This window comes from Clostridium yunnanense (assembly GCF_016595795.1).
GTDB lineage: Bacteria > Bacillota > Clostridia > Clostridiales > Clostridiaceae > Clostridium_AR > Clostridium_AR yunnanense.
The window spans coordinates 115343-164127 of record NZ_JAENHN010000028.1; the positions used below are offsets into that span (position 1 = coordinate 115343).

A 48785-nucleotide genomic window follows, 5' to 3' on the forward strand; every position below is an offset into this window, starting at 1 on the left:
ACTTAATGAATTAACTAAGTCTAATGGTAAGGCAGCCTCAGATATATATCCATTCAACGGAACTTATAATTATAGAATAATAGCTGGAACAGGAAGATTAAGTCCTCATGCTTTTGGTATTGCAATAGATCTTAATAGAGACTCAAGAGACTACTGGCAATGGGCTTCTTTAGAACAAGGAGATAAGAGAATAAAAGGATATACAAAGGAGATACCTAAGATATTTGAAGCCAATAACTTTATATGGGGAGGAAAGTGGAGACATTTTGATATACTTCACTACGAGTATAGACCGGAGATTATAATTAAAGCAAAATATTTTGGTAGTAAAGATGAGAAGTTTGATAACTGGTGGGGAAAGGTACCAACTAATGATGAAAACATAAAGTCCTTTATAGATATGATAGAAAAAAGTTTATAAATATATTCTGCAATGTATAAAAAGTATCATCAAGTCTTATGATAAGAACTAAGGACGGAATGATAAATCTATATTTTTAAATCACTTAAATATTAGTGTAAAAGGTGGTTTTATAATGCTAAAGAAAATATGTTATGAGAAACAGATGATTATAAAGATATCCAGTTTATTTTTGGTTCTTACAATTCTTAGTTCTTGTTTTAGTATAAGGCAAGTTAGTGCTGAACCTATTGTTAAGGAAGTTGCTAAGCCAATTACAAAAGAAGAAGCAACCACAATAGTACAGGATATTTTTAATAATAGAAACAAAGCAATAATAGATGGTAACATGAATTTAGTTAAGGAGTTATATGATACAAAAACAAAGTTTGGAACCTGGGCTTACGAGTATGAACAGAAAAAAGATCAATATCTTCATAATTGGCAAGAAAAGCAAGGTGCTAAGTTTGTAGAAATAGTTCCAAAGGTGGTTGTAAAAAAAGTAAGAGGTGATCAGGATAAAGCCTCTATTAGCTTTATTTGTTCTACTGAATACAAGTATATTTATGACAATGAACCTGATATAGTGAACAGCTTTAGGATAGGCACCTATCATATAATGAGCTTAGCAAAGTTAGAAGATAGGTGGATTATAAATAAGGAGTGGTATAAAGATCCTTTTGGAGACTCTTTGGATTTAGAAAAGCTTAAGGTGGACTCTATAAAGACACATATACTTTCTCAACCAGCAAAAGATCTATCTTCCATAAATGAAAGAAGAAAAGGCGCTATGGAGTATGCATTTAGATATTGTGGAGCAGCAAGTGAAGAGATATTTGGATTCAAGTATAACAACAAATATAGAGACTATAATCCAGAAGGAGGAGATTGCGCGAACTTTGCATCGCAGATACTATATGAAGGTGGCAAATTTAAAAAGAATGGAGCTTGGGGATATGATAGTAGTGGTGCTACAAGAGCTTGGCTGAATGCTGATGGATTTAAAAACTATATGGTTGGAAGCGGAAGAGCTTCGGTTATAGCATATGGAAGCTACGAAAAGGTATATAAAGCATCTTATAAATTGCTCCCAGGAGATTTTGTTGCATATGAAAAAAAGGGAGACATAAATCATATTTCAGTTGTCACTGGAGCTGATTCTAAAGGATATGCATTAGTTACTTGCCACAATAGCGATAGAAACAATGTTCCTTGGGATTTAGGTTGGAGTGATAAAAAGATAAAATACTGGCTTGTAAGAGTGCATTATTAAAATAAGTAATCGTAACAAGATTATACAGTTGATTAATAATAGGTTCATTTATGCTGATATAAATGAACCTATTATTATGATGATTCATATAAATGGTATGTAAAATATTTTTTAAGTAGAGTTGATTTTATAATGAGGATAGATTTTGACTATAATAAAAAAACTATAAAATGTGTTGAAGGATATATATTAAAAGGAAGCAACTATAGAGCTAATTATACAAGATTTAAAACCTTATATAGCTCTCCAGCACCTGGAACTGAAACTGTAGAAGTATATAACTTTGAACCTAAGAAAGAAGTAAAAGCTTCTGCTATTCTTTTACATGGGCTCGGTAGCAGGAATATAAAGTTTTTACTTTGGATGGGTGCCCATTTAGCATCAGCAGGAGTTTACTGCTCAATACCAGTAATACCTGGAAACTATACAAGAGTTGAAAATGATTCAGTAAGTGGAAGAAGCTTTCTGTATCCAGAGATAAGAGTAATGTATAAGTTTTGGCAGCATGCTGTAGTAGATGTTATGAGTACAATTGATTATCTAGAACAAAAGAAGGTGTGGACCCAAAATAACTGTATAATGGGGTATTGTCTTGGCGGAATGCTTTCATCAATTGTGGCTTCCTTAGATAAAAGGATAGATCAAGTTATGTTTATGACTACAGGAGGTTACTTTCCCAAGATAATACATCAATCACCAGCAGCAGGTTTTGCAAGAAAATTATTTAAAGAGGATCATAGAGATATACACTATTTATACGATAAAGAAAGATTGTTTGAAACTTATGAGAGACAATTACCAAGTGTTAGAGCTATGTCATTAAATGAGCTGATTAACAATGATGAGATACATCCACTTTTTAAAATTGACCCACTATCCTACGCAAGTAATCTGAAAAAAGAAAGAGTAACTATTATAGATGCATTGTTGGATGAGGTTATCCCTATTGGTAGCAGAATGTCGCTTCTTAGAGAAATGAGAGGAGCATCTAGATATATACTGCCTATGACCCATGGAAGCTGGTTACCTTTTGAAATACTATTAGCTCAATATATTTTATATAAAGTAAATATTGCTGATAAAATTAGCTTAAAACAAGTGAAAAAGAAGTTAAAACTGGATAAAGATTTCTTTTTTAATGAAGATTAAAGTTAAATATGAAATTTTATGGTTAAAATTACTACTTTTTTTCATAAATTGGACACAAATATTTCTTTATAAGTTATAATTGAATAAGAAGTAATAAAATTCATCATAGTTTTGCAGCATATTTATCTTTATATATGCTCGAAAATTTCATAATTAGTGGTATTTTGGCACATATATAAAGGGTAATAAATGTTATTAATGGGGGGACAATCAGTTGAATAGAAAAAAGATATTACAGTTGTTACTAGCTACATCTGCAATAGCATCTACTATTGGATTTACAAATCAATACGTTCATGCTACAGAACAAACTCAAGTTCAAAAAGCTCAAGTTAATTCCGTAAGCTACCATAATATTATGGGAAGCTCAGAGGCAAGCAAAGAACAAATGATAAATTACTTTAAGTCTTCAAAAATAAGTAATTATCAATTATCTGTTTCTATAGATGACTTTGTTAACATTGCTTATGAGGAGGCTCAAGCAGAGGGTGTAAGAGGAGATATAGTGGTAGCCCAGGCTTTTTTAGAGACTGGATACTTTAGATATAATGATGGAAAAGGAATAGTTACTGCAGAAGACAATAATTTTGCTGGAATAGGTGCTATAGGCACAGATCAAAGTCGTAGTAAGTTTAAGGATGTAAGAGAAGGACTTAGAGCACAAGTTCAACATCTAAAGGCTTACGCATCAACAGAACCATTAAAAAATGAAAAAGTAGATCCAAGATTTCAGCTTGTTACGAGAGGTAGTGCGAAGAGCTTGGAAGAATTAGGTGGCAAGTGGGCGTGTCCAGGATACGATACAACAGCTTACAGTTCTTTTGAAGAAGCATTAAATTCTGGAGAGACATATGGTCAAAGAATATACTCTATTATTGGGAGAGCAATTGGTGTAAACAATACAACAAAGAGCAGTGGTAATATTACTGAGATAAAGCAAGCTAGTTCGGAAAAGGGACAAGTTGTAAATGTCAGTACTAATCTCAGAATGAGGCAAAGTGCTTCAACAGATTCTCCAGTTATATCATATCTAAATAATGGGCAAACATTTGATATAAAAGGAGTAGCAGGTGATTGGTATTACATAAATATAGATGGAAAGTTAGGATACATCCACAAAGATTATGTGAAGGAAACACCGACTACAACTGTTGTAGTATTAGCGCCAGCGTCTACTAATAGTAATGTTTCAGCAGTTACTCAGACTTCAACAGTACAGACAACTACTACTCAAGCTAAAGGTCAAGTTATAAATGTAAGTACTAGTTTGAGAATGAGACAACTAGCTAATATAGGATCAGCTGTAATAGGATATTTGAATAATGGACAAACCTTTGATATAAAAGAAAAAAGCGGAGACTGGTACTATATAAAACTTAATGATAAGCTTGGGTATGTTCATAAGGATTATGTTAAGGAAATTAGCGCTACTACTGAGACAAGTACTCCAGCTAATAATAATCAAAATACAAGCAATAATACCAATCAATCAAACACAAACCAACAAAATAATCAACCGACAAGTACGGTAGAGAAACCTTCCAAAGGACAAGTTATAAATATAAGCACTACTTTAAGAATAAGACAGAGTGCTAATACAAGTTCAGCAATTATTGGATACTTGTATAACGGACAAGCTATTGATATTAAAGAAGTTAGTGGAGATTGGTACTATATACAGGTTGCTAACAGAACTGGTTATGTGAATAAGCAGTATGTAAAAGTTACAGAAACATCTAATAGCACTACTGGACAAAAGCCAACGGATTCTCAAAATGCACCTATAGTGCAACCACCAACAACTCAGGTTCCTACAACACAGCAACCACAAACGCCACAAATCCCACAAGTAACAGTTCAAACTGGTATGGTTTATAACGTTACAACGAATCTTAGATTAAGAAGTAAAGCAAGTAGTGATTCAAGTGTAGTTGCATATATACTTCCTAATCAAACATTTAAGATATTGGGTAGTTCAGGTGATTGGTTCAACATAGACTTCAATGGAAAGACTGGATATGTGAGTAAGGCTTATGCAAAAGTAGTTTCTGAAACAAATGTACCAGGAAATGTTATTACAAACAATGAATTCCAAGAGGTATATAATGTGTTAAAGAATCAGATAGGAACTCCTTATATATATGGAGGTTATGGACAAGAAATTACCTCAAGTCTTATTGACCTACTTAAGAAAGCATTTCCTAGTCAAGCTACTAGAGGAATGTATGATAGTGTACCTGTGCAATTTATTAATAAAGGTTACAAAGCCTTTGATTGTTCTGGCCTTATGCAATGGGGATTTAAACAAGCAGGAATTAATATAGGAAGAACTACTTACGATCAAATTAATAATGGTAAAGAAGTAAGCAAAGATGAAGTTAAGCCAGGAGATTTATTATTCTATTCTGACATAAGCCATGTAGGTATGTATGTGGGGGATGGAAAATGGATAGAGGCTCCAAACTCTAAGAGTTTTGTAAGAGTTGTAGAGGTACCATGGAATAAGATTGGAAGAGTAAGAAGAATAATAAATTAGCTAAGTTTTTATTAGTTTTATGTTTGAAAATTGTTGTGAAATTAAATATTTTTTTAAAAATTAAGAAGTTATTCATATTAAGTTATGAGTAACTTTTTTTGTATAGGAATAAGTCATGAATACAAGAGATCCACAAAGTATAATTAAAAAAGATTGTTCTTTTCTGTAGAAAAATATAAAAACTTTATGTATGGTAAACCTAAAAATTTGATGGATTTATTGGGTGTCTAACATAATAATTTTAAATTTAGTTTTTGGAAATAGGTAATTACGTGTAAAGTAGCCAACACGTAAATGAATACTTAATTTTTTTTAAGCAACAATATAGTATATATAAAAATTTAAAAAACTTAAAACTTTCTTAGGTTAAGCTAAGCTTAGCTTAAAACAATGATTATAGACGTATTAATCAAGGTTAATGGGTCTAAAGCTTAAATTTTTAGAGGAGGATTGATTATTATGGCTGATAATAGATATAAAGAACATGATATGGCAAAGCCAATAGAAAGACATGATACAGCTGCATGGGCCAATATCGCAGATACTAAAGAAGTTTCTAATGTTGAGATTCCAAGTGAATTAGATGTTAGAAATGCTAAAGAGTGGGTAGATACAAATCAAAAATAGTAATTAAAAAAGAGAGAACTCGATGTTCTCTCTTTTTAATTCACTTATTTAACTACTTAATTTATTGAGGTGGTTTAATAAGTCTGCTCTGCTAGTCGTTTATAGTTATTATAACGTTCTCTAGCATCCTTCTCCGCAATCTCCCATGCATGCTCAGCAGCATCAGGGAATACATTCATTAAGGATGTATAACGAACTTCGCTATTTAGGAATTCTTTGTAAGGTTTTGTTGGTTCTTTAGAATCCAAGACAAATGGATTCTTTCCTTCTTCTTTAAGAAGAGGATTATATCTATAAAGATGCCAATAACCTGCTTCAACAGCTTTTTTCTCTTGAGCCATACTAGTTCCCATACCTGTCTTTATACCATGGCTTATACATGGTGCATAAGCTATTATTAGAGAAGGTCCCTTATAAGCTTCAGCTTCAGCAATAGCTTTTATAGTTTGGTTCATATTTGCTCCCATAGCTATTTGAGTTACATAAACATTACCATAAGTCATAGCCATAGCACCAAGATCTTTCTTCTTAGATCTCTTTCCACCAGCAGCAAACTTAGCAACTGCCGCAGTTGGAGTAGATTTAGAAGATTGACCTCCTGTGTTTGAGTAAATTTCTGTATCCATTACAAATATATTGACATCCTCACCACTAGAAATTACTTGGTCTAGACCTCCGTAACCTATATCATAAGCCCATCCATCTCCACCAATTAACCACTGAGACTTTTTAACTAGGTAATCTTTCTTTTCTAAGATTTCTTTAAGTGCTGGATCTTTATTAAAATCTTCTGCTTCTATAGCTGCTATAACATTTTCTGAAACTTCTCTAGATTTATCACCATCTTCCATTGCTTCTAACCAAGCAGTGAAGGTAGATTTAATATTCTCACTCTTTCCATTTTTTAAATATTCATCCATAAGTTGAGCTATTCTAGATCTCATTTGTTTTACAGCTAAATACATACCGAAACCATATTCAGCATTGTTTTCAAATAAAGAGTTACCCCAAGATGGACCTTTTCCTAAAGCATTTGTTGTATAAGGCATTGCTGGAGCGCTTCCACCCCAAATTGATGAACAGCCTGTAGCATTTGCTATCATCATTCTGTCGCCAAATAATTGAGTTAAGAGTCTGATATATGGAGTTTCTCCACAACCTGGGCATGCGCCATGGAATTCTAGTAAAGGTCGCGCAAATTGACTTCCCTTTACAGTCTTTCTATCCATTAAGCTATCTTTATTAGTAACTGTCATAGCAAATTCCCAGTTTTCAGATTGAAGCTGGATTTGTTCATCTGCAGGTTTCATAATTAAAGCTTTTCCTGGTGCAGGACATATGTCAGCACAGTTACCACAACCAGTACAATCAAGAGGACTTATCTGTATACGGAATTCTAAACCTTCAAGTCCTTTACCAACAGCCTTTTTGGTCTCAAAGGTATCTAAAGCTTTTTGCTTTTCGTTTTCGTCTAAAAGACTAGCTCTTATAACTGCATGTGGACATACATAAGCACATTGATTACATTGGATACATTTATCCATCTGCCATTCAGGAATAGTAATTGCTATACCGCGTTTTTCATATTTAGTAGTCCCAACAGGGAAGGTTCCATCTTCCATACCATTAAATGCACTTACTGGAAGTTCATCACCTTCATGTCTAGCCATAGGTCTTTGAATATTTTTAATAAAGTCAGGTTCATCTTTTATAGGTCCTAAGTCATCAGTAGCTGTTTTCCAAGATTCAGGGACATTAACTTTGATAAGAGCATCGATACCTTTATCTATTGCAGCTTGATTCATTTTTACTACTTTTTCGCCTTTTTTACCATAAGTTTTTTCAACTGACTTCTTTAGTAAATCAACTGCTTGTTCTACAGGAATTACATTAGCTAGTTTGAAGAAAGCAGATTGCATTATCATATTTATTCTTCCGCCTAGGCCAATAGATTGAGCGATACCGATAGCATCGATAACATAGAAGTTTATATTGTTTTCAGCTATAGATTTCTTTAAAGTAGCAGGTAATCTTTTCTCTAATTCTTCGCCAGTCCATGGACAATTAAGTACGAAAGAACCATTCTTTTTTATCCCTTTTAATACATCAAAGTTATATATAAATGATTTGTTGTGGCATGCAATATAGTCAGCATTGTATATAAGATATGGAGATTTGATTCTTTGTTTTCCAAATCTTAAATGAGATATAGTGCTTCCTCCAGATTTTTTACTGTCATAGGAGAAATATGCTTGAGCAAATAAATCAGTATTATCTCCAATAATCTTTACAGCGGTTTTATTGGCACCTACAGTACCATCAGAGCCTAAGCCCCAGAACTTACAACTAATAGTTCCTTCTGGTGTAGTGTCTATAATATCTTCTTCTGGAAGAGAAGTATGTGTGACATCGTCAACAATACCAATAGTAAACCCATTCTTAGGTTCATTCTGCTTTAGATTATTGAATACTGCTATTATTTGAGATGGGGTAGTGTCTTTTGAGGCTAATCCGTATCTACCACCAACTATAGTAGGTTTCATATCGTTGTTATAGAATACATTACATACATCAAGATATAAAGGTTCACCAGGAGCACCAGGCTCTTTAGTTCTATCTAAAACTGAAATTTTCTTCACAGTTTTAGGAACAGCATTCATAAAGTAATTTTGACAGAATGGTCTGTAAAGATGAACTTTTATAACCCCTACCTTTTCGCCTTTTCCTCTAAGGTAGTCAATAGTTTCTTCTATAGTATCGCAAACTGATCCCATTGCAACTATTATATTTTCTGCATCAGGGTCTCCATAATAATCAAATGGATGATAGGCTCTTCCAGTAATTTTTTCTATTTCTCTCATATAGTTTTCTACTATATCAGGAACTTGTTCGTAAAATTTATTTGCAGCTTCTCTTTCTTGAAAATATATATCTGGATTTTGAGCAGTTCCTCTAACTGTTGGATGCTCTGGATTAAGAGCTCTAGATCTAAATTGATTTATAGCATCGTAATCGACTAGTTTTGCAACATCCTCATAAGCTATTGGTTCTATCTTTTGATATTCGTGAGATGTTCTAAAACCATCAAAAAAGTGTAGGAATGGAATTCTGCTCTTAATTGATGCCAGATGTGATACATTTGTTAAATCCATTACTTCTTGAACGTTTGAAGATGCGAGTAGAGCAACTCCTGTCTGTCTAGTAGCCATTACGTCCTGGTGATCACCGAATATAGATAGAGCATGAGTAGCTATAGCTCTAGCTGTTACATGGAACACTCCAGGCAATAATTCACCAGCCACTTTATAAAGCACAGGTATCATCAAAAGTAATCCTTGAGAAGCTGTATATGTAGTAGTTAAAGCTCCAGAAACTAAGGAACCATGAACTGCACCAGCGGCACCAGCTTCTGATTGCATCTCTACTACTCTAACTGGCTGACCGAATAAATTCTTTTTTCCATGAGCAGCCCATTCATCAACTCCTTCTGCCATAGGTGTAGAAGGGGTTATTGGATATATAGCTGCAACGTCTGTAAAAGCATAAGATGCCTCAGCAGCAGCTTGATTTCCATCCATTGTTTTCATAACTTTAGTCACAGAAAGTACCTCCTTTTAATATCGATCTGAATATGCGTACTTTCATAGTATCTACTAGTTATTACTAATAAATGCATAAAAAATAAAGAAAATGGCTTGAGTGTTTCAAAATTTATATTCATATAGATAAACTACTTCATATTAGAATTTATCCAAATAAAGATTCGTAGAACCATCGAAATCTTTATTTGGAGTTTAATGACTGAAGTAGTTTATCAGTTCAAAGGAATAGATAATCCAGTTCTGGCTAATAAAACTAGGCGATATTTCTGTTAACTATTAATGGCAATAGGATTATAAGATATAGATTCTATTTGGAACTGGTTTATCTATAAATAATTCTATAAAATCACTGTGTTGAAATTGAGTGGTTAACCATCGACTTTTAAGTATAATTGGGAAGATAAAGCTGTTAAAAAGAGTATCATATGGAGTTAATGCTCCATATGATACTCTTTGACTAATATATGGGGTTATACTTTAAATTTCTGTACCATATTATTAAGGTTTTGAACTAGTATTGCTTGATTCTGAACTGCAGTTGATACATCGTCAATTGATTCAGTAACTTCAGTAATGCTGCTAAGTATCTCTTCAGAACTTGCAGCTGATTCTTCTGCTGTAGCAGAAAGATTTTGTATTGAATCGCTTACCTGATCCATAACAGTATTCATTTGCTTTGAAGAAGAAGCAATCTCTTCAGACATGTCATTTACAAAAGCGGCATCTTTTTCATATTGTATACCTGTGCTCATTAGAAACTCATAAGTTGGTTTAACTACATCATTCATGTAATCTAACATACCTGAACCTGTTTCTGAAAGTTTACTGAAGGCTGATTGTACTTGATTAACCATAGCTTGTATGCTAACTACTGCTTCTGAAGATTGCTCAGCTAATTTTCTTACTTCATCAGCAACCACTGCAAAGCCCCTACCTTGTTCACCTGCTCTTGCCGCTTCTATGGCAGCGTTAAGTGCTAATAGGTTAGTCTGTCCCGCGATTGCACCAATAGAGTCAGCTGCAATTTTAACCTTTTCAACTACTTTGCCTTCTTCAATTGCTGATAGTAGTCCTGCTCTTTTTTCTTCATAAATCTTTGCACTCTCTGAAATGTTTTTTGAAGCAGTTTCCTTAATTGAAATTGCTCTTTTATCGATTTCTCTAACTGATTTTAGAGAATCTTCAGCCCTACCTGCTAATTCATTTGTAGTAGCAGTTACTTCTTCAGAAGAAGAACTTACAGTTTCAAATACCATGCTTAGATTTTGAGCTCCTTTAGCTATTTCATCAGTAGATTGACTAATAGATTGCATTACTGCTGATATTTCTTGTGTTGAGGCTGCCAGTTCTTCACTAGATGCGCTTAGGGTTTCTGAATCATTTATTACTTTGGAAATTAGTTCTTTAACATTATTGTTGGCTTTATTTAATTCACTTGCAAGGTTACCGAATTCATCTTTACTGTCAATTTCCATTGTATGAGATAAGTCTCCTTGTCCTAAATACTCAGCAAAAGCTAATATTTTCTTTATTTGTCGAGAGATTGTAAGTGTTAAAGTTGTAGAAAGTATGATTGCAATTATTACAGCTGCAACTGAAATAGATACTACAGTTATTAAAGAATTTTTATATATATTGTTATTATTAGTTTCTTTAATTACAGCACTTTTATCCACATCGCTTACTAACTTTTCTATAGAAGTGGTAAGCTTATTTCTAATGTCAGCAGAGCTTGCACTTAGTGTTGCGGCCTCATCGTATTTTCCTTCTGATACAAGAGCTATTATATTATCACAAGCTGTTCTATAAGCTGATAATTGACTCTCTAATTGTGAAAACTCAGCTTTTTCCTCAACGGTTAAGGCTGCTTTTGAAAATTTATCAAAAATTTTATTGTTTTCTTGTCTGTATGAAGCTATTTTTTCCTGTGTTGAAGAAACCTTCGATTTGTCTCTTGCTTCAACTAAGTTGATTATGCTTAATCTTATGTGCATGGTATTGGCATTTGCAATTTCTAAATTTTTCAGTGTTTGGAATTCCTCATTATACATTGAGCTAGATGCTTTATTTATTTTATTCAGATTTATTTGACTAATTAACGTTATAGTTACCATAAATACAATAACTATAGAAAAGCCGGCTACAAGTTTACTTTTAACAGATAGATTATTGAATAATTTCATAAGTTAATCTCCGATCTTTTTTTATTTTTGTGTTTTATCAATTTTAATCTTAAGTTCAGTATTTTACATGTTATAAATAATTTTTTTAGTTTTTTTAGAAATCAATATAGGTAAAGAAAATCTTTATGTATATTTACTCATAAATATAAGGAAAGCATTAATAAATATGAATTGTGAAATTTGTATAATAATTTTAAAACTATGAATCTTTATAAAATTTCTATTTAATTTTAAATTAATTAATTTGAGCCATCTAAATTTGGAGTTATCTCCTTAGAATTATTGGTTTAACTATAATATTCTAATATATTAAATCACTATTATGGCTTATATTAAGTATATTAGCATATTAAATAAAATACAATACTAATTAATAATAATTATCAGTTGTATGCAATGTAAATATTGGGAGATTATATCTTTATTCATTTACATGGGAATATGTGGGGTTGTTATTGATAAATATGCGTATAATACGAGTTTTTATAAGGATAATAAAATTGAATGGATACTATTCAATGACCAATAATATTTGTTTAGATTTATTTATAAAAAAGATCTCCTTTAGCTCTAATTTATATGTACCGTTTTGTAATAAAATTTATATTTTTAAATTCTCTCATCAAAGCTTTGAAAGTTTTAAAAATACATTTCGAGTCAAACGGGTACATCTTTAGATAGATCTAAAAGAGATTAATTATAAAAATATGTTTTATTTTAAGTAGACATAAGGATCAGAAGGTTTTTGTATAGTTTCGAAACTATCAGCTATAACAACGGGTGTTACAGTTTTTTGACCGTCTTGAATTTGATCTTTTTCAGAAATCTTACCGATTACTGTAATCCACTGGCCTTCTTTAAGTTCTATACTCCTATCACGTATTCTTCCTATAGGTCCAACAACTTGCGAATCAGCTATGCAGCAACTCATATATAATCTTGAAATTACGAATTCATTGGTATCTAGACCTTGTTCTTTGTGTATAAATCCACTTATAGTAACTTGCCTTCCTTTGTATTCAGATACATGATGGAACATATCTGATAACGAAGCTACATAATTTTCGGTAGTTATATTAAGTGGAAGCTTTTTTGCTCTTTCTTCAGCAGTAAGTTCTCCAGAGACATTGGCTAGCTTATTTATTGCCTTTACACCTTTATTATCAACTATAGTGGTATCAATTCCTGCTTTACTTGCACCATAACCTACTATAATGGTAAATAGAAACAAAAGATGAACTTTGCTTGATCTTTTATAAGTAGCTATAGTAAAAGATTTTTTTAGCTGATAAAGAGTAAGAATTACTAATGCTATTTGAAATATATTTACATAAAATATTAGTTTAGGTGTTATAAATAGCTTTATATCACCAGTAACATTAAGGTTAAAAAGAAATAATGATAGTACAAGCAAGGTTATAAATTTTATAAATTCATTAAAATTAAATTTTTTCATGTTAAATCACCTTCATTATTTCCATAAAGTTAACTAAAGAACCTAAGATGGAGCAAATAATAACAATGCATATGATTAGTGTAATTACATATTTTCTTTTAAAGCCTCCAACTAGCATCAAGGTATTCTTTATATCAAGCATAGGTCCAAATATTAAAAAGGCTATTATAGAACCTGTAGTAAACTGTCCTACAAAGGTAGAGCCTATGAAAGCATCCGCTTCGGAACAAATTGAAAGAATAAAAGCTAATCCTATCATGGCAAGTACAGAAATGTATGGATTTCTAGCCAATACATCTATGCTGTCTCTTGATACTAGAACTTGGAATACTGCAGATAAAATTGCACCGAAAATTAGATATTTACTTATGTCGAAAAATTCTGAGATAACATTGTCAAGCAATGAAGTTAGTTTTGATTTGTTTTTGGCTGAAGTATGAGATTCACCACATCCGCAAAGATCATCGTTATCATTATAAATATCTTCCCTAAGCAAATTTGAGTTATTTCGTTCTAATATACTTATAATAGATCCTATAGTTATGGCAGCTATAATTCCGGCAATACTTCTTATAAATAATATAGAGATTCTATGATTAAAAGCATAATATGTAGACATAAGTACCACAGGGTTGATAATAGGGGTAGCTAGCATAAAGGTAGTAGCAACTCCAACTGGTACACCTTTTTTAATAAGTCGCCTTGCTATAGGAATTATGGCACACTCACATATTGGAAAGAATATGCCTATAACTGATGCAGATAATAAAGCTAAAAGTTTATTTTTAGGTAAAATTCTAGCTATAGTCTTTTCGGATACATAAAGTTGTATGAAAGACGATATAAGAGAACCTATAAATATAAAGGGCATTGCCTCCAAAATTATACTTATAAAAATTGCTGAAAAGTTTTTTATCGTCCTCTCATTTAAGGCTATCTTAAATTTTAACATTAACAATACTATCAATATTATTAATGGAATAAATGCCAGTTTTGATAATTGACTTATGTAGTTTTTCTTAGAAGTTTCTCTATATTCCATCGTAAACACCGCTTTCTAATAACTGAAGTAAATTATATTTTAGATAAAAGTATCCTTAAAGAGATTCTTAGAAGTTTAAGAAAACCTCCGTCTAAGATGGCCATATACTGCAATTCTTTTTCCAAGGAATCCATTTTATCTATGGTAGCTATAAATGTATCTCTATTTAATCTATTTATATTAGACTTTATTTCTTTCAGCTTGTCCTTAGAGATATTAGCACAATTGTTTAATATTATTAAATTGCTATGGTGTATGCAAGGAAGAATAAGTCCAGGCATGTTAGATAAAAACATACTGTAGGTATTAATATCAGATATATAAAATACTGAACTAATCTTGCAAGTATTAGTTAATTCCTGGGAAATTATATCGGTTAATTCAATAAGATTTTTTGTGCCATTATATTCTATTATTATTCGATGAGGTTTATATTTATCTATCATAGAGTTTATATATTCTGAATTCAGCTTTAATTGTGGATCGTATTGTTCTAAAGATATATTCTTACTATTGATAATGCTATCTTCAATTTGAGCTATACCTTGTTCATTTTGAATAATCAACACCTTTTCCATGAAAAGAAAAGTGTTTTTTATAAGTGTATTTATAAAGAATGTTTTCCCGGAACCTATAAATCCAGTAACTATTTCTATATCTACTTTAGTCTTCATAGTGTAATCACGCCTTTAATTTTAAATAATATCATAAATTAATAATACATTATTATAGTACACTCATATGCGAATAAGTTACATAATTATTAATTTCTAGTTGTGGGATATATTTTCTAATGAAAAGATAAAGTTCTTGATAATCCAATATTTATATTTAAGTAAAAATTTCGCATATTGAAAATTTGTAAAAGTTTATCACTAATTATAGGGTTCCAACCACTATAAAGTATTTGAACTTATTTTGGAAGATATTGAACATTTAATCTTCCAACAAGTACAAAGTATTATTTAGTAGCGAACCCTAAAATATATAAGTAAACATAAATTATAAAATAAAGTTATAATTAATCTTCAAATAGTTTCTTTATTTCATTTGAATTAAGCTCATTTCCGATAACACATACTCTTCCTGAATAATCTGGGAGAGAAGGTCTTATCTCAAATTCACCAGGTACATAGTCAAATTCTAACCATTTGTTACTGGAAGATTCTATTATTCCTTTTGCTCTTAGAATTGTTCCATATACTTTTTTATCGTTTAATCGAGTTAGTATAGATTCTAAAGTGTTTTTTGAAAATACTTTAGGTGTTTCTATGCCTATAGTTTTAAATGTTTCTCCAGTAGATTTTGTTGTTGAGCTCTTAAGTGAAACTTTAGCAGAACTATTTTTTAGAAGATTTACCTTCTCAATAAGTTGCTTCTGTGCATCACCTTCAGCTATATTTATTATGTCTTCAGCCTTTAAATCATCCCATGGAGTTGTTATTATATTTGCATTTTTATTTAATTCTCTAATCTTTGAGATAGTTTGTACTACCATATCCTTGTTTACATTTTGAGTTCTGCTCAATATTATAGTTTTAGCATTTATTATTTGATTTTTATAAAAATCATCAAAGTTTAATACGTACATATCATATTTTGTTATATCTATTACTGTCATTATAATATTTATTGAAACTTTGTCCTTTAGATTAGGTTCTTTAAATACAGATAATATCTCTGAAAGTTTTGCAACGCCAGAAGGTTCTATTATTATTCTTTCAGGATTATATTTGCTAATTACTTCATTAATTCCTTCAGTGAAGTCTCCGTAAACACTACAACATATGCAGCCTGCATTGATTTCCTTAACATCTATTTTAGTGGTTTTTAAGAAGCTGCTATCAATACCTATTTCCCCAAATTCATTTTCTATTATTGCTATCTTATTATCCTTCAGTTTTTCACTTATAAGCTTCTTTATAAGCATAGTTTTTCCTGCGCCTAAAAAACCAGAAAACAAATCTACTTTTACCTTCAAAGAAATCCCTTCTTTCTAAAGATTCTACTTTTATATTTTAAACCTATGGAAAAATTTAATCAATGCAAATGATTTGCATTGTATACTATATACAAAAAGTTAACAAATTATGAGTATCAATATTTCTAGAGTTTATTGTAGACTTTATTGATATTTATATGAAAAAAATATGCTTATAATGTTCCATGCAATCAAAAAGTAGATATTCATTTATTAAAAAAATCTGCTATCAAGAATGTGACTTGATAGCAGATTTTCTTTTATTATTCAATTAATCTTTGCAGATATATCAGGTCCAAATAAAGCTTTCTATGCTTTTACGAAGTGTTATCTTTGATAAGTTTCAATTTAAAGTGGTACATATATATAATTATATTTTCAAGTTTACGTATGAAGATATAGATTCTTATACTTCGTATAAGAATCTATATCTCATCAAAATAAGGTCTTTAACATATAAGAAAGCATATCTTCCTACAAAAGGAAAGTATTCATTCCCATAAAGAACTACCTTAGTTACGTATTCAATTAGAGGGGTTGCTGGATTTTGAGTGATTAATAATTTTCTTGCTTTACTTTGTTTTAATGCTTCGATAAGTCTTGAATTATAGCTACAGCCACCTGATATTGAAAATATAACTAATAATGAATTTTCATCTAAAGATTTTATATTATCTAGTTGTTTATCGATATCAACAAAAACTGTTGCAAATTTACCTAGTACCATTAATTCACCTTGAAAATCTAGAGTAATACTTTGACCTGTATTTAAACCTACAAGAGATACACTAGGATAGTCGTGTATATTCTTGACTAATTCGTCGATTTCTTCAGTCTTTAACGTCTGAGTAGCCAAATCTATATTTTTCTTAGCCATGAAAGATAAGTCAGAAGCATCCTCGTTTATGTTCATGTTTATGCTTTTATTTCTTGGGTCAAAATATTCATTGTCATCATATACTAACATATTTTTAAATTCGTAAAAGCTATTGCAACCTAGTTTTCTACAAAATCTACTTATGGTAGATATGGATACATAACATAAGTCAGCTAGTTGATTTATACTCATGCTTGATATTTTATTTATATTTTGAAGCATTATCCAAGAAATACTGTAGTCAATATCTTTTTCGTTACTGGTATTAATTATTAATAATAACTTATGAACAACATCACTCATTTTTTTCACCACCATGGTATTAATTTTTAGCCTTTGTGTTAAGCATAGTACATTCTATATAATTTAACTTTATTATAATATTGATGGATCATGTGTATTGGTAATTATAAAATCTATTTGTATGGCTGCACCATTTCGTAATAAAACTTATTATTTTTAAATTCTCTCGCAAGAAACCGTGAGAATTTTAAAAATAGAGTTAGGTTCGAACTGGGACATCTTTAACAGTACATTATTTGTTTTTTATAATAAACATTATAAGGAGCTAAATTTGTACAATTATAAGAATAAACTATAGTTTTATAAGTTCTTCTATAATATCTTCACATATTTTATGTGTAAGTAGTGCATCTTCTAAAGAGATGTTTGTTTCTTTACCATCTTTTATACAATCTATAAAATGATTTATTATTTGATAAAAACCTTTTCTATATAAGGTTGTATCCCAATCTCCTAATTTTCTTAAACTTTCTTCATTATTGCATGAGTTTGAGCTTATAGCCATATCTTTTACAACAATTTTTTTGCCAGGACACATATATTCAACAAGTTCTTCTGATATACCGCTATCTCTGTTCATTATGGCAATAGAAGTAGTATTTTTATTTGATAGTTTTGTAACTACATTATATAACTTATCATTTTTTATTAGTCCATTTACCTGAAGATCTGATATACTTCCACCCATCAAAAATCTTGCAGTATCAAGTACATGTATATAATCGTCAAGTATAAATGTTCTTATATCTTGTGGACTAGAAACTCTATTTTTTTGTACTAAAACCACATTGGCAGTTTCTTCGTTTTTAATTGAGGAGTACATAGGAGCAAATCTTCTATTAAAACCTATCATTAGAGTTCTGTTATACTTATTTGCTATGTTTACTAACTCTTTTGATTCTTCATAAGAGTAAGAAATCGGTTTGTCTACGTAAACATGTATACCTGACATAAGTAGTTTCTTGCAGATTTCAAAATGAGATTCTGTTGCTGTATGAACAAATGCAGCTTGAATATTTGAATTTATTAAATCATCTATTGAAGTAGTGTATTCATTAACTCTATATTTTTTAGCCTGTTTTTTTAATTTTTCTATATTCCTTGTACAAAATACAAGTTCGATATCCTCTCTTGCTGTTATAACAGGCAAATATGCCTTTTGCGCGATTCCGCCAAGACCTATAACTCCAATTCTCATAACAATACCTCCTAGTAAAAAAGTCTTTACTTAAGTAATTATAAATCACCTAAACTACAATGACAAACAGTTATATATAATGTAAAGTATTATGTAGGCATGTACCTTGGAGATATCTAAGAAAACTTAACCTAAATAAAGGCTTGAAAATATTTTGAGTGAGAGATTTTAGGTACATATAGGCTACATAAGAAGAAATTGTTTAAAATCGGGGGCTAAATACATGAATGATAAGATAAAAATATTATTAGCAATGATTATTTTTGGAAGTATAGGCATTTTTGTTAAGAATATAAATTTACCATCTCTGGAGATTGCTTTTTTAAGGGCTACAATAGGAAGTTTGTTTTTATTTTCTTTTAGCATAATAGGCAAGAAAAAGGTTTCTATATCAAGAATAAGAGAAAATTCAATTCCTTTAATACTTTCAGGTATTGCGATAGGATTCAATTGGATATTGTTATTTCAGGCATATAAATATACCACTGTTTCGATAGCTACTATAAGTTATTATTTTGCACCGATGTTTGTAATAATTGCAGCGCCTTTTATACTTAAGGAAAAACTCACAGGAAGTAAGTTGGCATGTCTAATAGCAGCACTGATTGGAATAGTCATGATATTGAATTCTGGCGAAAGTTCAGGTGAGTTTTCGCAGAATATTAAAGGAATACTATATGGACTTAGTGGGGCTGCCTTATATGCAACTGTAGTGTTGACAAATAAGTTTATAAAAGGTTTGTCGGGATTTGAAACTACATTAATTCAACTTGTGGTTTCAGTAATAACACTTTTACCTTTTATAATTTATAGAGGGGAAATAGTGAAGGGGGCATCGTTGGGCATTAAGGCAATTATGTTTGTATTAATTGTTGGAGTTATACATACCGGTATTGCATACCTATTATACTTTACCGCTATGAAAGGTTTAGAAAGCCATACTATAGCTATACTTAGTTATATTGATCCTATATCAGCAGTGTTTTTTTCAACCTTATTATTAAGCGAATCAATTACTGTTGTTCAGCTAATTGGCGGTATTATAGTGCTATCATCTACATTTTTAGTAGAAAGGATTGGTAAACTACCTTCACAAAGCTTTGAAAAATAAATTATGTTTTTGTATAGTAAATTTCTATGGTTAGTTTTTGGCATAGTGGCAATAATATGTATATGATTCATATTTAGACTTATATATTATTGAGGTGGATTTATGAGAATACCAAATCACGTAGGAATAATTCCAGATGGAAATAGAAGATGGGCTGTAGATAAGGGATTATCTAAAGAAAATGGGTATATTTCAGGAATAGATCCTGGATTAGAACTTTTTACTTTATGCAAAAATGCTGGTATAAAAGAAGTAACTTATTATGGTTTTACTGTGGATAATACAAAAAGGCCTGCTGAACAAAGAAAAGCATTTACAGAGGCTTGTATTAATGCTGTAAAAATTCTTTCAAATCAAGATGCAGAGCTACTTGTAGTAGGAAATACAAAGTCTGATATGTTTCCACAAGAACTAATGCCTTATACCGTAAGAAAAACCTTCGGAAATGGAGGTATGAAAGTTAATTTCTTAGTAAATTATAGTTGGAAGTGGGATCTAGACCATCTTAAAGAGGTTAAGTCTAGAAGCAATAATATTAATAATCAAATACAATCTTATGATGTATCAAGAGTGGATCTCATAATAAGATGGGGTGGCAGGAGAAGACTTAGTGGATTTCTTCCTGTACAGTCTATTTATTCAGATTTTTATGTTATTGATGAATATTGGCCTGATTTTAAGCCGGAGCATTTCTACAATGCGCTGAGCTGGTATAGCGATCAAGACGTCACTCTTGGAGGATAAAATCATTAGTATAGTGATTTTATTTAGAATTAGTAAATTTAGAGCTGTTAACATATTTAAGTTTATGCACATTATAATGATAAATAGAGATAAGTTTGTGGATAAAAATAAAAGATAGTGTGGATAATCTCAGCATAGTTGAGATTATCCACACTATTTTTATATAGAAATCCTTAAGTTCTACTAAGCAATTATGTTATGAGCCTGTACTATTGTTAGCGTTATTATTAGTAGTACTATTATTGTTTTTAGCTCCATTATTGCTATTGTTTTGTCTTTGAGGCATGCTTGCTCTTACTTTTTCCATAATCTTATCAGCTTGAGCTTGCGTTATGGTACCGTCAGAGACTAGTGTGTTAAGTGGGTTAAAGTTACCTCTATTGCCTTTGCTTTGCCCATTTTGGTTACTTGGCCCTTGTTGGCTTTTTTGATTGTTTTGATTTTGTTGATTATTGCTATTATCATTACCCTGGCTATTACTATTGTTATTATTCTGTTGTCCATTAGGTCTTTGAGTAGATGTGGTTAATGCAGCCAAAACCTTAGTTCCTTGATCTTTAGTAATAGTACCATCAGATACAAGTGAGTTTACGCTGTCTTCCATCTGTTTTTTTCTTTCTTCTGAATTAGCACCAAAGTTCTTTCCATTCTGTTGGTTTTGTTGTCCATTTTGATTTTGAGTAGCTGCATTAGCTTGTGTATTTTTATTAGAGCTACTACATCCTGTAAGTAACAATCCTGTGATACTTAAAGCTGAAACTACAATCACAAGTTTTTTAGATAATACGTTTTTTATCATGTTTTCACTCCTTAAGCTTCTAATATTTTTAAATTGAATATTTTTATATAAACTGCTTGTTTAAAAAGATTATATTTTATATTTATGTCAATTTGATGTGATGATTTTGAACAAATTGTTACTAAATATCAAATTAGAGATACACAAATCTTATCTGAATATTTTAGATGTTTAGTGTTCTCCAGAAGGAAACAAGAGAATTGTACTTGTAAGACTTATGTTTTTATTAATAAATAATTGAACTGCTATTATCAAAATATTTAACTAGAGAAAATAAATAAAAAATGTAAAAAAATATGTTGACTAACCTGTACGTACAACATATAATTAAAACATAGACAAACTTGTACGTATAGGTTGAAACTAATGAAAATGTTTTCTTGTTTCGAAAAGGACTTATTTGATGATTTTTTTTATTTAAAGTCTATGTAATCATTTACTGAATCAATTTTTAAACATAAACTTATTTATATTAAGATGTCGGGGGGATTATTTTATGGCTAAGTTTTCTAATGATGCAAAATCTTTATTAGAATATGTAGGTGGAAAAGAAAATATATCAGCTGTAACACATTGTGCTACTCGTATGAGATTCGTATTGGCTGAGCCTAAAAAGGCAGATGTGAAGAAGATTGAAGGGTTAAAGAGTGTAAAGGGAACTTTCACTCAAGCAGGTCAATTTCAAGTTATCATAGGTAATGAAGTGTCTACTTTCTACAATGATTTTGTTGATGTAGCAGGCATTGATGGAGTTAGTAAAGAGCAAGCAAAAGTGGCAGCTAAGGGAAACATGAGCTTTATACAAAGACTTCTAGCAAACCTTGCTGAAATATTTACACCACTTATACCAGCGTTAGTAGTAGGTGGTTTGATCTTAGGTTTCCGTAATATAATAGGAGATATCAAGCTTCTTGATGGAGGAACTAAGACAATAGTTGAAGTATCACAATTTTGGGCAGGTGTACACTCATTCTTATGGCTTATAGGTGAAGCGATATTCCACTTCCTACCTGTAGGAATAACATGGTCCATATCTAAAAAGATGGGTACAACTCAGATACTAGGTATTATACTAGGTATAACTTTAGTTTCTCCTCAGTTATTAAATGCTTATGGAGTAGCAGGAGCTAAAGAAATTCCAGTTTGGAACTTTGGATTTGCTCAGGTTCAAATGATAGGTTATCAAGCTCAAGTAATACCAGCAATACTTGCAGGATTCTTACTTGCAATACTAGAAAAAAATATCCGTAAGGTTATTCCAGAGTATATATCAATGATAGTTGTTCCATTTTTATCACTTGTACCAACTGTATTAATAGCACATACAATCTTAGGACCAATTGGCTGGAAGATTGGTTCAGGCATATCATATGTAGTATATAATGCATTAACTTCTTCTTTTGGATGGTTATTTGCAGCAGTATTTGGTTTTGCTTATGCTCCTTTAGTAATTACAGGATTACATCATATGACAAACGCTATAGACTTACAACTTATGGGTCAATTAGGTGGTACAAACTTGTGGCCAATGATAGCTTTATCAAATATAGCACAAGGTTCAGCTGTACTAGCTATGATTTTTATAAATAGACACGATGAAGAAGAAAAGCAAGTATCTATACCAGCATGTATATCATGTTACCTAGGTGTAACTGAGCCTGCAATGTTTGGTATAAATCTAAAGTATATATATCCATTCTTAGCAGCTATGACTGGATCTGCAATTGCAGCAGTTATCTCTGTTGGATCAGGAGTTATGGCTAACTCAATTGGAGTAGGCGGACTTCCAGGAATTTTATCAATAAAACCACAGTACATGCTTACTTTCGCTTTATGTATGGTTGTGGCAATAGCAGTTCCATTTGTATTAACAGTAGCACTTTCGAAGAGAAAAGCAATAAAAGATAAAGCAAGTTTAAACGGATAATAGAATTTGAAATTAAAGTGATAAGAGAGGTAGGGGGAGACTCCTTCCTCTTTAACACTTATTTTAAAGGAGCAGATTATATGAAAGACTTTAAAAAAAGCGTGATTTATCAGATATACCCTAAATCATTCAAGGATTCCAATGGAGATGGCTTAGGTGATCTAAGAGGAGTGATAGAGAAACTCGATTATTTGGTGGAGCTTGGGATAGATTATATATGGCTTACTCCATTTTATATTTCTCCACAGAAGGATAATGGGTATGATGTTGCTGATTACTGTAGCATAGATAAAAGATTTGGAACAATGAAGGATTTTGAAGAGTTAGTTGAAGAATGTTCTAAAAGAGATATAGGTTTGATGTTAGATATGGTATTTAATCATACATCTACGGAACATGAATGGTTTAAGAGAGCGTTAAAAGGTGAACAGAAATATAAAGATTATTATATTTTTAAGGAAACTGAAGATGGCTCCGAGCCTACTAATTGGAAGTCTAAGTTTGGGGGAAGTGCTTGGAAGAAGGTAAATAATGAATATTATTTACATCTATTTGATGAAACTCAAGCTGATCTGAATTGGGAAAACACTCATGTTAGAGATGAGATATATAAAGTAGTAAAGTTTTGGATGGACAAGGGTGTAACTGGATTTAGACTAGATGTAATAAATTTAATTTCTAAGCCGTATGTATACGAAGATGATTTCGAAGGAGATGGCAGAAGGTTTTATACTGATGGGCCAAGGATACATGAATATTTAAAAGAATTAAATAATAAAACCTTTGCTACTAAAGATAATATATTGACTGTAGGAGAGATGTCTTCAACTGATTTGAATAACTGTATAAGTTATTCAAATCCAAAAGAAAAAGAACTATCAATGGTCTTTAATTTTCATCACTTAAAGGTTGACTACAAGGATGGCAACAAATGGACCTTAATGGATTTTGACTTTTTTAAATTAAAAGATATATTTAATAATTGGCAATTAGGTATGGAAAGAAATAATGGATGGAGTGCTGTGTTTTGGTGTAACCACGATCAGCCAAGAATAGTCAGTCGTTTTGGCGATGAAGAAAAGTATCACAAGCAATCTGCTAAGATGCTTGCTACGGCTATTCATATGCTAAGAGGAACACCTTACATATATCAGGGTGAAGAAATAGGAATGACTAATCCTCATTTTAATGATATAAAGTACTATGAGGATATCGAATCAATAAATTATTACAATATACTTAAAGATAGTGGAAAACGTGAAGAAGAAATACTAAACATACTTAAATGTAAATCTAGAGATAATTCAAGAACTCCTATGCAGTGGGATTGTAGTAAAAATAGTGGATTTACAGCAGCAGAACCTTGGATATCTTTAAGTGATAACTATAATGAGATAAATGTTGAAAATTCATTGAAAGAAAATGATTCTATCTTTTATCACTATAAGAAATTAATATCTTTAAGAAAAGAATATGATGTGATATCTTATGGCTGTTATATACCAATATTAGAAAATCATCAATCAGTTTTTGCGTATATTAGAGAATATGAAGGCGAAAAACTTATTGTTATAAATAACTTTTATGGGCATGAAACTTTAGTTAATATACCTAGTGAAAATAGAATAGATAGTAAGAAGTCATGCATACTACTATCTAATTATGAAGATTCGCAAGAGTTAACGGAGTCCATTAAATTAAGACCTTATGAGTCCATAGTGTATTATTTAAGCAGATAAGCATATATAGGGCAACTATACAATTAAGATTATGTTCTAAAAACAGTGTAAGTATTACAGTTGCCCATATTTATATAGTATACTAGAATAATTTAGGGATACATAAGATTTGAAATACTACTGTATAATTTAAAAGTCACTATATAACTTATATAAAAGTATATTTGTTGAAACTTATATATATAAATGCTAAAATATTTACGGTGATAGAATATGAATAGTAAATACCTAGCTATATATAATGATATAGTTAATAAAATAGAAATTGGCAAGATGGAGCCAAACTCTAAACTTCCATCTGAAAGTGAGCTTATGGAAGCTTATAATGTATCCAGAGATACTATAAGAAAAGCTCTTGCTTTGTTAGAGACAAATGGATGCATACAAAAGATAAAAGGAAAAGGTTCATTCGTTCTTGATGTAAATAAATTTGATTTTCCTATGTCTGGACTAACGAGTTTTAAAGAACTTGCAGGAAAGATGGGAAGCGGTTCTAATACTATATTAAGAGAATTAGAACTTATAAGCGGAGATAAATTTATAATGAAGCAGCTGGAGTTATCAGAGGGTGATGAAGCTTGGAATGTAGTAAGAGTTAGAGAAATTGGTGGCAAAAAAATTATTTTAGATAAAGATTATTTTAATAAAAAGTTTGTTCCGAATTTAACGAAAGAGATCTGCGAGAATTCTATATATGAATATCTAGAAGATACTTTAGGTCTAAAGATTAGCTATGCTAAAAAAGAGTTCACAGTTCAGCAAGCTACTGAGGAAGATAAGGAAGTTTTAGATTTTGAAAATTTCAATATGGTAGTTGTGGTTAAGAATTATGTATATCTAGAAGATACCAGTTTGTTTCAGTATACAGAGTCTAGACACAGACCAGATAGGTTTAGGTTTGTGGACTTTGCTAGGAGAAGGTAGTGTTAAGATAATTCTAGAAATATAAAAGTATATTATGTGTGTTGCGAAGATGTTAATAAAACTATAAATTTTCAGTTTTATTAACATCCTTTTTTATTATGAGAAGTTTATATAGAGTTATATAAACATGAAATATAGTGCAATTGATAACAAAGTTTTTTAGTAATTATGATAATTATTTGATTGGATTATATAAAAGACCTTCTTCATTAAGAAGAAGGTCAGAAATGAAAATTAATCTACTTTAGTAATGGTTACTTGTGCACCAACAGCAGGAGCTAAAGCTAGAGTAAGTGCTACCAATGAGTTGTTTCTTAATGTGATTGTATCACCAGCAGCAAGTGTGAGAATTGTAGTTCCTGTTAGTTGACCAGCAGCAACAAGTACTGATATAGGAGTAGATGGATCAACAACACCATTTACTGCTATTGCTATTTGAGAGCCTATGCCAGCGGTTGTAGTAATATTATAATCAACTTGATATTCACCTGCAGCAGTTACAGTTATAGTTGTTGCTCCTGGAGCGTGAGTTATACCAACTAATGGTCCGTTATTAGACAATGGAATATCTGCTCCACCAGTAATTGTTGCGTCAGCAAGTGTCGCAAGATCAAATACGTTTGCTCTTGCAGCTAAGCCAGCCCCAGTTACACCAGTAGGACCAGTAACACCAGTAACACCAGTTACACCTGTAGCGCCGGTAACGCCAGTTATACCAGTAGGCCCGGTAACTCCAGTAGCACCGACATCACCAGCAGGGCCGGTAACGCCAGTAGGGCCAGGAGGGCCAGTAACACCAGGAGTTCCAGGAACACCAGTAGTTCCAGTAACGCCAGTAGGACCAGTTACGCCAGTAGGGCCAGTAACACCAGTAGGGCCGGTAACGCCAGTAGCACCAATATCACCAGTAACGCCAGTAGGGCCAGTAACACCAGTAGGACCAGTAACACCAGTAGGACCAGTAACACCAGTAGGACCAGTTACGCCAGTAGCACCAATATCACCAGTAACGCCAGTAGGACCAGTAACACCAGTAGGACCAGTAACACCAGTAGGGCCAGTAACACCAGTAGGACCGGTTACGCCAGTAGCACCAATATCACCAGTAACGCCAGTAGGGCCAGTAATACCAGTAGGACCAGTTACGCCAGTAGCACCAATATCACCAGTAACGCCAGTAGGACCAGTAACACCAGTAGGACCAGTTATGCCAGTAGCACCAATATCACCAGTAACACCAGTAGGACCAGTAACGCCAGTAGGGCCAGTAACACCAGTAGGACCAGTAACGCCAGTAGGGCCAGTAACACCAGTAGGACCGGTTACGCCAGTAGCACCAATATCACCAGTAACGCCAGTAGGACCAGTAACGCCAGTAGGGCCAGTAACACCAGTAGGACCGGTTACGCCAGTAGCACCAATATCACCAGTAACGCCAGTAGGACCAGTAACACCAGTAGGGCCAGTAACACCAGTAGGACCAGTTATACCAGTTCCGGTACCAGTTCCGGCAGGGCCAGTAGGACCGGTAGGACCAGTAGGACCAGTAAATCCAATTGGCCTAGGATTGGTTGGACGTATAGGGCTTAGTACAGGTTGAGGACAACAATGATGATGATTATAAGGATCGGGACAACTATTATATCTATTATTATCTATATATATACCCATATCAATAATCCTTTCTTTACATTTATATAAATGATGTTTATATATATAGTATATAAAAGGACAGTCAAATTGGTGCCTCGATTCATCAATTTATGAGTAATTTAGTTATTTTTATTCATTAAGAAATTATATTTTATATAAATGTGTATATAATTAAGTTTTATTGAAATTTTAAATATTTATCAAACCACTGAGTTATTTCTGTAAGCCTTCTAACTCTGTGTTTAGGTTTGCCACTTCTACTTAATTCATGATTCTCTCCTTTAAACATGCAAAGCCTTGTTTCTACTCCATGATATTTTAATGAGGTAAACATTTGAAGAGCTTCAGGAATCCAACATCTATAATCTTCGTTAGAATGTAGGAATAGTGTTGGTGTTTTTACTTTGTCTGCATATTTTAGTGGAGAGTGAAACCATACTTTTTCATAATCGCTCCATGGTGTAGCTGCGGTTTGATCTGGTCCAAAGAAATAACCTATATCTGTAGTGCCAAAAAAAGAAGTCCAATTTGATATACTTCTTTGAGAAGCAGCAGCTTTGAATCTATCGGTGTGACCTATTATCCAGTTAGTCATAAATCCGCCATAAGAACCTCCGGTTACACCAATTCTTGATGGATCTATGAAAGCATATCTTTTTAACACCTCATCAGTAAATTTCATTATATCTTCATAATCTATTGTTCCGTACTTTCCTCTAATATCAGCGAAAGCATCCCCCTTCCCATCACTTCCTCTAGGGTTACAGAAAAACACTGCATATCCTTCACTAGCCCAGTATTGCATTTCGTGGAAGAATACTGTACCGTATACTGTTTTAGGACCACCATGTATATCTAATATAGCAGGATACTTTTTGGTTTCATCAAAATCCACAGGCTTAATAACCCAGCCGTCTATTATTATACCTGGCTCAGTCTCGATACTTATTTTCTCTGGAGAAGAAATAAGTTTTTCTGATTTGACCCAATCATTAAAAGTTGTCAAGTTTTCACTAGTATCATTAGTTATAGTATAAATTTCTTGAAGAGAATCAGTAGCTATTCCTATGAATAATACATTATCTTTATTTACACTTATCCCATCTACAGTTCCATTTCCATTAGTTAAAGTTTCTATATTTCCGTTAACATCTATCTTGTTTAATAAAGAACTATAATTTTCTGTTGTTATAAAATATAAGTAGTCTCCTTCAATTTGCATTGCTACTGAACCAGCATATCTGCAGTCTGAGCCGACGGAGTTATCTAAGGCTTTATCAAAATCAGGTGTTATGCATTTTTGTTCAAGAGTATCTAAGTTAATAGTATAGAATTTTGAGTTTTCATTTACCCCATATTTGCACATATCTGTTGCTGCAATTATTATTTTTTTATCAGAGATGAAATTTGCAAATCTATTACTCATAGGCAATGGTTGAGGTAAAGTGGTAAGAGTTTTTTCTTTTATATTATATATTGAAATTTCATTTGTAAGAGGCATTTTGTCTTTAAAATAATAGCTTAGTATTACAATCTTGCTTTTGCTTGAATCTAAGTCGAAGAAGTCAACATTTGTAGTTTCATCTGTAATAGCTTCAACTTTTTGTGTTATAGCATCAAATAAATATAACCTAGTCCTTTGGCCTTTTATGAATCCACCACCATTTAACCAAAATGGTATTTCTTCAAGGACTTCATAGTCTTCTTCTTCTTTTCTTTTGGTTAATTCTTTTTGTTTTTCATCAGAATTTAAATAATTTAAATCACTTTCATTAGGATTATAATCCGAAGTAAATACGTATAGATTCTCTTTAATTTGTCTTATAGAATTTACAGACTTAGGAATGGAAAATAGTTTAACGGCTTCTCCACCATGAATATTAATCTTATAATATTGAGTGAAATCTTCGCCACTGTTAAGCTTTTCTTTATCTTTAGCATCTCTTTGGGCAGGGAAGATTATACTTTCGGAATCAAGCCATAAAAAGCTCTTTTCAGAATCAAAGGCTGTAAGTTTGTATTTAGAATTATTTTTTAAATTAAGAATCCATAAATTTGATAAGTATTTATTGTCTTCAAGATCTGCTTGATGTACCACAAAACAAGCATAGTTGCCATCAGGTGAGTGTTTTATTGAAGATAGAAAGGTGTATTTAGTAAAATCATCAATTTTAATTTTTTCCATATATTAATCCTCCATTCAATTTATACCAGTAGTGTGTGTGAAAAAAGGGAGAGTTACAATAACCCTTCCCTTAATAAAATATTTTATTTAACTTCTACAATCCATCCTTCAGGTGCTTCTTTGTCACCAAATTGAATTCCTGAAAGGGTCTCGTAAAGTTCTTTTGTAATAGGTCCTACTTCTGTTTCACTATGGAACACATGAAGTTTATCTTTATAGAAGATTCCCCCTATTGGTGTTATTACAGCTGCAGTTCCACAAGCCCCTGCTTCTTTAAATTCATCTATATTATCTATAAATACATCTCTTTCCTCAGCTTCTAAACCTAAGTATTCTTTAGCTAAATGAAGCAAGGAATACTTAGTTATGCTAGGAAGTATTGATGGCGAATCAGGTGTTACAAATTTATTATCCTTTGTGATACCGAAAAAATTAGCAGCTCCAACTTCTTCAATCTTAGTATGTGTTGCTGGATCTAGGTAAATGCAATCTGCATATCCGCCCTTTGCAGCTAGTTCATGAGGATGAAGACTGGCAGCATAGTTTCCTCCAACTTTAGCGGCTCCAGTACCATAAGGTGCTGCTCTATCATAATCAGAAATTATGAAGTTTACAGGAGTTATTCCACCTTTGAAATAAGCTCCTACAGGTATACAGAATACACAGAATATATATTCAGGTGCAGGTTTTACCCCAATGTTATTGCCAACACCTATCACAAATGGTCTTAGATATAATGTTGCACCAGTACCATAAGGTGGAACATAGTGTTCATTTGCCTTAACAACTTGAATGCAAGCGTCTATAAATTTTTCCTCAGATATTTCTGGCATTAACAATCTGTTGCAGCTTGCAGCCATTCTTTTTGCATTTTGGTCAGGTCTGAAAAGTTGGATTTTTCCCTCTTTAGTTCTGTATGCTTTTAAGCCCTCAAAACATTGTTGACCATAATGTAAAGCTGTTGAAGCTTCGCTTATAGAAAGCATATTATCTTCAACAAGTGTGCCATCATCCCATTTTCCATCTTTCCACTTAGAAACATAACGGAAATCTGTTTTGATATAATTAAACCCCAATGTACCCCAATCAATATTTACTTCTTTAGACATTAAAAAGCCCCCATTCTATAAACTATACTTTTAAATTTTTATTATATATGAACCACTTCATACCTAAATTTATATTCTTAAATTCTCTTATAAGAAAACATAAGAGTTTTCAAAATAGTTTTAGGATTGCAGGAATTCATCTTTAATTTTATCACTTTTAGTTATAATTTAAAATAAACTTTTTCCTTTTGAGGTAATTGACGTAGATTTTACCTAACAATGTAGTTTAGTTACTAAAAGGTGAAATGCTTAACTTTTTATGAGGATATTTCAACTAATGTGTATGTTTTTTAACTAATTTGCAGTAAAAGTGGTTAAATTGTTTATTGATTATCAAAAAAATATATTGATTTCAACTAAATCCTCTAATATACTTAATTTAACAAAAACAAAACTTATCGGAATAGTTGGTAATTGAAAATAATAAAGTGCAGACAGTTCTATGGTTGTAATTCTCAATACTTATTTGGGCAAATTATTTAACTAATCTGAGCTTAAATGTTAAATTCATAACAAAAATAATTTTGGGGAGGTTTAGCTATGAATATTAACAATGATGCTAATATAGTTTGGCACAATACTAGTATTAGCAGAGAAGATAGGGAACAGCTATTAAATCAGAAGGGGATACTAATATGGTTTACTGGGTTTTCAGGTTCTGGTAAATCTACAGTTGCAAATGCATTAAGTGTAAAGCTGCACAATTATTCTTATCTAACCTATTTACTAGATGGGGACAATCTAAGACATGGATTAAATTCAGGACTTGGGTTCTCTAAAGCGGATAGAATTGAAAACATAAGAAGAGTAAAGGAAGTATCTAAACTTTTTGCAGATGCAGGTATCATAACCTTGGCTACATTTGTTTCTCCTTTTCGAGAAGATAGAGATAGTATAAGAGAGTTGCTAGGAGATAGGTTTGTAGAAGTTTTTGTTGATTGTGATTTAGAGGTTTGTGAGGACAGAGATCCAAAGGGATTGTATAAAAAGGTAAGAACTGGACTTATAAAAGATTTTACAGGAATTGACTCGCCTTATGAGAAGCCTAATAATCCTGAAATCACAATATATACACATAAGGCTTCTATAGATGAATGTGTAGAACAAATAATTGATTATCTGAAAGAAAGTAGATATCTATAGATGTACCACTTCGAACTGTAATCTATTTATAAAACTCTCACTACTTCAGGTGAGGGAATTCAAAAATAATAAGTTTCATTACGAAGTGCTACATCCATAATAATGAGCTAAAGTGCCTGGGGGGCTAAAAATGAATAAAAAAAAAATCCTTGCTTCTGTAATGACATCTGTAATGGTATTGGGGCTTTTCGGATGCTCATCAAAAAGCGAAGACACTTCTAAAGTCAGAATTGGCTTTTTCTCTAATATAACTCATGCTCAAGCTTTAGTAGGAATGAACAATGGAGAATTTCAGAAGGCTATAGGTGATAAATATAACGTTAGCTGGAAACAATTTAATGCTGGTCCAGATGAACTGCAAGCTCTTCTTGCAGGAAGTATTGATATAGGATATATAGGACCAGGCCCTGCATTAAATGGATATATAAATTCTAAAGGATCCATTAAAATTATTGCTGGAGCTTCTAGTGCAGGAGCCGTCTTACTTGCGGCAAAAGATTCCTCAATAAAAAGTGTAAAAGACCTTTCGGGAAAAAAGGTAGCAATTCCTCAATTCGGTAATACTCAAGATTTATCCTTAAGAGCATTATTAAAAGAAAATAAATTAAAAGATAAAACAGCTGGTGGAACGGTTGATGTAGTACAGGCAGAGAACTCTCTAATTAAAACTCTTTTATCACAGCACAAGATAGATGCAGCTCTAGTTCCAGAACCTTGGGGTGCGAGGCTAGAAAAGGAAGCTGGTGCCAAAGTTGTTCTTGACTATAAAGATGTTTGGAGAGGCGGCAATTACTCAGTAGCAGTGGTAGTGGTAAGGAAAGATTTTATGGAAGAACATCCAGATTTGGTTGAGAGCTTTTTGAAAGCTCATATTAAGATGACAGCTTATATAAGTTCAAATCCAGAGGCGGCAAAAGATGATATAAATAAACAATTAGATAAGCTTACTAAAAAGCCCCTTAAAAAAGACGTGTTAGATAAGGCTTTTAAAAGGCTAGTGATAACTAATTATCCTATACAGGATTCTATTACCGAGATGGCAGCTTTATCAGAGGAAATTGGATTTATAAAAGAGGAATCTGATTTAACTGATTTATACAATTTAGATACATTAAGCAAGGTTATTAAGGAAAGTCAGAAAGCTAAAACGAAATGAGAAGGGGGAAAAGTTATTGAGTCTCGTAATTGAAGAAGTAAATAAGAAGTTTATAACAAAGCATAAAGAAACTTATACCTTAGATAATATTAACCTCACTTGTAAGAAGGGGGAGTTTGTATGTATATTGGGACCGTCGGGTTGTGGAAAATCTACTTTGCTAAATATAATTGCAGGTCTAGAAAGGCCTACTGAAGGGAAGATAAGCTTAAACGGTAATGAGATTAAAGGCGTTGGGGTAGATAGGGCTGTTATGTTCCAAGAGTCAGCGCTATTTCCATGGTTAAAAGTAATAGATAATGTTGAATTTGGAATGAAGATAGCAGGAGTTCCTAAAAAGGAGCGGCGAGAGCGAGCTCTTCATTATCTCAAAATGGTTCATCTAACTAAGTTCCAAAACTCATATGTTCATGAACTTTCAGGAGGTATGAAACAGAGGGTAGCCCTTGTGAGAGCATTAACCTTAGACTCAGAAGTTTTACTTATGGATGAACCTTTTGCGGCACTAGATAGTCAGACTAAGAATATCCTTCAGACAGAACTTCAAAAGGTTTGGCTTGAGACAAATAAAACAATAATATTCATAACCCATAGTGTTGAAGAAGCAGTACTTTTAGGTAATAGGGTACTAGTTATGTCTGCAAATCCAGGGAAAGTTAAAAGAGAATTTAAGATAGATCTAGCTAGACCAAGAAAAGTTGAAGATGTAAATCTAACTTATATAGCAGCACAGGTTATGGAGGAGCTTAGAGAGGAGGTTGAGAGGATTGCAAGAGCTGAATACGACAATGATTGGAGTATTGAAAAAGGTAATGTTTTATATTCTTCTACTAGCGATATGGGAACTGGTATATAAGCTTGGAGTTGATGTTTTGGATATATGGAAGCCATATACTTTTCCATCACCCTTTGAAGTTTTTAAGAGCCTATTTAACTTAGTTAAAGACAATACTCTACTCACAGCTATTGGGGCAAGTATGGGGAGACTTTTGTTAGGTTATCTAGTATCAGTAGTTATAGGGCTATCTTTAGGTCTTTTTATAGTCCGTTTTAGGTATATCGGGGACAACATCAAAGCTTTAATTCTTGGGTTGCAGACATTACCAAGTATTTGCTGGGTACCCTTTGCAATACTTTGGTATGGAATAAGCGAGCAATCTATCATATTTGTCATAGCCATGGGATCGATATTTTCAATATCTATAGCAACTGAAGGCGCTATAAATAATGTGTATCCACTTTATATAAAAGCTGCAAAGACTATGGGGGCTAAAGGTATTAAGTTATACATCAACGTTATTATACCTGCAGCTCTTCCGGGGATTGTTGCGGGTATGAAGCAAGGCTGGTCCTTTGCTTGGAGGGCTTTAATGGCTGGGGAAATGATTGCTTCTTCAAAAGGACTAGGTTATGTGCTGATGGTAGGAAGAGATGTGGGGGATATAAGTCAGGTAGTAGCTGTTATGGTAGTAATAATTGGGTTAGGGCTTCTGCTAGATAAAATAGTTTTTGGTAAGGTTGAGGCAAACATAAGACAAAAGTGGGGACTTAAAACTGAAATATAGGCAATAAGGGGGGCCATAAGTTGAATTTTAGAAAGGAAATATTAGAAACAGATGTACTAGTAATCGGGGGGGGAACTGCAGGGTGTTTCAATGCCTTAACTATTACTGAAAAGTCTAATTTAAAAGTTATAATTACGGACAAAGCTAATATAAAGAGAAGCGGATGCCTTTCCGCAGGGGTTAATGCACTAAACGCATATATAGGAAAGGGTGAGACTGCTGAATCCTTTGTTGAATATGTAAAAAGAGATTCAGAAAATGTCATAAGAGAAGATCTAGTTTATAGTATCGCAAAGAGATTGAACGGTGTAACGAAAAAGATTGAAGATATGGGACTTCCTATATTAAAAGATGAAGCTGGTAGTTATATTCAAAGGGGTAAAAGAAGCGTAAAAATAAATGGTGAAAATATCAAGCCTCTTTTAGCTGATGAGGTGGATAAGAGAGCTAATATAACTGTTTTAAATAGAGTGAATATAGTTGAATACCTTATTAAAGATAATGAGGTAGTTGGGGCTCTTGGATTCTCCTTAGATGAAAATATTATATATATTATCTATTCAAGGTTTGTAGCATGCGCCACAGGAGGTGCAGCTGGAATATATAAGCCTAATAACCCAGGCTTCTCAAGTCATAAGATGTGGTACAGTCCTTTTAATACCGGTTCAGGTTATGCAATGGGAATAAAGGCTGGTGCAGAAATGACATCTTTTGAAATGAGATTTATAGCTTTAAGATGTAAAGATACCATAGCTCCTACTGGAACAATAGCACAAGGGGTAAAGGCTGAACAGATTAACTCCTTAGGGGAAAGTTATGTATCTAAGTATGGAAAACCTAACACTCATATAAGACTATATGCGACAGTCATGGAAAACAAGCTTGGTAATGGGCCGTGCTATTTAAAGACTGAGGGCATCTCAGAAGAATTAGATAAAGATTTATTTAAGGCTTATTTAAATATGGCTCCAGCTCAAACCTTAAGATGGCTTGAGAGGTCTACTGGTCCGTCTAAAGAAAATGTAGAGATTGAAGGGACTGAACCTTATATAGTAGGTGGGCATACTGCAGGTGGTTATTGGATAGATAAAGATAGAAAGACAACTATAAAAGGTTTGTATGCAATAGGTGATGTAGCTGGAGGAAGTCCTAAGAAGTACGTTACAGGATGTTTTGCCGAAGCAGAGATAGCAGCTGAGTCAGTGATTAAAAATATAGAGGATAGAATAATCAACAGATTAGATAGTGAGGTTATAGAAGATAAGATAGGTATTATAAAGAGCTTCTTTGAAAATCAATGCTCTGGATATTCGATAAAACAAGTTGAAGAAATGATGCAAGCCGTGATGGACGAGTATGCGGGAGGTATATCAAAATCTTATATATATAATGAAAATGAACTAAACATTGCAGAAGAGAAGATAAAAGAATTAATGAGTTTAGCATACACACTTAAGGCTGAAGATTTACATCAGTTAATGTTTATCTTTGAAATAATAGATAGGTTATATGTTTCTAGAGTTCTCATTGAACATCTAAGGGCAAGAAAAGAAACTAGATGGAGATGTTATCAGGAAAATGAGGACTATCCAAACAGAGATGATGAGCATTGGATGAAGTATGTGAATTCTATCTATAAAAATGGCACAGTAAATATTATATTTAGAGATTTAATTGGAAGGTATGAATCCTATGAGCATAAGAATTGATAAAGATAAATGCATAAGATGTGGAAAATGTACAAAGGTTTGTCCTGGAAGCTTAATCTATAAAGATGAAGATAAAAAAGCCTATATAAAATATGAAGATGCATGTTGGGGATGCACGGCTTGCCTAAAGGAATGTGGCAGTTCTGCAATCACATATTTCTTAGGAAATGATATTGGCGGAGCTGGAGGGGCAATGAAGGTGAAAAAAGATTCACAGTACTGGCAATGGGAGATTACAGATACTGAAGACAATAAGCATGTTGTTAGGATAAACACAAAAGAATCTAATAAGTATTAATACAAAGACAATAAGTTTAACGAGTAGACTAGGGGGTTATTACATTGAATCATTTAGATAAGTTAGAAAATAAAAGTATTCATATATTAAGAGAGGCATACAGTGAGTTTAAGAACTTAGGAATGCTATGGTCCATAGGTAAAGACAGTACTGTACTTCTTTGGCTTGCAAGAAAGGCTTTCTTTGGGCATGTGCCAATTCCACTTGTACATGTAGATACACATTATAAGATACCTGAAATGATACAGTATAGAGATAGGCTAGCATTAAAGTGGAAGCTTGACATGATATACGGAGAAAATAAAGAAGCACTTGATAAAAATGAAACCTTCCCAGATGGAAAGGTCACTAGGTTAGAGTGCTGTAAGAGACTAAAGACTGAAGCTTTAACTAACACTCTTAATGGCAGCTGGCCAAGATACAGAATGAATCATGATATAGGTAAATATGAAATTGATAAGAATACAGAACCTTTCACTGGAATAATTGTTGGGGTAAGAGCAGATGAAGAAGGAAGTAGATCAAAAGAAAGATACTTCTCACCAAGAGATAAGAATAATGATTGGGATGTAGCAGAGCAACCACCAGAATTTTGGAATCAGTATAAGACTGATTTTGCTTCAGGTACTCATGTAAGAATACATCCACTATTAGACTGGACTGAGCTTGATATATGGGAATATATAAAAAGAGAAAATATTGAGATGGTATCACTTTATTTTGATCAAGGGGAAGGCAAAAGATATAGATCTTTAGGGTGCTATCCATGTACTACTCCTGTAGAATCTACAGCAAAAAATATTGATGAAATCATAGAAGAGCTTAAGACTGGAAAGTTTGCAAACATAGCAGAAAGATCAGGAAGAGCTCAGGATAAAGAAGATGGCGGCGGATTAGAAGAATTAAGAAAGAACGGCTATATGTAGGAATGGGGGCTATAAAATGAATTTTGTCAGAGAAGATATGAATATAGTAATTGTTGGACACGTTGATCATGGAAAGAGTACTATTATAGGAAGACTTTTAGCAGATACAAATTCACTGCCAGAAGGAAAACTTGAGCAGGTTAAAGAAAGATGCAGAAGGAATTCAAAGCCTTTTGAATATGCTTTTTTGCTTGATGCATTAAAAGATGAGCAAGAGCAAGGCATAACAATTGATGCAGCAAGATGTTTTTTTAAGACCGATAAGAGAGATTATATAATTATAGATGCACCAGGACATATAGAGTTTTTAAAGAACATGGTAACAGGTGCTTCGAGAGCAGAAGTTGCTTTACTAGTAATAGATGCTAATGAAGGGATTCAAGAGAACTCTAGAAGACATGGATACTTGTTATCAATGTTAGGTATAAAAAATGTAGTTGTATTAATTAATAAAATGGACCTTGTGGATTATAGTGAAGAAGTTTTCAATAATATAGTTAAGGAATACACAGAATTCCTAAACAAGATAGATGTTGAACCAAGATACTATATACCGGTAAGTGGCTTCTTTGGAGAAAATATAGTTTCTACGTCTGAAAAGACACCTTGGTACAGCGGACAATCAGTGCTGGATATATTAGATGGTTTTGAAAAAGAAAAACTTCCAGATGATAAACCTTTCAGAATGCCGGTACAGGCTGTATATAAGTTTACAGGTGATGGGGACAATAGAAGAATAGTAGCTGGAACCATTGAAACAGGACGTGTTAAGGTTGGAGATGAAGTTATATTCTATCCTTCTGGTAAAAAGAATAAAGTTAATTCTATTGAAATATTCAATGCAGAGGTGCTAGAAAGTGCAGGAGCTGGTTCTGCCATAGGATTCACATTTACTGAACAGATATATGTAAAAAGAGGGGAAATGGTTACTTTAGCAAGGGAGCCTAAACCTAAGGTTGGTAACAGGATTAAGGTTAACCTATTTTGGCTTGGCAGACAGTCAATGGTAAAAGGTAAAGATTATCTTTTAAAGGTAGGCTCAGCAAAAGTGCCTGTAAGAATTGAAGAAATAACTAAAGTTATCGATGCTTCGAATCTAGAAAATGAAGTTAAGGACTCAATAGATAGACATGATGTAGCAGAATGTATACTTAGAGCACAAAAACCAATAGCATATGATTTAGCGCACGAAATAGCTCAAACCAGCAGATTTGTAATTGTAGACAATTATGAGATAGCTGGAGGAGGAATAATACTAAAAGATCTTGAAGATGATAGTGCATGGCTGAGAGATAAGGTTATTGTTAGAAACAATAAGTGGGAAAATAGTAGTATTTCAAAGGAAGAAAGAGCAGAAAAGTATGGGCAAAAACAAGCTTTAATATGTATAACTGGGAAAAAGGATGTAGGTAAAAAGACAATCGCAAAGGAACTAGAAAGAAAACTATTTAATGATGGTAGGATTGTTTACTTCTTAGGTATAAGCAATGTGCTATATGGTGTGGATGCGGATATCAAGCACACAGAAAATGATAGTAAAGAAGAACACTTAAGAAGGTTATCAGAGGTAGCAAATATTTTAGTTGATTCGGGAGCTATCCCTATTGTAACAGCAGTAGAACTAGGCAGAGATGATATTGAGATAATTGAAACAGCTGTAGATTCTGATAAGATAATAAAGGTTTGGGTAGGAGAAGAGGTAACTACAGATCTTGAATACGATCTTCATATACAAAGTTATGATTCAGTGGAGGTAGCAGTAATGAAGATAAAAACACTTCTACAAGATAGAGGTATAATATTTAAACCTTTTTAAGTGAGAAGTTTTTGATGCAAAGGATTCTATATTCTTTGCTTTTTTACTGAATAGGGAAATATAAAAAAGTTTATCTAGCTAAACCTCACATTTCAATAGTTTTAGGAGTCTCTTATGTCTATATAGTAAAAAGATAAGACCTAATATGAAATGTTTTGAGAAAAACATTTCTTTCTTTTATAATGTAATTATAGGGTTCCATTACGAGAACTTAATAGTTGAAGTTGGAATCCTATATTATGATTACAGAATTGTAAATTCAACTTTTAAAGTATACATAATATTCATATACTTGGGGGCTATATAATGATAAAAAAGATAATTTCCACAATGGTTAGGCTTTTCTTTGGGCTATTTTTATATGCCTTGGGACTAGTTTTGGCTATAAATTCTAATATTGGACTATCTCCATGGGATGTCTTTGGTCAAGGAATATCGAAGACTTTAAATATTACTATGGGACATGCAACTATATCTGTAGGTTTTGTTATTATACTGATAAATTTTATCTTAGGTGAGAAAATAGGTTGGGGAACTATATTCAATATGATATTTATTGGAGAGTTTATGGATTTGTTAATGCTTAATAGAATAATACCAGTAAGTGCTAATCTAGTTGTTTCAGTCATAATGATGTTCTGTGGAGTTATGGTTATAGCGTTAGCTACTTTTCTTTATATAGGGGCAGAGTTAGGGACTGGTCCAAGAGATGGTCTTATGGTAGCGCTGACTAGAAAAACAAATAAGTCAGTTAGAGTAGTAAGAAGTGTTATAGAAATAAGTGCACTAATCGTTGGATATCTGCTTGGGGGATTTGTAGGAATAGGGACGATTATAATGGCATTTTCAGTTGGTCATGCAGTTCAATTTGTTTTTAGGCTATTTAAATTTGATGTTTCTAAAGTAAACCATAGATATATTTTAGATGATATTATTTTTGTGAAAAACAGTTTTTCTTCACAAGAAAGTAAATAAGTTAATACAAATATGCAAAAATATGAAATTTTATGCATAATACAGGTAGTTTAAGCTTTTTTAGGATGATGGAATATCATCCTTTTTTATTTTAACTTTAGCTGAGTGTGTCTCCCAATAAATCACGGTTATACAAGAAAAAGTACAGTTTATAAATAATTAGTATACTGAAAAGGAAATAAGAGATTTTGCGAGAATCAGTTAGTATAAGTTAATAAATATGATATAAATTATCTAAAATAAATAATATCAGTCTAAATTGATGAAAACATATGTGATTCCCATTTGTATAATTATAATATAGTATTTATAATTTATGAGGTGCTTTAATCTAATATACTGATAAAGTACTTAAATAACAAATCATATTTGTAAAATTTATTGAATTTAAAATATATAAATGGGGGTATGATCTTGAACATATTCAGACGTAAAACAATTAATGATTTTAATGAAGCAGCAGAGCATAGTGGTCTTAAACGAAAATTAACAGCTTTTGATTTGGCTGCTTTAGGTATTGGTTCTGTAGTAGGAACTGGTATATTTGTGGCTACAGGACAAGGTGCTCAGCTTGCTGGACCAGCTGTTACAATATCTTATATAGTTGCAGCTATAGTTAGTGCTTTATGCGCCCTTACTTATTCAGAGCTAGCTTCAATGTTTCCTGTTTCTGGTAGTACATACTCATACTCCTATGTTGCTTTTGGCGAGATAATAGCGTGGATAATAGGATGGGATTTGATATTAGAATATCTAGTTTCTGCAGCAGCAGTTGCTTCAGGTTGGTCGGGAACCCTAATTGGTATACTAAAAGATTCTGGTATAGTTATTCCAACGGCATTGACAAAAGCACCAATAAGTGGAGGTATAGTTGATTTGCCTGCAGTCATCGTAACTCTTATAATTACTTGGATTCTATATATAGGAGTTTCTGAAAGTGCAAAGATTAATAATATAATAGTAGGAATTAAAATATTCGTAATACTTGTGTTTGTGGTATTAGGTATAACTCATATAAATGTAGCAAACTATCATCCTTTTGCACCTTTTGGGACAAAAGGAATAATGACAGGAGCGTCAATAATATTTTTCGCATTTATAGGATTTGATGCTGTATCAACTGCAGCTGAAGAAACTAAAAATCCAAAGAAAGATGTACCTATGGGACTTGCTATATGTTTAATAGCAGTAATTGTTCTATACATAGCAGTATCTTTGATATTAACGGGAATAGTACCGTTTAAGAGCATAGATATTAATAATGCTTTACCAGGTGCCTTATCTAATATAGGTATAACTTGGGGATCGGCTTTAGTTGGTGTTGGAGCTGTAATAGGAATGATTTCAACTTTACTTGTAACCTTATATGGACAAGTAAGAATATTCATGGTTATGTCTAGAGATGGATTGCTTCCAAAGAGGTTTGCAAAAGTAAATAAGAAATTTGGAACACCAGGTCTTTGTACCGTAATAACAGGTATAATAACAGCTATAATGGCAGGGTTCCTACCACTAGATATTATAATGGAACTTTGCAACATAGGAACATTATTTGCCTTTGTCCTAGTTTCTATAGGAGTTGTAGTTTTAAGAAAAGCTATGCCTAATATAGAAAGAAAGTTTAAGTGTCCTGGAGTACCATTTACTCCAATATTGACAGTTATATTCTGTGTATATCTAATGTCTTTTTTACCTATTCAGACTTGGACAAGATTTATAGTTTGGCTTTTATTGGGGTTAGTTATATACTTTATTTATGGATATAAAAACAGTAGTTTAAATAAATAATTCTTCAAAATACACTATATCAATACTTGAAATATCAATTTAGTATTGAATAGTGTATTTTTATCTAAAAGAATATAGATTTCGACAAACCATTGATACACTTTTTTAAATATAAAAACCATATATTTTCCATAGTAAAAATTGCTAAATAATTTAAAATAAAGTAAAATTAGTATGGACATATTAAACTCTTAGAACAAAAAGAAAGTAGCATATAGGGGGAGAAAAATGAAAAAATTAATTGCATTCTTATTTACATTTTTATTATTTTCTTTTGGATTAGGACATAATGCTTTTGCTGCAACAAATGATGATAAGTCAGATGTTCTTGCAAATATTCAGCAAACTAACCAACAAATTCAAGTTTTAATAGACAATGCTCAAGTAAAGGGTTCAGAAATAAATATAGAACTCGATAAAAAGGTAGCAGAGTTAGAAAAGCAAAAGGCTAATTATGCAGGAAAAGAAGATAAGATAGCTGAAATTAATAAGGAAATTATTAATCTAAGAGAAGAAGCTAACAAAGAGATAGACAAGCTTTGTTTAGATTTATATAATGAAACTGAGGACTTAGCTAATGCTATGGTAGCAGATGCTAGAGCAGCTGGGATTCAGGTGCAAAAGGAATATTTTGATTATAGTATTGGTGGACGAATCATTGCGATAGATCCGATACATGTGGTGTGTTAATTTTAGGAAGATTAATATAGAGTTATTATATAGGTTTTCTAGTTCTAATATTTAAAAGTTAGATTTGGGAGGAATTATGTCTGGTATAGTTTTTAATTATAAAGGTAGTTATATAGAAAGAGTTATTGGTGTAAACAACGAGCTTGATTTATTAGCGAACAGTGGACAGACTGAAATTATGATTCAGAATATAAGTGAAAATACCATTTTTTTCATATATCCAGCTGATAACTCCGAATCTATGGAATTCTTTTACATATTAGAAGGAAGTCTGTCATTAGAATTTGATGATCAAAAGATAAAACTTGAAAGTGGAGATTATTTTATATCTAAGGATTTAAAAACTAAGGCGTTTTTTAAAACTGAGACTGACGTCAAATTTCTTTATGTTAGTGATGAACCAGTATTTCATCTGATAAGTACTAAGGTAAAGGACCTAGAGCTTATGAGAAAGGCTGTGGAAGAGAAGGATATGTATACTCATGCACATGGAGAAAGAGTAAAAGATTTTTCCGTGAAAATAGGTGAAAAATTAATGCTATCTAATGCTAAAATGAGCTACTTACACTATGCTGCAGCTTTTCATGATTTGGGTAAGATAAATGTACCAGATGAAGTACTTAAAAAGCCAGGTAGACTTAATAATGAAGAATTTGAGTATATTAAAAAGCATCCTACTGATGGTGAAGTTATTGTTGGTGATACATTTATAAAAGAAGCAGCTATTGCTGTAGGGCAGCATCATGAAAGACTAGATGGAAGCGGATACCCTTTAGGACTAAAGGGGGATGAGATCTGCATAGAAGCTAAAATAATTGGTGTAGCAGATTCTTATGATGCCATGACTTCTGATCGCCCATATAAAAAGGGCATGGAACCAATGGATGCTTTAATGGAACTTAAAAGTTTAATTGGGAAACACTACGATGAGTTGATTGTATCAAAATTAGAAGAAGTGCTTAAAGAAGAAGGTTTAATATAAAAAAATATGTCTAAGAGTTTAACTAATAATTTTGCTTAATATATAATAGAAAGGTAGCTTAGCCTACCTTTCTATTATTTTTGCGTTATAAAGAGGTAGTGTTGATAATTAGTAGTTAAAAAGATTTCTTTGTGGTAATATAAGCATAGAAAAACTGAAAGGGTTGTTGATATGAGTAAGATAGTAGTACTAGCAGAAAAACCATCAGTAGCTAGAGAAATTGCAAGAGTTTTAAAATGTGGCAAAAAAGGGAACGGATATTTAGAAGGGGAAAAATATATAATTACTTGGGCATTGGGACACTTAGTTACCCTTGCAGATCCAGAAGCTTATGATGATAGATATAAAAGTTGGAAGTTAGAAGATCTTCCTATGCTTCCTGATCATCTAAAACTTGTTGTTATAAAACAAAGTGGGAAGCAGTACAATGCTGTTAAAGAGCAGCTAAATAGAAAAGATGTAACTGAAATTGTAATAGCAACTGATGCTGGGCGTGAAGGTGAATTAGTTGCAAGATGGATTATAGAAAAGGCTCGAGTTAATAAGCCTATAAAAAGATTATGGATATCATCTCAAACAGATAAAGCTATATTAGATGGCTTTAAGAATCTGAAACCAGGAGCGCAATATGATAACCTTTATAAAGCGGCTGCTTGTAGAGCTGAGGCAGATTGGGTGGTTGGGCTTAATATAACAAGAGCACTTACATGTAAGCATAATGCACAGCTTACAGCAGGACGTGTTCAATCAGCTACTTTAGCTATGATAGTAAACCGTGAAGAAGAGATAAAGAATTTTAAACCAAAGGATTACTTTACTATAAGTGCTAAGACAAAAGGTTTCACACTTAGCTGGAGAGATAAGAATAACAATGGTAGTATTTTTGAAGAGGATAAGGCAAATAAGATAATTTCAGCTGTTAAAGGAAAAGAAGCAAATGTAGTTGATGTTATGGAGAGTAATAAAAAGCAGTTTTCTCCTGCACTTTATGATTTAACAGAGCTTCAAAGAGATGCTAACAGAATATTTGGATATTCAGCGAAGCAAACTTTATCGATAATGCAGAGACTATATGAAAACTTTAAGATACTTACTTATCCTAGAACAGATTCAAGATATATTTCTAGCGATATAGTGGCTACTTTACCAGAAAGACTTAAAGCTATTTCTATAAGTAATTATAGAGCTGCTGCTACGGAAATCTTAAATGGTAAGATAAATGCACATAAAGGTTTTGTAGATAACAGTAAGGTAAGTGATCACCATGCGATTATTCCTACAGAAGAAAAAGTTAACTTAGCTGTACTAAGCAGTGATGAAAGACATGTATATGACTTAGTTGTTAAAAGATTTTTAGCTGTTATGCTGCCTCCATATGAGTATGTACAGACAACAATACTTACAGATATTAGTGGAGAAACTTTTGTGGCTAAAGGCAATGTTATAAAATCAAAGGGGTGGAAGAAGGTTTATGACAGGGCTGATGATCTTACCGATGATGAAGATGAAAAAGATAGCCAAGAGCTACCTGTTGTAAAGAAAGGTGATAAACTTCCTATATTATCAGTAGATAGTAGGAAGCAACAAACTAAACCACCAGCGAGATTTAATGAGGGTACCCTGCTTTCAGCTATGGAAAAGCCTCATAAGTATGTATCTGTAGATAAGGTTTCTGCTAAAACTTTAGGTGAAACTGGAGGTATAGGAACAGTTGCTACTAGAGCAGATATAATAGAAAAGCTATATAATATGTTCTATATAGAGAAGAGTGGAAAAGATATAATTCCAACCTCAAAAGGTAAACAGCTTATAGAATTAGTGCCAGAAGAACTTAAGTCTCCTTTAATGACTGCTAAGTGGGAGCTTGAACTTGATCTTATAAGCAAGGGAAAGAAAAACCCTAAGGTTTTCACAGAAGAAATGAGAAACTATGCAAAAGAGCTAGTTCAAGATGTTAAAGGCAGTAGTGATAAGTTCAGGCATGATAATGTTACTGGAAAGAAGTGTCCTGACTGTGGTAAGTATATGCTAGAAGTAAGCGGAAAGAACGGAAAGATGCTAGTTTGCCAGGACAGAGAATGCGGACACAGAGAAAACTTAAGTAGGTTTACAAATGCTAGATGTCCAGAGTGTCATAAAAAGCTTGAACTTAGGGGGCAAGGTGAAGGGCAGATATATGTATGTGCTAATACTAATTGTAGCTTCAGAGAAAAAGCAAGCTCATTTAATAAGAGATTTGATAATAAATCAGATAAAGTAAATAAAAAAGAAGTTTCAAACATAATGAAGAAGATGAAAAAAGAAAGTGATGCTCCAATAAACAATGCTTTTGCAGATCTTATGTCAATGTTTGGCAAAGAAGAATAGTATATACTTAAAGCTAATGTTTAAGTTTAGCAGTTTAATTAGGGAAATGAAGAAATATAGGCTAATATCAATATATTTTTAAAGATATAGGTTTTGAGAATATATCGAACAGCAATTATTATTAAATTATAGTATAGCTGGCTTTAGACACAAAATTTAATGTAATTGTTCTACCAGGTTTCTAAAGTAAAGTTAAAGAATATAATTTAGATATGAGAGCTATAAAGATATATTTAGGAGATGAACTTTATGACTGAATCCTTTGGCAATGGAAGCAATAAAAGACCTATATTAAAGATACCTTATTCCAGTTTAGAAAGAATATTAGAGATAGTATCAATTGCTGCAATTATAGTAGTAATAGGACTATTAACAGCTTATTGGGATGATGTGCCTCAGCGCATAGCTACTCATTTTGATATAAGAGGCAATCCTGATGATTGGGGGAGTAAGAATACTCTACTTATAATTCCTATAATGTCGGTGTTTTTCTATGTGCTGCTAACTACTGTCAGTAAGTTTCCTCATATTTTTAATTATGTAGTAGATATAAGTGAGTTGAATGCAAGATTTCAATATAGCAATGCAAGAAGGCTTATGATTTTTATAAAAACTGAAATGTTGGTGTATTTTTCTATAATGGAATATAACTTGTTAATTGTAGGGCTAGGATATAAGACTTCTCTTGCAATAGCAATGCTACCTTTATTTCTAATTATAGTTTTTGGAACAGTAATATATTTCATCAGAAAATCATTAAAGTATAAATGATAAAAGATTTTAAGATGCTGTAAGTTTTTTAGACTTACAGCATTTTTACTGTATAGGAATCAACCATTAAGTCAAAGAATTCGCTTCAGCGATTTTTTAAACTGTATATGAGAGTGTTAAATTTTCAAAAACAGAAACGACAAAATAGATAACTTGATTTATAATATAAGTAGGTAATAAAATTAATATAAGTCGTATTAATAATATATAAAAAGATTAAACATAACAATAATGAATACGATTACTTATAATTTAGGAGGTTGTAAGATGGATAAAAAAGGTTTGAAGATAGTTACCATAGGTGGAGGGTCAAGCTATACACCTGAGCTAGTTGAAGGTTTGATTAAAAGATATAATGAACTTCCTGTTACAGAATATTGGCTCGTGGACATTGAAGAAGGAAAAGAAAAATTAGAGATAGTAGGTAACTTAGCTAAAAGAATGGTAGAAAAAGCTGGAGTTCCAATGGAAATTCATATGACTTTAGATAGAAAAGAAGCTTTAAAGGATGCTGACTTTGTTACAACTCAACTTCGTGTAGGTTTGCTTCCAGCTCGCGCTAAGGATGAAAGAATTCCTTTAAGCCATGGTTTTTTAGGACAAGAAACTAATGGGGCAGGTGGATTGTTCAAGGCATTGAGAACAGTTCCAGTTATACTTGATATTGCCAAGGAAATGAAAGAACTCTGCCCAAATGCGTGGCTTATAAACTTCACTAATCCTGCTGGAATAGTTACAGAAGCATTATTAAGATATGGAGAACATAAGAAAGTTATAGGAGTATGTAATGTACCTATAGGACTTGAATTCTCAATAGCGGCATTGCTTGGAGTGGAGCACTCAAGAATAAGAATAGATTTTGCTGGTCTTAACCATATGGTATATGGTGAAAGAGTTTATTTAGATGGTAAAGACGTAACAGATGAAGTTATGGAAAAGATGCTTGATCCAAACAATGAAAGCCCAACTATGGCAAATATAAAAGCTATGCAGTGGGAATCTGAGTTTATTAGAGCTTTAAAACTTATACCTTGCCCATATCACAGATATTACTATAAAAGAGGAGATATGCTTAAGGAAGAATTAGAAAGTTATTCTAAAGGACAAACTCGTGCTGAAGTTGTAATGCAAGTTGAGAAGGAATTATTTGAATTATATAAGGATGTTAATTTAGCCGTAAAACCTGAGCAATTATCAAAACGTGGAGGAGCTCACTATTCAGATGTTGCATGTAATGTAATAAATGCAATATATAATGATAAGAATACAGTGATAGCCGTTAATACAAGAAATGGAAGTACTTTAAGTAATTTTGATGTAGATTCTGCAGTTGAAGTAAGCTGTTATGTTGGAAAAGAGGGACCAAAACCTGTTGAAACAGTAACAGATCTTCCAGTTGTTGTACAAGGACTTACTGCACAAATCAAAGCCTTTGAAAGATTAGCAGCAGAAGCTGCATACACTGGAAGTTATGACACTGCTTTATTGGCAATGGTTACTAATCCTTTGGTTAGTGATGATTTAAAAGGTAAAGAACTATTAGACGAAATGTTAGTTGCTCACAAAAAACATTTGCCTCAGTTTAAAGAAGTTATAGATAAAATAGAGAATAAATAAAATAATATAGTTAAACATAAAAGTGCTCAAGCAAATAGCTCAATGTCATTAAGTTAAGAGTGATTAAAGAAGCTATTACACAACGTGATAGCTTCTTTTTTAGCAATTAGCTTTGGAAGTGCAATCGGAATAAGGAAAGTAATCGGAAAATATGCATGCAAATA

At 32.3% G+C, this 48785-nt stretch carries 37 protein-coding genes (1 of these 37 cut by a window edge); 25 read left to right on the forward strand and 12 right to left on the reverse strand.

All coding sequences use genetic code 11. From position 1 onward, the window contains the following. From JHL18_RS09910 to JHL18_RS09930, 5 genes are all read left to right on the forward strand, one after another. Window positions 1–421: the 3' end of a M15 family metallopeptidase gene (locus JHL18_RS09910; RefSeq protein ID WP_420839219.1), read on the forward strand. 446 nt of this gene lie to the left of the window's left edge; only the last 421 of its 867 coding nucleotides appear in the window; its start codon lies beyond the left edge, outside the window; it ends in the stop codon at window positions 419–421. A 115-nt stretch (window positions 422–536) separates the two neighbouring features. Further along, window positions 537–1673 carry an amidase domain-containing protein gene (locus JHL18_RS09915; protein ID WP_243277852.1) on the forward strand — a complete coding sequence of 379 codons (1137 nt, stop codon included), beginning with the start codon at window positions 537–539 and terminating at the stop codon, window positions 1671–1673. Between the two features lie 132 nt (window positions 1674–1805). Then, window positions 1806–2822: a dienelactone hydrolase family protein gene (locus tag JHL18_RS09920; RefSeq protein WP_200268647.1), complete on the forward strand. Its 1017-nt coding sequence runs from the start codon at window positions 1806–1808 to the stop codon at window positions 2820–2822. 214 nt (window positions 2823–3036) lie between these two features. Continuing rightward, window positions 3037–5358 (forward strand): SH3 domain-containing protein, encoded by a 2322-nt coding sequence (locus tag JHL18_RS09925; RefSeq protein ID WP_200268649.1) that lies wholly within the window; start codon window positions 3037–3039, stop codon window positions 5356–5358. A gap of 459 nt (window positions 5359–5817) precedes the next feature. Further along, window positions 5818–5985, forward strand: a complete 168-nt coding sequence (locus tag JHL18_RS09930; protein WP_200268651.1) for a CDIF630_02480 family spore surface protein — start codon at window positions 5818–5820, stop codon at window positions 5983–5985. Between the two features lie 74 nt (window positions 5986–6059). Here the strand turns inward: JHL18_RS09930 and nifJ are convergent, their stop codons facing one another. The 8 genes from nifJ to JHL18_RS09970 all read right to left on the reverse strand — a co-directional run bounded on the left by nifJ (window position 6060) and on the right by JHL18_RS09970 (window position 18627). Further along, window positions 6060–9584 carry a pyruvate:ferredoxin (flavodoxin) oxidoreductase gene (nifJ, locus tag JHL18_RS09935; RefSeq protein WP_200268653.1) on the reverse strand — a complete coding sequence of 1175 codons (3525 nt, stop codon included), beginning with the start codon at window positions 9582–9584 and terminating at the stop codon, window positions 6060–6062. 473 nt (window positions 9585–10057) lie between these two features. Next, window positions 10058–11770, reverse strand: coding sequence for a methyl-accepting chemotaxis protein (locus JHL18_RS09940; protein WP_200268655.1), 1713 nt, complete (start codon window positions 11768–11770; stop codon window positions 10058–10060). 712 nt (window positions 11771–12482) lie between these two features. Continuing rightward, on the reverse strand, window positions 12483–13226 hold the full coding sequence (locus JHL18_RS09945; RefSeq protein ID WP_200268657.1) for a TIGR03943 family putative permease subunit: 744 nt from the start codon (window positions 13224–13226) through the stop codon (window positions 12483–12485). 1 nt (window position 13227) lies between these two features. Then, window positions 13228–14268: a permease gene (locus JHL18_RS09950; RefSeq protein ID WP_200268659.1), complete on the reverse strand. Its 1041-nt coding sequence runs from the start codon at window positions 14266–14268 to the stop codon at window positions 13228–13230. A 32-nt stretch (window positions 14269–14300) separates the two neighbouring features. Then, window positions 14301–14942 carry a GTP-binding protein gene (locus JHL18_RS09955; RefSeq protein ID WP_200268661.1) on the reverse strand — a complete coding sequence of 214 codons (642 nt, stop codon included), beginning with the start codon at window positions 14940–14942 and terminating at the stop codon, window positions 14301–14303. 347 nt (window positions 14943–15289) lie between these two features. Beyond that, window positions 15290–16249 carry a CobW family GTP-binding protein gene (locus JHL18_RS09960; protein ID WP_200268663.1) on the reverse strand — a complete coding sequence of 320 codons (960 nt, stop codon included), beginning with the start codon at window positions 16247–16249 and terminating at the stop codon, window positions 15290–15292. A gap of 406 nt (window positions 16250–16655) precedes the next feature. Continuing rightward, on the reverse strand, window positions 16656–17429 hold the full coding sequence (locus tag JHL18_RS09965) for a MurR/RpiR family transcriptional regulator (RefSeq protein ID WP_200268665.1): 774 nt from the start codon (window positions 17427–17429) through the stop codon (window positions 16656–16658). Between the two features lie 292 nt (window positions 17430–17721). Further along, a complete protein-coding gene (locus tag JHL18_RS09970) occupies window positions 17722–18627 on the reverse strand; it encodes a Gfo/Idh/MocA family protein (RefSeq protein ID WP_200268667.1) in 906 nt (301 codons plus the stop codon). A gap of 223 nt (window positions 18628–18850) precedes the next feature. Between JHL18_RS09970 and JHL18_RS09975 the strand changes: the two genes are divergently transcribed. Continuing rightward, the gene (locus JHL18_RS09975; protein WP_200268669.1) at window positions 18851–19738 is read left to right on the forward strand and encodes a DMT family transporter; all 888 of its coding nucleotides are present in this window, start codon (window positions 18851–18853) and stop codon (window positions 19736–19738) included. 102 nt (window positions 19739–19840) lie between these two features. Then, complete coding sequence (uppS, locus tag JHL18_RS09980) at window positions 19841–20482, forward strand: polyprenyl diphosphate synthase (protein ID WP_200268671.1); 642 nt, start codon at window positions 19841–19843, stop codon at window positions 20480–20482. Between the two features lie 196 nt (window positions 20483–20678). On the opposite strand, the gene JHL18_RS09985 is transcribed toward uppS, so the two are convergent. Continuing rightward, window positions 20679–21281 (reverse strand): hypothetical protein, encoded by a 603-nt coding sequence (locus tag JHL18_RS09985; RefSeq protein ID WP_200268673.1) that lies wholly within the window; start codon window positions 21279–21281, stop codon window positions 20679–20681. A 496-nt stretch (window positions 21282–21777) separates the two neighbouring features. Between JHL18_RS09985 and treP the strand changes: the two genes are divergently transcribed. The 3 genes from treP (at window position 21778) to treR (ending at window position 25871) form a co-directional block, all read left to right on the forward strand. Beyond that, entirely contained in the window at window positions 21778–23208 is a 1431-nt protein-coding gene (gene treP, locus JHL18_RS09990; protein WP_200268675.1) for a PTS system trehalose-specific EIIBC component, read from the forward strand. An 80-nt stretch (window positions 23209–23288) separates the two neighbouring features. After that, window positions 23289–24947, forward strand: coding sequence for an alpha,alpha-phosphotrehalase (gene treC / locus JHL18_RS09995; RefSeq protein ID WP_200268678.1), 1659 nt, complete (start codon window positions 23289–23291; stop codon window positions 24945–24947). A gap of 213 nt (window positions 24948–25160) precedes the next feature. After that, window positions 25161–25871, forward strand: a complete 711-nt coding sequence (treR, locus tag JHL18_RS10000; RefSeq protein WP_200268680.1) for a trehalose operon repressor — start codon at window positions 25161–25163, stop codon at window positions 25869–25871. A gap of 234 nt (window positions 25872–26105) precedes the next feature. On the opposite strand, the gene JHL18_RS10005 is transcribed toward treR, so the two are convergent. The 3 genes from JHL18_RS10005 to JHL18_RS10015 all read right to left on the reverse strand — a co-directional run bounded on the left by JHL18_RS10005 (window position 26106) and on the right by JHL18_RS10015 (window position 30818). Beyond that, on the reverse strand, window positions 26106–27542 hold the full coding sequence (locus JHL18_RS10005; RefSeq protein ID WP_200268682.1) for a BclA C-terminal domain-containing protein: 1437 nt from the start codon (window positions 27540–27542) through the stop codon (window positions 26106–26108). A 160-nt stretch (window positions 27543–27702) separates the two neighbouring features. Further along, window positions 27703–29709, reverse strand: coding sequence for an alpha/beta hydrolase family protein (locus tag JHL18_RS10010; RefSeq protein WP_200268684.1), 2007 nt, complete (start codon window positions 29707–29709; stop codon window positions 27703–27705). Window positions 29710–29792: 83 nt separating this feature from the next. Continuing rightward, a complete protein-coding gene (locus JHL18_RS10015) occupies window positions 29793–30818 on the reverse strand; it encodes a branched-chain amino acid aminotransferase (protein WP_200268686.1) in 1026 nt (341 codons plus the stop codon). Between the two features lie 540 nt (window positions 30819–31358). Between JHL18_RS10015 and cysC the strand changes: the two genes are divergently transcribed. The 15 genes from cysC to JHL18_RS10090 all read left to right on the forward strand — a co-directional run bounded on the left by cysC (window position 31359) and on the right by JHL18_RS10090 (window position 48621). Continuing rightward, the gene (gene cysC, locus JHL18_RS10020) at window positions 31359–31961 is read left to right on the forward strand and encodes an adenylyl-sulfate kinase (protein WP_200268688.1); all 603 of its coding nucleotides are present in this window, start codon (window positions 31359–31361) and stop codon (window positions 31959–31961) included. A gap of 130 nt (window positions 31962–32091) precedes the next feature. Continuing rightward, window positions 32092–33117, forward strand: a complete 1026-nt coding sequence (locus tag JHL18_RS10025; protein ID WP_200268691.1) for an aliphatic sulfonate ABC transporter substrate-binding protein — start codon at window positions 32092–32094, stop codon at window positions 33115–33117. Between the two features lie 16 nt (window positions 33118–33133). Further along, on the forward strand, window positions 33134–33973 hold the full coding sequence (locus JHL18_RS10030; protein WP_200268693.1) for an ABC transporter ATP-binding protein: 840 nt from the start codon (window positions 33134–33136) through the stop codon (window positions 33971–33973). Beyond that, the gene (locus JHL18_RS10035; protein WP_200268727.1) at window positions 33930–34682 is read left to right on the forward strand and encodes an ABC transporter permease; all 753 of its coding nucleotides are present in this window, start codon (window positions 33930–33932) and stop codon (window positions 34680–34682) included. Before JHL18_RS10030 ends, JHL18_RS10035 begins: the two co-directional genes overlap by 44 nt. A 20-nt stretch (window positions 34683–34702) precedes the next feature. Continuing rightward, complete coding sequence (locus tag JHL18_RS10040; RefSeq protein WP_200268695.1) at window positions 34703–36391, forward strand: adenylyl-sulfate reductase subunit alpha; 1689 nt, start codon at window positions 34703–34705, stop codon at window positions 36389–36391. Next, window positions 36375–36689: a 4Fe-4S dicluster domain-containing protein gene (locus JHL18_RS10045; protein ID WP_200268697.1), complete on the forward strand. Its 315-nt coding sequence runs from the start codon at window positions 36375–36377 to the stop codon at window positions 36687–36689. Before JHL18_RS10040 ends, JHL18_RS10045 begins: the two co-directional genes overlap by 17 nt. Window positions 36690–36733: 44 nt before the next feature. Beyond that, window positions 36734–37615 (forward strand): sulfate adenylyltransferase subunit CysD, encoded by an 882-nt coding sequence (gene cysD / locus JHL18_RS10050; RefSeq protein ID WP_200268700.1) that lies wholly within the window; start codon window positions 36734–36736, stop codon window positions 37613–37615. A gap of 16 nt (window positions 37616–37631) precedes the next feature. Continuing rightward, window positions 37632–39431: a GTP-binding protein gene (locus JHL18_RS10055; RefSeq protein WP_200268702.1), complete on the forward strand. Its 1800-nt coding sequence runs from the start codon at window positions 37632–37634 to the stop codon at window positions 39429–39431. 306 nt (window positions 39432–39737) lie between these two features. Next, entirely contained in the window at window positions 39738–40406 is a 669-nt protein-coding gene (locus JHL18_RS10060; protein WP_200268704.1) for a YczE/YyaS/YitT family protein, read from the forward strand. Window positions 40407–40820: 414 nt separating this feature from the next. Next, complete coding sequence (locus tag JHL18_RS10065) at window positions 40821–42194, forward strand: APC family permease (protein ID WP_200268706.1); 1374 nt, start codon at window positions 40821–40823, stop codon at window positions 42192–42194. 228 nt (window positions 42195–42422) lie between these two features. Continuing rightward, the gene (locus JHL18_RS10070) at window positions 42423–42884 is read left to right on the forward strand and encodes a hypothetical protein (RefSeq protein WP_200268708.1); all 462 of its coding nucleotides are present in this window, start codon (window positions 42423–42425) and stop codon (window positions 42882–42884) included. Between the two features lie 76 nt (window positions 42885–42960). Further along, window positions 42961–43866: an HD domain-containing phosphohydrolase gene (locus JHL18_RS10075; RefSeq protein ID WP_200268710.1), complete on the forward strand. Its 906-nt coding sequence runs from the start codon at window positions 42961–42963 to the stop codon at window positions 43864–43866. Window positions 43867–44037: 171 nt separating this feature from the next. Then, the gene (locus JHL18_RS10080; RefSeq protein ID WP_200268712.1) at window positions 44038–46233 is read left to right on the forward strand and encodes a DNA topoisomerase III; all 2196 of its coding nucleotides are present in this window, start codon (window positions 44038–44040) and stop codon (window positions 46231–46233) included. Between the two features lie 249 nt (window positions 46234–46482). Continuing rightward, entirely contained in the window at window positions 46483–47004 is a 522-nt protein-coding gene (locus JHL18_RS10085) for a DUF1648 domain-containing protein (RefSeq protein ID WP_200268714.1), read from the forward strand. A gap of 267 nt (window positions 47005–47271) precedes the next feature. After that, window positions 47272–48621 (forward strand): 6-phospho-beta-glucosidase, encoded by a 1350-nt coding sequence (locus tag JHL18_RS10090; protein WP_200268716.1) that lies wholly within the window; start codon window positions 47272–47274, stop codon window positions 48619–48621. Window positions 48622–48785 lie beyond the last annotated feature (164 nt).

Coding starts and splice junctions, on each gene's coding strand:
- JHL18_RS10070 (WP_200268708.1), top strand. CDS start 42,423: ATGAAAAAATTAATTGCATTCTTATTTACATTTTTATTATTTTCTTTT.
- treC (WP_200268678.1), top strand. CDS start 23,289: ATGAAAGACTTTAAAAAAAGCGTGATTTATCAGATATACCCTAAATCA.
- JHL18_RS09950 (WP_200268659.1), bottom strand. CDS start 14,268: ATGGAATATAGAGAAACTTCTAAGAAAAACTACATAAGTCAATTATCA.
- JHL18_RS10035 (WP_200268727.1), top strand. CDS start 33,930: ATGTTTTATATTCTTCTACTAGCGATATGGGAACTGGTATATAAGCTT.
- cysC (WP_200268688.1), top strand. CDS start 31,359: ATGAATATTAACAATGATGCTAATATAGTTTGGCACAATACTAGTATT.
- JHL18_RS09970 (WP_200268667.1), bottom strand. CDS start 18,627: ATGAGAATTGGAGTTATAGGTCTTGGCGGAATCGCGCAAAAGGCATAT.
- JHL18_RS10005 (WP_200268682.1), bottom strand. CDS start 27,542: ATGGGTATATATATAGATAATAATAGATATAATAGTTGTCCCGATCCT.
- JHL18_RS09920 (WP_200268647.1), top strand. CDS start 1,806: ATGAGGATAGATTTTGACTATAATAAAAAAACTATAAAATGTGTTGAA.
- JHL18_RS10025 (WP_200268691.1), top strand. CDS start 32,092: ATGAATAAAAAAAAAATCCTTGCTTCTGTAATGACATCTGTAATGGTA.
- JHL18_RS09945 (WP_200268657.1), bottom strand. CDS start 13,226: ATGAAAAAATTTAATTTTAATGAATTTATAAAATTTATAACCTTGCTT.
- JHL18_RS09940 (WP_200268655.1), bottom strand. CDS start 11,770: ATGAAATTATTCAATAATCTATCTGTTAAAAGTAAACTTGTAGCCGGC.
- JHL18_RS10055 (WP_200268702.1), top strand. CDS start 37,632: ATGAATTTTGTCAGAGAAGATATGAATATAGTAATTGTTGGACACGTT.
- JHL18_RS10080 (WP_200268712.1), top strand. CDS start 44,038: ATGAGTAAGATAGTAGTACTAGCAGAAAAACCATCAGTAGCTAGAGAA.
- JHL18_RS10015 (WP_200268686.1), bottom strand. CDS start 30,818: ATGTCTAAAGAAGTAAATATTGATTGGGGTACATTGGGGTTTAATTAT.
- uppS (WP_200268671.1), top strand. CDS start 19,841: ATGAGAATACCAAATCACGTAGGAATAATTCCAGATGGAAATAGAAGA.
- JHL18_RS10010 (WP_200268684.1), bottom strand. CDS start 29,709: ATGGAAAAAATTAAAATTGATGATTTTACTAAATACACCTTTCTATCT.
- JHL18_RS10060 (WP_200268704.1), top strand. CDS start 39,738: ATGATAAAAAAGATAATTTCCACAATGGTTAGGCTTTTCTTTGGGCTA.
- JHL18_RS09930 (WP_200268651.1), top strand. CDS start 5,818: ATGGCTGATAATAGATATAAAGAACATGATATGGCAAAGCCAATAGAA.
- JHL18_RS10075 (WP_200268710.1), top strand. CDS start 42,961: ATGTCTGGTATAGTTTTTAATTATAAAGGTAGTTATATAGAAAGAGTT.
- JHL18_RS09915 (WP_243277852.1), top strand. CDS start 537: ATGCTAAAGAAAATATGTTATGAGAAACAGATGATTATAAAGATATCC.
- JHL18_RS10085 (WP_200268714.1), top strand. CDS start 46,483: ATGACTGAATCCTTTGGCAATGGAAGCAATAAAAGACCTATATTAAAG.
- JHL18_RS10045 (WP_200268697.1), top strand. CDS start 36,375: ATGAGCATAAGAATTGATAAAGATAAATGCATAAGATGTGGAAAATGT.
- treR (WP_200268680.1), top strand. CDS start 25,161: ATGAATAGTAAATACCTAGCTATATATAATGATATAGTTAATAAAATA.
- JHL18_RS09955 (WP_200268661.1), bottom strand. CDS start 14,942: ATGAAGACTAAAGTAGATATAGAAATAGTTACTGGATTTATAGGTTCC.
- JHL18_RS09965 (WP_200268665.1), bottom strand. CDS start 17,429: ATGAGTGATGTTGTTCATAAGTTATTATTAATAATTAATACCAGTAAC.
- JHL18_RS10090 (WP_200268716.1), top strand. CDS start 47,272: ATGGATAAAAAAGGTTTGAAGATAGTTACCATAGGTGGAGGGTCAAGC.
- JHL18_RS09975 (WP_200268669.1), top strand. CDS start 18,851: ATGAATGATAAGATAAAAATATTATTAGCAATGATTATTTTTGGAAGT.
- JHL18_RS09985 (WP_200268673.1), bottom strand. CDS start 21,281: ATGATAAAAAACGTATTATCTAAAAAACTTGTGATTGTAGTTTCAGCT.
- treP (WP_200268675.1), top strand. CDS start 21,778: ATGGCTAAGTTTTCTAATGATGCAAAATCTTTATTAGAATATGTAGGT.